This is a genomic window from Methanosarcina sp. (genome assembly GCF_028693135.1).
In the GTDB taxonomy this organism is placed as follows: domain Archaea; phylum Halobacteriota; class Methanosarcinia; order Methanosarcinales; family Methanosarcinaceae; genus Methanosarcina.
In genome coordinates, this window is the sequence record NZ_JAQUVZ010000005.1 from 115,344 (window position 1) to 156,830 (window position 41,487).

Genomic DNA, 41,487 nt, shown 5'->3' on the forward strand with positions numbered 1-41,487 from the left:
ATTCGTACATGTTGTTTCCGATGGATGTGATTTCCATTGGCTTTTTGTCGAAATAGAGCTCAGGAGTACCTTCTTTTCCGGTTGTGATCAGGATTCTGCCTGGCTGGTTCATTTTAAGATCAGGTACTTTTAGCTGGATATCTTCAGACATTTCGGGATCTGCAACTGCCCAGTTCAGGGTCCTTGTAATTATCAGGCTGTCATTTCCCGAGTACAGGGACGCTGCCCAGGGGATTCCGTTTCCATTCCCATTGTCGGTTGTAATCGCAGCAACACGCCCAAGCCCCAGCCTCCAGGTTGTGATTACCGGTTTTCCTAGCCTTGTTATAACAATGCGGTTTGCTTCGGGTTTCGGGGTAACCTCATTGTACCCTAAAATATCGTGGTTTATGTCAGAAATGTTCCGGGTAATAAAATGCTGCGGGTCATAGATAACGATTGATCCGCTCGAATATTCGTCTTCACGGGCTTCGAATTCCTCAGGGTTTTCGGAGAAGCTCATTTCCATCCTCTGGCCAGGTTCTATCCTGTTGTAATTTTCGGACAGGCCTATTTTGTTCATGAGGAGTGCGGCATAGTACTGTCCTTTGGGAGTGACCTGGCGGGTAGTTTTCGGAGCATGTATGTGGACAAAATGGATCCCTATGCCACTGCTTTTATGAAGGTTTTCCGCACACTGGACTGCCCGCTCAAACCTGTTATCATTTTCACCATCATTTCCGATTCCGCCATCAGAAACGATTATAATTTCAGCTTCTGCGCTTTTGTTCTGCCCGTTAAGCAGCGTTCGGGAAGTCATGAGGCCCCTTTCAAGGGATGTGGAGTCCCCCGTGGGCTTTATTTTGCGGATTTCAGAATCAAGCCAGAGCCTGTTTGACTCTTTAGACATATCCACAAACCCGTCTGTGACGTCCTGTCCCTTGCTCCCGAAGGTGATCACATCAACTCTTGCATCTTTAAGGAGATCGCTTTCAAGGAGGACAATTGCATTTGACAAAATATCGTCAAGAACCCTCCCCCCAACCCCATTACTCTGCAGGGTACTGGGTGAAACGTCAAGCATCAGGACAATGTTTCTGCCCCCTCTCCAGTTCGAGGGCTTTGAGGTAACAGGAAGGAGTTCCTCAAACTCAGTATTCTGGTATGTCTTTTCTGCAGGGAAATCAAAAGAAGAGCCCCCTCCAACCACTACCATGCCACCTCCGTTAATGACATAATTCCTGAGGGCTCTGGCTTCTGAATCCGAGATCGTTGATGCCGCCTGGTTGTCAATTATAACGGCGTCCGTGCCATTAAGAGATCCATATGACCCGGATATTTTTACGTTGTAAATCTCTTTCATTGTGTTTGCAAGAGGAGAGTCGGGCTCATTTGTAACAAGTAAGACCTCTGGCTTGGGGGTTACGTATATACTTTTCATGTACTGGTTATTGTTCTTGAAATAATCCAGATTTTTAACGCTGATGCTTGCCGGGTGCAGGGTTGCCTTTACGGTATGAGGCCCAAGCGTTTCAAAAGTGTGGTTGAACTCTATACTTTCTATTCTCCCGGTCTGGGTAATTTCCCTCTCCATAACCTTTTGATGGTCGACGGTAATCCTTACCTGATAGCTCATTTTTTCGGCAGTTGCTTTTCGAATATTAACTTTATAAAATGCGTCATTATCGATTACAGCCTCATTATCTCCTTCTATCTCCACGCTGAGGTCCTCTTTTTCAGTCTTTGGGATAAGGGCTGCTACAGGAAAATTGTTTTTGTAACAATAAGATAGGGCTTCTTCAACCGGGGTCCCGGAATTGCTCTGCCCATCTGATACCACAAGCACATAGTTATCAGGCGAAGCCTGCTGAATAATAGCATCGCCAAGAGAGGTATGTATCCCTGAAACCGTTGTAACCGTAACAGGGACTCTGGTCCCGAGTTTTTCTGAAATTTCCTCGGAAATCCCTTTCTTCAGCAGTTCCATGCTGGCGCTTTCATCGGAGATTATGGTTATCCCGGTCTGATTGGTTTTCGGCGAACTCATTTCTGCAGAATAAGGGACTGCAAGAGCCAGGATCAGGAGGAAGCCCACAAGGGCATGGAAGAACAGATGTTTTTTATTGATCTTTTTCCAGTGTCCTAAAAGCACAAGAAGTGCAAGAGGAAACAGGAGCAGCAATTCACTACTGTGTAAAAAATCAAAACCATAAGGGAAATTAAAGATCATATGATCCTCCTCCTGAACATAACTGCATTTTCAATTATGAGGAGCAGCAGTAAGGCGTAAATAAGGAACTTCCGGAGTTTGTCAGGGGACTTTGTGCGGAGTTCCTGCTTCTGGATTTCTCCGTTCTCACCTGTAAGGTTCAGTCTTTTTTCCGTAAAGGTATTAGATTCCATGGAATCATACAGGTTGGCAGCAATGTTCTTCTGGTCCAGACTGTACAGCCCGCATTCGTCATAATAGACAAAATCACTGCTGATGATTTCTGTCGGAGTTTTTATTTTGACCTTCTGGTCAAATGCCTGGTACCGGCCCGTGTTCACATTTGTTTCACTTATGTCCCCGACCCCCCACATATACTTGAGAAGTTTTACCCAGAATACAGGGTAGGTTGGGGTAGTAGCGAAATTGTTCCACGCGTCGGTTTCAGTAGTGTCACTGAACCCAACATAGGCTACGGTCCCGCTTTTTATGTTCCGCATGCAGACTAAAGGCCCTATTCCCTTTACCTCTGCAAGGACTGCAGCATCTTCTTTTGGAGTAGTGGCCAGGAACCTGCGCAGATATACTTCGCTGAACGAAACATCGTCAAAAATATTTTTTCCGCTTCCCACGGTCTCGATTGTATGGCTGCCTTCTTTTTCTACTGAAATTATATCTACCGGAAGGATAGGATAAAGCCCGCGCATCTGTAAAGAATTATACAGGCACTCGTTTCCTATGACTATCAGGTCTTTTCCACTTCTCGCATAAGCCACAATTTTCTGGACACTGCGGGTCGGGAGGGGTTCATATTTGGAGTTTACGATTATGGTATCGTACCCTGTAACATTGTCAGGAAGATCCTGCCGTACATCAACGTGAATGTCGGGCAGCAAGGATATTGCTGTTACAAGGGGAGACTTCCCAGCAACCTGTTCAGAGTCTGTTAAGACCAGGATTTTTCTAAGTTTGACTTCAGGAATGGAAATGTACGCAATGTTATCGCAGGGTATTGCATCCTCATTGAGGATTTTTACAGTTGATGTACCCTGAGGAATACTTGTAAATTTTATCTGCTGCGCTCCGAACCCTGCAAGCTGTACCGAGCTGCTTACCGTTGCGCTGGATGGGGAGTCAACCTGACTCTCCAATTGAATATCAAGGTCTGCACTTCTGTCGTTAAAGTTTTTGACTGTACATGTATATTCATACGTCCCGTCGTTTCTGTCTTTCAAATACCCGTCCACAATTGCGTAATTGGCAGTTTTATTGCCCACCTGCCTGAACTCAAGCTCCATGCTTCTCGTGTTTGCAATCCTGATGTATGTTTCAAGCGCTCTTCCTGCCCAGTTTTCAAAATCGGATATGACTACAATTTTTCCGTTCTTGTTCTCTTCATCGTTTATAACGGTCAAAATCGCTTTGGGGATATCTCCGGGAGTGTTTCTCGCTTCCAGGTGGTCAACTACTCCTTCTGCATCGTCTGCATCCAGCGCTTTTGCAAGCACTACAGGAATACTTTCTGCGGCGATAATTGTATTTTCTTCGCCAAGGCTTTCTATTGCTATTGTCCTGGCGCCATCAACCCTATCGGGTGCGTTCATGCTTGCAGACGAGTCTATTATAATTACTACCTTTTCGGAGTCTGCTTTAACCTCTTCTAACAGGGGCCCTGCAAGCGCTGTCGATATAAGAATAAGAGCCAGCAGTTGTAAGAAAAAAAGAGGGTCTGTTATTTTTTTACTGATAGTGCGCCTGGAATCCAGCACATTCTGGCTTATCCTCCGAACGAACATAAGGGAAGGCAGAATAATGTTTTTAGGGCGAGGCTTAAGCAGGTATACTATTATAAGGGGAATTATGCCTGCAAGCGCAGCCAGACCCTGAGAGAATTCAAAGTCCATAGGCAGGATCACCCTTCCCCTATAATTTTAAGAACAGTATCAAACGGCTGGTTTTTTATACTGACGCGGAAGTAAGGGATTTTAAACTCGTAGGCAATTTTCTCCAGTTCAGCCACATGCTTTGCGTATTCGGCAGCGTATTCTTTTTTAAAGTTGGGGCCCACCGTGAAACTGATTTCTTCGTTTGTCTCACTGTCAATGAATTTTACTGCTCCGTCCACGGTTTCAGGCAGGTTCATTTCGGTCTCATCATAAATGTGTACAAGTACAAGCTCATGTCTGGACAGCCTGTTAACGGCATTGCGGATCGAATCGATACCGTCCAGAAAGTCTGAAATTATAAGCACCATTGATTTCGATTTTATTCTCGGGTATACGAAGTCAGCACAATCTGCGAGTTTTGTGTTTCCATTGACCGAAATCCTGGTCAGGGAATCTATTGTCCGCAGGAAGTCGTCCCTTCCTTTGTGTGCCTTTGTGTAATCCACATCGTCTGCAAATGTTGCAATCGTATACACATCATTATGTTTCATTACGATGTAAGAAACTCCTGCAGTTATTGTTGAGGCATATTCGAACTTATTTGGCGTACTCTCAGGAAAGAGCATGCTGCTGCTGGTGTCAAGCAGTATGACCATGTTAAGGTTTTTGTCTTCTTCAAACCTGCGGATATAGAGTTTTTCCGTGCGAGCATACAGGTTCCAGTCAATTTTTTTTAATGAATCCCCTTGATTATACTTTCTATGGTCTATAAGGTCCAGCCCTGCCCCTACCCTGGTTGACTGGTGACTGCCCGTGTGAATTGCAGAAACCCTCCTGCTGAGGGGAATCGCATACCTGTCGAGTTGGGTCAGGAATGACGTATCGATTGTGTGTTTTGCGCCAGCCATGTATTATCATTGCCTCCAGCCATTTTTTTCCCACTGACCGGGTCAGATAATTGTGTTTCTGCTCTCCAGGATTTTTAGTATGATTTTATCGCTTGTGATGTTGTTCCTTGCAGCATCAAAAGATAGAATTATCCTGTGGCGGAGGACTGGAAGGGCCATGGAGTCAATGTCCTTTTTATCAACATACCCCCTGCCGTCGAGAAACGCATTTGCCTTTGCACAGAGGATCAGGGCAATTGAAGCACGTGGAGATGCACCTGCTTCTATCATATCAGGCATATTTCGGGTCTGGTTTACAATATCAATTGCATACTTTTTGAGCTTGTTTGAGATCGGAATTCTGCGGGTTATCTGCTGCAGTTCGATAAACGTCGATTTGTCCATACATTTCCGTACAGCTGGCCTGAAAGCTTCAGCATAACGGTTTACAATCTCAAACTCTTCTTCGGGGTCAGGGTAATCCAGACGAATCTTCATTAAAAATCTGTCAAGCTGGGCTTCGGGAAGGGTATAGGTCCCTTCCATTTCAATCGGGTTCTGCGTCGCAAGGATAAAGAAAGGCCTATCCAGCAAATATGTCTTACTTGCCACAGTCACCTGCTTTTCCTGCATGGCTTCAAGCAGGGCAGATTGGGTCTTTGGGGAAGCCCGGTTAATTTCATCCGCAAGCACGATGTTTGCAAAGACAGGGCCCTGATTGAACTTGAAGTGTTTTGAGCCTCTCTCGTCCTCTTCGATAATGTCGGTCCCTGTGATATCTGCAGGCATAAGGTCAGGTGTACACTGTATCCTGCTAAACCCCATACTCATGATCTGGGAAATAGTGGATATCGTAAGGGTCTTGCCGAGCCCGGGATTGCTTTCAACAAGGACATGCCCTTCACACAGCATAGTTATGAGGATCTGCCGGACCATTTCTTTCTGGCCAACGATAGCATTGCTAATTTCTTTAAAGATGACCTCGAAAATCTGTGGGGCTTTTTCATATGTGGGTTTTAAGTTAATTTCTGAATCTTCAAGCTGGATTTCCTGTAGCTCTCTCATATTGAAACTCCGTTATTTTTATGTAAATCATGCATTTTCTGCAAATTCGGGCACTTCTGCTGCTTTGAAGCTTTTTATTTTACCTGACCTTCTTACTTTGATCATTTATTCGGGATGAGTGATTCAGGGTGAAGATTCAGGGTGAATGATTCAGGGTGAACGATTCAGGGTTAACGATTCAAGGTGAACGATTCAAGGTGAACAATTCAAGGTGAACAATTCAGGGTGAACGATTCAGGATGAACGATTCAGGATGAACAATTCAGGATAATGATTCAGGATGAACGATTCAGGATGAAAGTGCTTCAAAATATTGTTTAATCAAAGGCTCATATTCTTCGGGCAGGTTCTCCGAATAGGTTTGACTCTGCCTGAATTCCTCGTTAAGGCGGTCCGAGCTCGCATTGAATTTTTGTTCAGTATCCGCATCTATCTGGCTTGTGAACCCAAGTCCCAGGCTCGGGTTGATTTTCATTTCAACCTGATCTCCATTTTTTATGATAACGGCCTCTATATTATACCTGGAATCCGGAGCAACTTTCTCATTCTCATCGTAAGCCGCTCTGGCATTCATGTTTGGAATATTGTCCCGCATATCATCGATTAGCTGGCTGGGAGAGATATCAAAGCTGAAGCCCTCATGTATGCAGAAGGTGACAGCTCCTGCAGCCAGCAGAAATATTAAAAAATACCTGAAAATCTGGTTTTTCGGAACCATTTTTTTTATATTGATACCGGTAAGTTGACCGTGGACATCCTCAAGCAGTTTCTTTGTAACTATGTTGATGTTCTTCCGGTTATCATATGCCGTACTCAGTCTTGTCTTCAGTTCCGGAAAGCTAGTTTCAAGGAAATTTATAATATTAAATTTACTTTTTCTGTCAACGAACCTGTGAATTAAACCGGCAATGAGAATCAGCACCAGTGCCCCTACAGCCATTAATCCGAGGTTAAACCAGTAAGTGCCAAGGTATGTCTGGGATTTACTCAGTTTACCCACCCCAGGAACATAATAAGCCAGTTCATACAGGTTAAATAAAATCATTAATAAAAATAAAAAGGAAAATTTTCCGGCTGTTTGTAAAAACCCGAGGGTACGATAGAACCACGTCAGGTATTTTTTATATTTATTCAGAAGGGGTACTACAAGCATATAATCTCAGACCACAGTTGTAATTTCAAATAATTATATTGTAGATGTTACTAAAAAAACTTTTCTAATATTTTAATTTTCTAATCTGGCAAATATTTCAGTAATGAAGTGACAAGTGTCCAGCCAATACACTGACAAATAATCCCGATAATGCCTTAAAAACCCCTTTTTTCCCCTGCTACGATTATTTATAACTGAAAAAATATATAATTCTATATTGCATATATTTTTTATACAGTATTTTGTATAACACATTGAATAAATAATTTTTGATGTCTGTTCAGGAAATGATATATGATTTCTGCGCCTTAAAGTCCAAGAAATACTTTCCTTGACCCTGCAAACCGCTTTTAAATTCAGATATTACAGTGCCCCCGTCAGCTTGTCTGGCGGCCCGTTGAAAAAAGAAAGAAGTCGAAGGAAAAAAGAAGTCGAAGGAAAAAAGAAGAAACTTGAAAAAGGTTATTTTTCATATAGAGTAATTCTGTTTTGTTCATCCTTACGATTTTTCGGGATAATTCATCGACAGGATTTTACTGCCTCTTTTATTTTGATTTTTCTTCTTTTTTAACTTCATCGGAATGGCCGCTCTTCGAGCGTGACAAGAACGGCCCGATATAGCTAATAACGTTGCACTGGTAAACTATTTGTAATTCAGTCCTCCTGAGCGAATCTCAGCTAAAACCCATCAAATAGTCCTCTTGTGCAAAGCTCACTACTAAAAACCAATCAAGTAGTTCTCTTAAGCGCATCTCAGCTAAAACCAATCAAGTAGTCCTCTTAAGCGCATCTCAGCTAAAACCAATCAAGTAGTCCTCTTGAGCGTAGCGAAAAGGACCTCGTGCTCCCGAAGCGAAACTCGGGTGGCGCAACTCGGGCGGCAATTCGGGCAATCGAACCCCGCTGTTGCTGGTCGCCGCTTATTTAGGAGGGAAACTGCTTCAACTGTATTCAACCCCAACGGCAGTCAGCATCGCGGAAGTAATGACATTTAACCCTGGGCTCCAGGCATAGGAAAGATTCCTAACTGCTGCATCAGACCCAAAAGGTTAGCTTCAGCCCATAATTCAGTAATCTTACCATCCTTAATGCGAAAGATCTCTATGCCAGTCATGGTTATCGGTTTGTCTGTAGCCGGTAAACCCATGAAATTGCCTTTATGTATTCCGCGAGCTGTAAAGCGGGCAACTACGTTATCTCCCTCGGCAACCATGTCTTCAATTGTAACATTGAGATTCTCGAAGGCTGCCCTGCACGTGGTAATTACTTCATCCATTCCTTCGATCCCCGGAGAGGCAGGAAGAGGTGCATGCATAACGAAATTAGGGGACAGCAACTCATTAGCAACACTCAGATTTCCCTTAGATGGCCCTTCTTCAAAGAATCGGCGAACTATTGATTTGTTCTCTTCTGTAGACATTTTTTCCTCACTTTTTTAAATACAAAAGTAATATCGACTCAGTTCCAATATCCAATGATAATTTTCTTGAAAATACTGATGGTACACTATGTACTCTATTTACTGCTCTACTCTAACATCCCGTCCTTTAACCTGATCACCCTGTCAGTGTATTCCGCGTGCCAGTCTTCATGTGTAACCATTACGATCGTCTGCCCCAGTTCTTTGTTAAACTTCTTGAAAAGGTCCAGAACTTCCTTTGAGTTTTTAGAATCCAGGTTGGCGCAGGGTTCGTCAGCGAAGAGGATGATAGGGTTGTGAGCAAGCGCCCTTGCGATGGAGACTCGTTGCTGCTGGCCGCCGCTCATTTTTGACGGAAGCTGGGAAAGGCGGTCTCCAAGGCCTACGGCCTCCATTATTTCGGCAGCTGCTGATTCGTATTCTGCTTTGCTTTTACCCTGCATCATAAGGGAGATGTAGACGTTTTCAGAGGCTGTGAGTTCGGGCAGGAGGGCGTAGTCCTGAAAAACGTAGCCCAGGTTGTGGAGGCGAAATCTGCCTTTTTCCCTGTCGAACATCAGAGAAGTGTCGGCACCGTTGATGATGACTTTCCCGGAGTTGGGGGTATCAAGGAGACCGAGCTGGTTTAAGAGGGTGGTTTTTCCGGAACCGCTTGGGCCCATAATAGCAACAAATTCCCCGCGCCGGATTTTTACAGAAATGCCGCGGAGCACCCGTACTTCCACTTCCCCCATCAGGAAGGTTCTGACAATGTCAATGCCTTCGATGATAGTGTCTACGTTTTTTTCATTGAGTGCTTTCACCACAATTTCAGTCCCAGCTTCTTTTTTATCGGGCATGTTTTTATTTTCGGTCTCAATGTTTTCAGTTCCGATCTCAATATTTTCAGTTCCGATCTCAATGTTTTCAGTTCCGATCTCAATGTTTTCAGTTCCGATCTCAATGTTTTTATTTTCGGTCTCTTTTTCCATTTCTCTTTCAATTTTATTTTCCATGCCTTAACCTCTCTTAACCTCTTTTTCATTTGCCCCAGATCAATTCCAGGAGGTCTTTTTGCGTCAGTGTGTAGGCAGGGATAACGGAGCCGATGATTGAGGCAAGGAAGAGGAGGACTGCACGGTTTATGGCTTCTACATCGTCCAGTTTCAGGCTCATGCTGCCGAGTGGTATGTCCACCGGGTGTGCTGCTGTGTAGGGGGCGAGCCCAAAACGCATGAAAACGAAGCCGAGGATGACGCCAATTCCCGCGTAGAACATGGCCTGGAGCACAAAGGAAGCTATGATTACGTTCTGCTCTATCCCTATGGCTTTCTGGACTCCAATTTGCCTCTTTTTGTTAACGATGTTTACATAGATAACTACAAAGATGATCACGAAGGCAATCAGGAGACCGATCACGTTCATTATGTCCCGGATCATCCCAAGGGTGCTTTCTATCAGGCCGAGGATCCCTGCGAATTCGCGCCAGGTGCGGATGTTTTCCCTGATACCCAGGGAGAGGAGAGCTGTCCGGGTCTCGTACTCGTCCGTGCCTGCGATGGTCTTAACAGCTATTTCCTGGGCAAAGTCTCTATCCTGTACGCCGAGCATCTCTTCTAAGTCTGCCCTGCTGATGTAGGCCCCGGCGTCGACCATGAAGTAGCGGGTGGTGTAGATCCCCTTGACTCTGAACTCCCGGGTTTTGCCGCTGATTGTGATTTCCACCGTATCTCCCACTTCCACGCCGCCCAAAGACTTTGATTCCATCAGGGCTCCGAAGCCTCCCGAAACTTCCCTGCCCAGGATTACCTCCCCACGGTCGGGCCTGCTCAGGAATTCCCCGCTTATGACGGCGTCTTCGAGGTCTGTTACAAAGTTTTCATCCTCAGGGTCAATTCCGTAAACCGTGGCTCCCATTTCTTTTTCCTTGTAGTGGAAGTTCCCCGAGGTCTTCAGGCGAGCTGAGGTCCCGACCACCTGGGGGAGGCTTTCGATCTTCTTCTGGAGAGCTGATGCGTCCTCTATATAGCGTTCCTCTTCCCTGGGTTCGACCACGACGTTTCCGGTCTGAAAGTCCACCATGAGATCGTTAAACTTGAGCGTGACCCCGGCTAACATGCTCGAAAAGAGCACAAGCTGCACGAAGATCAGGGCCAACACAATGACCGTAAAGATTGTGATCCCCTTATTGCCCCTTGTTATGGTCCGGCTGGCAAGAAAGAAGGAGACTTTCGCTTTTTCAAGCATAATCAGGCATCCTGCTTGGTTTATTTTGCTTCGGATTTATTTGTAAATGTGGTTTTTAGAGCTTTCCTTATGTGGTTTTTAGAGCTTTCCTTTCTTCTTCATGTAGAAGACTGCGGCTGCAAGAATAAGGACTGCTCCCAGTACAATGGGGATAATGCTCCCCTCCTGTCTGTCCACATTGAAGGTCAGGTCTTCGCTAAGCTGGTGTTTTCCAAAGTCATCTTCATATTCTACAAGCAGAGTTACTTCCTGGTCTCCTGCATTATCCGGAATGAAGGTAAAGACTGCCGGGGCGTCATCGTCCTTTTTCAAGCGTCCCAGGAAAGCTTTCGTGCTTCCGGAACCTTCGAGCCCTTCGAGACTGGCTTTCACGAAACGGGCTTCTCCTTCTCCTACATTTTCAAGCCGCAGGATCATGGAGACCTGCTGCCCTTTAACAGGCATCTGGGGGTCGAATTTCAGGCTTGCAATGTTAATCTTCGCCTGGTTCAGTACATTGACTCCTATTTCCTGGGCTTTGTTGATCTGGAAATCCTCGGCTTCGTTTGAAGCTGTTATCCGGAGGGGGATTTTGTAGGGCTGCACCGCTGCGTTGCTGCCTAAAAGGAGTTTAAACGACAGGTTCTCAGAACTTCCGGCTTTCAGTCCCTCAAAGAAACGGACGTTGTCTTCGAGGGGGATAATGGGAGAAGAGCCGTTTAAGTCCAGGATAACCCTGACATTTTTTGCATTTCCATTCCCTGCGTTCTTAACAGTAGTCTGAAGGTAGAATGCCTGCCCCGGGACCAGGGAGTCAACCGAAGAGTTCCCTCCGTTTGCCGGGGTGATTACAGTCCCCATGAGCACAATGTCCGGGTTTCCCTCCACCTTGATAGGAATCCTTTTTGAAAAGCTCACTCCGTTCCCGTCTACTATGGTAAACTCAAGCTGGCGGACTCCCGATGTCGCCCTTTCGTCCACCCTGAAGTGGAAGTTAAGCTCGACTTTTGCGCGCTGCCTGATCTGTTCAATTTGAAAGATGAGCTCGGTGTTCGTCCCGGAGCCGTAAACCCCTGAGGTGCTGTACGTAAAAATAAAGGGGTCAAGTTCCTCAATTCCTATTTTCACGTTTTCAGCGGGGTCGTTTCCGGTATTTTCGATGTTGATTTTTATGAGCAGATCTTCTCCGGGTCTGGCAGGGTTGGGGGTTATTTCTGAGACATACACCTCAAGGTGGGTGTTTCCGGAGACCACCGCCGCAGAAGCTGTGGAAGTCAGGAGGGTGGTTATCATCAATATAGCCGCAACAAAACAGAAGGCAGCTGCAGGAGATGTATCTGTTTTTATACATCTCTGCTTCACAGCCCTGATTTTTTGTTCTTGATGGGTGGACTTCATGGGCAACAATCCTTTTCTGGATATGAATTTTATAGGTAACAATCTATTGGAGTTGCTTATAACCGTTACACTTTATTTGCAACCTGCATCAGGTTGTATTCTTCAGGTTGTATTCTTCAGGTTGTATTCTTCAGGTTTTATTCTTCATTCCTCATGTTTTATTCTTCATTCCTCATCCGGATTTTTATTCAAGCCAGATTTCAGATATCCTGCCCAAGTAGCTTGATTTTAGTCTTCGGCTCTCAGATTCTCAAAATATTTCCTGGTCTCGGCTACAACGACCTTTCTCAGCGCAAGAAGGGCTATAAGGTTCGGAATCGCCATCAGCCCGTTTACTATATCTGCCAGAATCCAGATGACGTCAAGGGTCAGGAAGGCTCCGGAGGCAACAATGAGGATATAAAGAATCTTGTAGGGAAGAATCCCCCTGACCCCAAAGAGGAATTCCGTGCAGCGTTCCCCGTAATAGTTCCATCCGATGATTGTTGTAAAGGCAAAGAAGATCAAACCCAGAGTCACGATGTAGCTCCCGATGTCTGAGAGCACGGTGGAAAAAGCGTAGCTGGTCATGTAGGCTCCAGCAAGGTCCCCTGTCCAGGAATCCGTCATGATCAGCACAGTCCCGGTCATGAGGCAGACTACGATTGTATCGAAAAAGGTCCCCGTCATGGAGATCAAGCCCTGTTTTGCCGGCTCTTTTACCCTTGCGGCTGCAGCTGCAATAGGTGTACTCCCGAGTCCCGCTTCGTTTGAAAAGATCCCCCTGGAAATTCCCATCCGGATTGCAAGCATCACCCCTGCCCCAAGAAAGCCACCCTTTGCTGCGGTTTCGGTAAAAGCTGAACTGATGATCAGAGAAAATGTTGCGGGAATTTTGTCAAGGTTCAGCCCGATAATCACAATGCAGCCCAGCACATATGCAATTGCCATGAAAGGCACCATTAACTGGGCAACAGCCGCAATTCTCCTGATCCCCCCGAGCGTCACAAAAGCCACAAGCAGGCTCAGCACGGCTGCACTCAGGATTTCAGGGATATCAAAAGCGATCCGGGCCGAGTCCACTATGGCATTTACCTGGGGAAAGGTCCCTATCCCGAAAAGCGCCACATTTACCCCGAAGATGGCAAAGAGAGGGGCAAGAATTTTGCTGTACTTTTTATGCCCAAGCCCATTTTTGATATAGTACATGGGCCCCCCGGACATCTGCCCGTTTGCGTCAACTGTCCTGTATTTGACTGCCAGCAGGGCTTCGGAATACATGGTAGCCATCCCGAAAAAAGCGGCAAGGAACATCCAGAAAAGAGCCCCGGGGCCCCCGATCTTGATTGCAGTTGCAACCCCCACGATGTTTCCGGTCCCTATCGTTGCCGAAAGCGCTGTACTGAGCGCGGCAAAACTAGAAACGTCCCCCAGGACTCCGGCTTCATATTTTCTCGAATTCAGGACATATTTGAGAGCAAGGGGCAGCCTGAAGATCTGGATCAGCCCAAGGCTTATGGTCAGGAAAATCCCGGTTCCCACCAGCAAAATCAGAAGGGGTGGCCCCCAGACAAACTGGTCTATCCCCGTCAAAACCTCAAGTATATCAATGCCCAGCAGTTTCATTTAAGCCAGCCCCGGTTGAAAGATAAAGAAACGATTTCCCTACCAATTATTTCTTAAAGGTTGGTCTTAAACGTTGATGTCACTGTTTTCCTTATGTGGAATATTATTCTGGAAAAAACCCCATGCAGGCTACTTAAACCCTACAAAGGCTACTCAAACTCCATAAAGGCTACTCAACCCTACAAAGGCTACTCAACCCTACAAAGGCTACTCAAAACCTCTCACAGGCTCTCAACAGAGCCTCTCAGTAAACTGTCTCCTGTTTTTTCCTGGTATTGTATGCCCTGTATTCATCCGCTTTTTTATCCTGAAGGTAAACGTATTCATATTCCGGATAATTGAGCCTCTTCCTGTACTCTTCCCTGGCTTCAGCCTGGCAGCTGGCGCAGGCATAGATAGGGACTGAAACCCCGAAGATCCTGGTATCGTTTATGCTCCTGTGGGCATTGGAGTCTATGGTTACGTAACCCTGGCAGTCAGGGCACATCCTTACCGTTTCCTCCTGGAATTCCTGGATCATATCGGTATCATAGAAGATCTGTTTTTTCCGGCGGTAAAAGTCTCCGTGTTTTGCAACCTCTGCCTCTACAAGCCTGTCCCGGTTTTTCCAGTTTTCAAGCTGGGTAGCAACAATTTCCTCAAGGACATGTCTGTCCCTTGCAGCCTGGACAAACATTCCGGGCCTGAAGTCAGGTTCTTTTACGCAGGAATAGTCAAGCCCGGCCATGGCAAGGATAATTCCTGTATTCACGTAGGGCAGCGCACTCTGGATAGCATAGCCTCCTTCAAGCACTGCCATGTCAGGGGCAAGTTTCTCGTTCAGTTTTGCATATCCCTGTGCGGAAAAGCGCATGTTTGCAAGCGGATCAGTATAATGGTTGTCCTGCCCTGCGGAATTGAGGACAAGTTCGGGTTTGAAGTCCTTCAGAATGGGCAGCACCAGGGTATCGAGCACGTAGAGGATACCCTCATCCGGAGTCCCGGGCGGCAGAGGAATGTTGATTGTCCTGCCAAGGGCTTTCGGGCCTCCAAGTTCGTTAACGAATCCAGATCCCGGAAATAGCGTCCGCCCGTCCTGATGGAAGGAGATAAAAAGCACATCAGGGTCGTTGTAAAAGATCTCCTGTGTCCCGTCCCCATGGTGGACATCAGTATCCACAATTGCGATCCTGCGGATCCCATACTTTTTTCTCAGGTACTCAACGAGGATTGCTTCATTATTGATATTGCAAAAACCACGGTTTCCGTGAGCGACTGTCATGGCATGGTGGCCGGGAGGACGGACAAGGGCAAAAGCATTTTTAACCTCTCCTCGCATGAGCGCATCAGCAAGGACCAGGCAGCTACCTGCTGAAATCCGGTGAGGGATTGTAGCCTGGGCTTCTATATCGGGGATACAGAAATGGACTCTTGCAATATCCCTGAAATCTGCAAGTCGAGGCTTATACTCCGCGATTTGCGGGAGGTCCATTAGTCCTTCTTCAAAGATCTGGTCTCGCGTATAAAGGAGGCGTTCCTCTCTTTCCGGGTGGGTTGGAGAAATTGCCCAGTCAAAAGCCGGGAAGAAAATAAGGCCTGTCTTTCTGGCCCCTGTCCGGTCTGCCGGGATCATGGGTTCGTTTTCAGGTTCGTTTTCAGGTTCATTTTTCGATTCAGTTTTAGATGCATCTTCAGATTTCTGCTCTGAAGTTTTTGTTTTCATTGTAACTTCCTCTACTCTATCAGGTTCAAGTTCCTCTTCTTTCCGTTCTTTTTTCTCTTCCCCTGTATTTTTTTCGGCTCCGCCTTTGAGCGCATCCCTAATTTTCCCAAACCCGAGTTTCATGCTTTTTCCCTCCTCTTCCATTCGGGAATCAAGCCTGCCGGGATCTGCATACTCACATCAAAAAGCCGCCCTGCCGTTAACCAGCCATCAACCACGTTAAAGACCTCACTGTTAGCAATCTCGGCTTCGTCTGCATACTCGGAAATCCCAAACCTTTTTGCGCGTTCTCTGAGGAGTTTTGCTGCAAGGGCTTCGGCTTCCTTCGAGCGCATTTTATTGAAATTCCCGATATCCGTTGAGTTAAGGTTTACAATCTCTCCTTCTTCAGCTACCGAATAGACCTTCTGCTGAGTATCGATGCGCAGGTTAAGGGTAAGGGTAGGCCTTGCAACAGCTGCCCCGATGGCATTTCCTACTTCCGAATATTCGGGGATAATTGGTTTGGCGTTCAGTTTTTTCGCGACTACTGAAATCAGGCCCCTTGCTCCACCCCCGATTCCAACCACATTTTCAGGCCTTTCTTTTTTCTTCTGCAGGACTTCCCATATCCTGTAAGCAGGTTCCTGTTCCCATTCAAGAAACATTTCCCTGACGGCTTTTTCAATTATCCCCGCAGTTGTGTCCACTATAAGGGAAGCGACCTCTGTTTCGGATCTCCCGAGGCTGGAGGCTACGGATGCAACTGCCTCTTTTGCACGTTCGAGATCCCCAACCTCGACAAGCCCGAGCACTCTCAGGGCATCCGTTGGGGTTGGTTCTTCTCCTCCCATGCAGTAAGCGGGACCTGCCCTTTCCGGGCCTATGGTTACTATCCTGACCCCATCGCCGGTTTCTCTAACCCTTACAATGCTGTCCCCTCCTACCGCCATAGAGCGGACGGCAAAAGCCCGGACATGGGTCAGGAAGTTTCCGAGTTTTGCACCTTTGGAGGCCATAAGCGGTTTTCCGGAAAGGATCAGAGCGAGGTCGGTAGTAGTTCCGCCTATATCCACTACAACAGATGTCTGTCCCTCAGGGGTGAGGGCGAGAGCTCCTATCGTGCTTGCTGCGGGACCCGAAAAAATAGTTTCCACAGGGAACGCTACGGATTTTTCAATTGGCAGAGTCCCTCCGTCGGCTTTAAGGATGTATACGGGAGCCCTGATGTCCCTTTCTTCAAGGGCTTTTTTGATCTCTGCAACGAACTCCTGATAACGTTCTCCTGTTGCAGAGGCCAGCATGGAGGTTGCGATTCGTCTCGGGAAATTCAGTTTTCCCGAAACCTTATGCCCGAGCTCCACTTTGCAGTCCGGATACATTTCCCTGAGGATTTCTTCTATCCTGAGTTCGTGGGAAGGGTTCCTCTGTCCGAATTTGCTTACCACGGCAGCTCTGGAAAAACCCTGCTCCCGAATCCGGCTCACTGTTTCCCGAACCTCAGCTTCATCGAGGAGCTGGATCTCCCTTCCCCTGAAGTCCATAGCTCCTTTAAGGTAGAAACTATCTGGAAAAACATAACTTTCAGGGTTAACGCCCGGACCCGGAATTAGCAGCAAAGCCACACGATCAGTTTTGCCCTCGGCAATAAGATTTGTTATTATGGTTGTACTGAAAACCACCCTTTCGAGCTGCCCCGGAGGAACTCCTCTGCTGACCTCATCAAGGGCATTGAGCAGAGACTTAAGAAGATTCCCTCGCTCGGTTGAAACCTTGGTCGTACTATATACTTCTCCGTTCCGGATAAGCACCGCATCCGTGGTGGTGCCCCCTACATCAATTCCTATAAGCATTCACAATTCGCCTATCCTCACCTGAATGAATTCATCTTTCAATTTATTTTGTAATTTTTCGGTATTTTATAGCTGGACTTAATTTATATCCAGTTTCAAATGATTTCGATATAGAAATAAGTGTGTGCTTTGTTTCGATACAGTACAGATCCGTATAATGTCTTCCCCATAAATAATCCCGAGTCCGTGCAGTCCATATCCATTTAAGCTAATACCCGGATCACACGCTTGATATTCCGGGCTCGAGTCCTGGCGCAGCTAATAATTTCTTTTTAATCTGCGATGGACAGGCGGACTTAAGTGGTGCGAGGTGCTGCAAAGAAAACAATGACCATCTATACGACCGCCTACTACAATATTAAAAAAACTTAAAATGTAATAAAAAAGAGATTGGAAAAGACAAACTTCGTTTTGATGTGTCCTCATTTTAACCAGCCTTTTTCAGCTCTTCCCCGAGAGCCCCTTATCATCGAACCTGATAGTAAATTTTGTCTCCTCTCCTTTCTCAAGTTCAATTGTCCCATCTATCTGTTCGACCAGAGCATTCACAAGTTGCAAACCAAGGGTTTCGGGATTTTTAAAATCGATATTTTCGGGAAAACGTCCCCCATTATCCGAATAAACCAGTGTAAATCCGGGGTACATCCCTGAGTCTGTTATACCGGTACCTCTGTCGGCTGCACTCCCGGGTCCCAGAGTTTCAGATTTTCTGTAAAGTGAAATTCTTATCTCCCCTTCGGCACCTTTTGGAAATGCATATTTCAGGGAATTTGAGAAAAGTTCGTTGATTATAATTCCGAGGGGAATTGCTGTATCGATTCCGAGGAAGATATTGCCTATATCAAGAACAAGCCGGAAGTTCTCGTTTCCGACCCTGTAAGAGTAAAGAAGGTCAGAGGTCAGTTTCCTGAGATAGGCTGCAAAATCTATGCTTGTCGTGTCTTCTGATTTATGAAGCTCCTCATGGATTATGGACATGGAGATAACCCTGTTTTCGCTTTCTCTGAAGGCTTCAATAACATCTTTATCTTTGAACTTATCAGCCTGAAGGCTGAGCAGGGACGAAACTACCTGAAGGTTATTTTTGATCCGATGATGAATTTCCCTCATACCGATAGCTTCGGCTTTTGCAAGGGTTTCCTCGGCTTTTTTCTTCAGAGTAATATCATAGGTATAACCCTGGATAAATTCAGTATCTCCAGAGGCGGTACAGATGTTGTGGATTAACTCATGAACCCACTTTACAGTTCCATCTTTTTGCCTGAGCCTGTACTCATGTTCCATAATGGAGTTCGGGGTAAATCTCATTTTTTTCCGGAGTATATAGAATAGTGGCCTGTCTTCCGCATAAATGATATCAGTCAAATTTATTCTGCCGGAGAGAAAGTCTTCTTTGGTATACCCGGTTATTTCCTCAAGAGCTCCTTCCAGAAAGAGAGGGGTAAAACCCCTGTCCAGCTTAAATGCGATCCCTTTAAAATTCTGTAAGAATGAGCGATAGAGCTCTTCGCTTTCCTTCAGTTTTTCCGAGGAAAGTTTGATTTCAGTAATGTCTTTCATAACTCCAAGGGCTTTGCATACGCAGCCTTCTTCATCCCTCAGATAGACGCCTTTGTTTTCTACGAAAAAATAGCTCCCATCTTTCCGTCGGAACCTGAATTCTTCATTGAACTTTTCTCCTGTGTTCCAGCACTTCTTAAATTCCTGCTGCACTCTTCTGCGCTCTTCGGGGTGAATGTGATCAAGCCAATCATAGTAAGTAAAATCCTGCATCTCGTTGTAGCTGTAGCCCGTAAGTTCCGTGACTGCCCCTGCCCATTCAACATGTCCGTTTTGCAGGTCAAATTCGTATATCAGTTGCCCTGTCTGTTCGGCAGCCAGCCGATATCTTTCTTCACTCTTTAACAGGTTCTCTTCGGTACGTTTGAGCCCGGTTATATCAAGCATTGTTCCTACAAGCCCTTCCACAGTCCCATTAAGGTTCCTGTATACGGCCTTATTGAAAAGGAACTGTCGGATTATCCCGTCAGAGCACATGACTCTGGACTCATAAACCTGGCTTCCTCCTCTCTGGAGCAGCTGCCGGTCCACTCTTTTGAAAACATCCCCAAGTTTGGGTGGAATCGCTTCGGAAAGTTCATCTACAGAGCATCCTGTTACTTTTTCCTTTGAGCGCCCAAGAATCAGCCTCGCAAAGAGTTCATTGCAGCCGCGGTAGACCCCTTCTTTGTCTTTATAATACACGGGAGCCGGAATAGTATCAAGCAAAGTTTCAAGAAAATGTATCTTTTCACGGAGGGTACTCTCTACTTCATTTCGTTCAATGGCTAACGAGATCAGAGACGCAACGCCATTCAAAAAAGAAGTGTCTTCTTTTGTAAATTTCTCTTTCTTTGTGCTGTGAATTGTCAGCACTCCATAGGGCTTTTCAATACATCCGATCAGGACACTTATTCCACTCGTTATTTCCTGATATCCTTTGAGCCCCATTTCATCAATGGAACCCTTTCCGTTTAATTTTTCTATATATAAAGGTTTTTTTGAAAGCACTGCATACCCGGCAGTCGAAGCCGTATCTCTTTTAATAACCTTGCCTATATCTTCGATCTTCCATCCGATTCCTGTTTCAAACAAAAAGTTTCCATCAGGCAAAAGTTTCAAAATTATGCAATATTCTGCTTCAAATGTAGCAGCAATCAAAGTTAAAGATTCGTCCAGCAGGGTCCGGAGGTCCGGGGTTTTGAGAGCCAGTTCGGCAACCTGGGAAAGGGCTTCATAATGCTTATCTACTAAAGGTATTTTTAAGGATGATAGTTTTTTTTCGGCTTGTTCAGAGAAAGTGGCATCTGATGCCTGGAGTGATGCCTGGAGAATAGTATATTTGCCGTCAGCAGAAGGTATGAAGGTAACTGAATATGTTTTTTCGCCTGCTTCAAGTTCCAGGTATTCTGGCTTATTCTTGAGGGCTGCTTTCTGCACAGCTTGCCGGATATTTACGGGGACTTTTTCTCCAACCCCGCTTCCCCATGCTTCAAGTAATGATTTTCCTGCTTCATTAGCATAGAGAATTAATCCTTCTTTTTCAATCCTCAGGACAGGGCTGGGGCTGTTTAAAAGGAATTCTTCCATCCAGTTTTCTTCTGCCTCACTTTTTCTGTCATTAATGTCTATGCTATCGCCCCCACCTTTAACTGCCTGCTCTTCTTTTTTTTAGCTTTTTTCCCGGGTTTTGAGTATTCTTGCCAAAATATTTGGGTTTCCTGAATTCGTTTTTATGAAAATCCTATCCTGCAGTCACATGTATAATAAAGTTATTGACTTAGTGAACTACCCATCCCTGCCTGATGGCGAGGAAAGGGTTTCCTTCGAGTACTTCCGTCATTTGGCTTCGGTATGAACCTCAATTCCATCGGGAAGCCTGTATTGTCGAAGATTATCAACAAATTGTTGATAGCCTGTCCACAAGGCATTTTGCAATAGGTAACGTATCATGATATTGATAGCAGAATTTCTATCTCTATCTATGTTGTTACCACAATCACATAACATAACACGTTCCCAGGTAGGCATATCATGTTTTTTTCCACAATAACAACACTTCTTAGACGTGTTTTTTTCATCAATTCTTATTATACGTTTACCTATAATTTCTGCTTTATAGGTCAAGAATTGAACAAATCTACCTAAATTTCCTAAACCCTGAGTGGAACGATTTAGACCTTTCTTTTGTTTGGTCTTTTTTTGTTTTTTACCATCTTTAACTTTAGGTTGAGCCATTTGTTTTACATCTAAATCCCCAACAATTATCGTATTGGCTCTGGTATTCTCTACCATTGTTTTAGATAGTTTGTGCTGGAAATCCTTAACTTGATTTGCTTTCTTTTTACTCATTTTTGTAACTGCTCTGGCTATTCTCAAAAATCTCCTGCTTTTTGCAGAACCTTTTTTAACACCAATGCAATGATCCCTTCTGGATTTAGCTGCATCAATTTTTTGATTCCAGTAATTATCCGGTCTAGGGGTTTTTACCTCAAAGAATTTACCTTCGGTGTTGATAGCAGTAACTATTTTTGTAATGCCCAAATCAATAGCCTGATAAATCCCATTATCAAAATAAGTATCTTCAATCTCTACATCATAAGCAATACAGAGAAAAAATTTACCTCTTGCTTTATAGGAATTATCATTAACTATTTCAACCTGTTTTACATTGAGATCTTCAGCTAAGTTACCTATTTCAAAGGATAAAGGCACATTATTTACTTTATGTGAAAATGTGATGATACCATCTTCAATTTTGAAACCACTCTGGTTATATGGAATTGTCATTAGATAATTTCTACCTTTGAAATTAGGAGGTCTTGCTTTCTTGTCACCATTTTTAATATGGGTAAAAAATGAATGGTAGCTACTATCAAGTTTTTTCAAGATTCCTTGAAGTGTTTTAGAATAAACAATATTGTACTCAGGATTACGTTTTTTGAAGTCAGGAAGCTTATTTTGTTGTTCTGTATATTTTACAGAACGTTTTTCCTTATTATAAGCATCCTTTCGGTCTGCAAGAGCAAAGTTATACACTACCCGACATTTATCTGATAATTCCCAAAGAACATTAACCTGTTCTTCAGTAGGATAGATTCGTATTTTCTTCGCTAATTGCATAATTATCAATATATATACGTAACTATATCCTTAAATACATCTTCATAGCTAGAAAAGGTTACTAAATATAAAGAAGCTTTACATTTGCTTAACTGCGAGGCTGCGCTTTCATCCCCCACCTGCCGGCTGATGCCTTCGAGGAAGGGGACTTCCCGCTGTGCCTCCGCACTCCCAAAGTTAATTTTTGGAAATTGGGCTAAAAAATTAAACTAGTGGAGATGTGGCGTGATATTATTCACAAATTTGTAGCTGGACATGAATATATATAAAAAGCCTGTCATTAAGGGTATGTAATACTGGCAGGCATCCGCAACGGATCTCCGGAATACGTTTGGGAATGCACTGACTACTACATAAAAACATAAATATAATTTCGCGATTTGTGATAGAGGGTATCTTTCATGGAAGACTTTAACCAGCTCAAAAGGAAACTTGACGATATGAGTGTTATGGAACTTTACGGGTATATAAAAGAAAAATATCCTGAAAACGAGGAACTTACACTCGGCTCCAAAAAGATAGTAATCAGGAAAGTCCTGAACTTCGAAAGAAACCTGCTAAATGAACTGGAAATGGCTGGCCAGTAAAGTTTATAGTTTCATAGTCATACATGGATAGACATGGTTAAATATAATTAATGGTCGTTACTTATAGTTGCCCTTAGCTGTGATTTGGCATATATAATTACATTTGGCCATATATATTCATATTTTTTTAACCATTTCCCTGGAAACTCCACATCTGGGACATTTCCAGGATTTTGGTAGCTCTTCAAACTGCGTGTTCGGAGCTATGGACTGTGAAGAATCCCCGAGATCCGGGTTGTAAAGGTATCCGCAGTTGCTGCATCTGTACATTATAATCACTTACCTGTTTAGCTACCTGTACTCGTTACTTCCTTAACATTAATTTTTAACTTTGTTTTTCCTTCTTCATGCCTTTTTTTCGGGTATCAGATCCAGCCTCTGAGCTGCATGGCTTCGACAACCCTCCCAACAGCAAGCGTATAGGCAGCCTGTCGCATACCAGTATTGTTCTTTGCCGCAAAATCGTGCACTGAATGATATGCTTCTTTCATCTTTTTTTCCAGACGTTTCTCAATTTCCTCTTCTTCCCATTGTATGCCGGACTCATTCTGCACCATTTCAAAGTACGAAACAATGACCCCGCCCCCATTGCAAAGGATATCGGGAATTATATGGACTCCGTTTGAACGAAGGATCTCTTCTGCTTCTCGGGTCGTGGGTCCGTTAGCCATTTCGGCAAGAATTTTTGGTCTAACCCTTTCTGCATTCTCTTCAGTTATTACGTTTTCAAGGGCAGCCGGGATAAGGATATCTACCTCAAGTTCCAGCAGTTCTTTATTGGTGATATTTTCTGCTCCCGGATAGTCCAGTACGGAACCTGTGGAGTGCTTGTGTCCGGAAACATCTTCAGGGTCAAACCCACTTTCTGAGTAGATAGCCCCTTTACTGTCGCTTACAGCCACGACTCTGCAGCCGAAGAGTTTCTTTGCAAGGTAAGCAGCATGGTATCCAACGTTCCCGAATCCCTGAACAGCGACCTTCGAGTCTTTAAGGTCCATTCCGTGTTCTTTTGCAGCTTCCCGTATCGCATACAGGCCGCCTTTAGCCGTTGCATCGAACCTGCCTGCAGAACCTCCGAGACTTGTGGGTTTGCCTGTAATGGCGCCAAATACGTTTTTTCCTGCCAGTTTCGAGTATTCGTCCATCATCCAGGCCATAATTTGCGGATTTGTATACATGTCAGGAGCGGGTATATCCCTATCAGGGCCTATGATCTGGTAAATCCCGCGAATGTATGCTCTGCTCAGGCGCTCAATCTCCCTGTGTGAGAGCTCTTTTGGAGAGCAGACAATTCCTCCTTTTGCCCCACCCAGAGGCAGCTTATGGAGAGCGCATTTCCAGGTCATCAGGGCTGCAAGAGCTCTGATTGTCTCCATCGTCTCCTCCGGATGAAAACGTATACCTCCTTTGGTAGGTCCCAGAGCTTCGTTGTACTGGACCCTGAAGCCTTTAAAAACCTTTATGGAACCGTCATCCATGTGGATCGGCAGGGAAACGTAGAGCTCTCTCATGGGCATTTCCAGGAATGCTTCCATGTCAGGGGTGAGCTTGAGGCCTGTGGAACAGGTGCATAAGTGCTGTTTTACGTCATCAAGAAGTTTATAATCAGAACTCACAGGTATCCCCTTTAATATAATGGGTTTCCGGAATTTATAGTCCTCACAGTAGTCAGGAAAATAATAACTAAAAAACACTCACTTATCCTGAGACTTACTTATCCTGAGACTTACTTATCCTGAGACTTACTTATCCTGAGACTTACTTATCCTGAGACTTACTTCTCTTGACCTCTAAAACCACTTCTCACTTCATGCCTCAAACGCTGATCTCTTTAAAAAAGCGTCTTTAAAAATGTCCCGAAGGCTTTCATGAGCCTCAGGGAGTTTCCTGAAAACATCAGCTTTCTCATAAGGACTGAGGGGTGATCCATATCCCCGTACTCCGTGATCGTATTCAGAAGCGAAGGAGTGTTTAATGAACCTATGAGGTCATTCAACTGATTGTCTTCCAGTTTTCCCATGTAATCATGGATTCTCATGCCTATTTCGAGTTCTTTTGCCAGGCCCTTTCGCCAGAGTCGGTCGTATTCGGAAAGCCTGCGTGCAGAGGTATCTCCTTCAAAGGCAGCCTCAGCTGCAATTTTTCCGGCAATTTTTGCTGCAAAAGCTCCGGTATAGACTCCTCCCCCAGATGTGGGTTTAGCCTGCCCTGCAGCATCCCCTGCGAGCAGGATACCGTCAGAAAATGTTTTTTCCGGAGGGCCGATTGGAATTCCCCCAACCACAAAATCAAGCATGCCCCCTGAATACCTTGATTTTATGTGGGGGTTTGAGCAAAGGAATTTTTCGAGATAGAAAAGCGGAGATTTATCTCCAATTCCGCTTTTGCAGGCAAGTCCCGGTTCAAGCGCAAGCCCGATTCTTGAGACCTTTTCGTCAAGGGGAACGGTCCAGGCAAAGAAACCGGGAGCTGAAGAGCCGGGAAACAGTTCAACAAAGTCGCTATCTTCCGAGGCATAGGGAGCTTCGATCTGAATTCCGGGGAGTATGCGCGCAGGTTTTCCAAGGCCTGCATAACTGGCTATTCGGCTTTTTACTCCGTCTGCCCCGATAACTACGGACGTGGATATGGTTTCGGGACTACCGTTCCGGAGTATTTTGAGCTTTACAGGGGAGCTATTTTCTTTTTCATTTCCTTTTGTCCCGGGCCCGGTTTCAGAGCTCTCTTTTTCAAATCCGATAGCCCTTGTTTTCAGGGAGAGCTCAACGCCTTCTTCTACAGCCATTATCGCAAGAGTGCGGTCAAAGTTTTTTCGGGAGACAACATATGCCTTTGTTTGCTTTCCATCAATCGGCAGGCACTGCCCATCAGGAGCATGCACAAAAGCCCCGCGGACAGAATTAAACACAAATTCGTCCGAAGGCCTGATTCCGCACTCTTCAACGGCTCTTGTGCTCAAAAGCCCTGTACAGCCGACAGGAGAACCTATTGAGGAGTGCTCTTCGAGCAGGAGAACCTTTGCCCCATGCAGGGCTGCATAGCGGGCGGCAGTGGAGCCCACTGGGCCAGCTCCCACCACAACAACATCATAGTTCATACGGTATCACATTTGACAGGCAGGAATCCCTGTTGCGGAAACCTGAATGTCTTCCAGGGAAGTTTTAATGCCTTCTCAGGAAGTTTAATATATTCTTGCTTCATATGATCAGTTAAAATATCATTACAAATATAAGATTCAAGTTATATTATGATGGTTTTTGAAAGTATTGGAAAGTATTATCGTGTTTTCTTTAATAGGATCTTTCCCTTCTCTCAAAGCATTGGCAATTTCTTTCAAAATATTGATACTTTCTCTCAAAGCATTGGCAATTTCTTTCAAAATATTGATATATCGATAAACGCATCCTTTCTGAAAACTGAACGATAAGATACTTAACCATTTCTTCGAACCCCCGGTCAGGACTTCCATGCAGCAGAAAAAAGAAAAATACCAGACTTCCAGCTCACAAAAACAAAAACGAAAAAGTTCGGACAGGAAGGGGCCGCAAACCCGTGAAAAAAGGGTAGAAAACAGGTCTCTGGATTTTAAAGAAAAATCCTCTGCCAGAAAGAGCTCTGGCTCTGAAAGGCATCCGGATCCGGCTGTTTCAAAGAAAAAATTCTCTCCTCGTTTTGAATATGAAGATGACTACATTTTCTGGTGCAGAAAGTGCAACCTGCCCCTCATAGGGGAAGAGTGCGGGATCTGTGGCGGTAAAGGCGAGATACTCCATCTTTCTCAGCCAGCAGATGTCAGGTTCTGTTCCCCCTATGAGAGAGAACTTCTGTCCGGGCAGCTAATTTCCGCCTTCGATTGCGACCCTCTGGGAGACCGACTTATTCTCCTTAACAAAATTCCCGGAGAAGACAAAACTGACGAGGTTATAGTAGACGGTTTTATTTTCGGAGTGCTCCGTTTCGAACTTTCAAAAATGGACTATAGCTTTGAGCCTTCCCTTCAGGGAGCAAAAATCCTCCTCAAATCTGCTGAAGGCAGAAAAGTCGAGCTTAAGAAAACAAACAGGCACCTTAATGGAAAAAACGTGACACCAGGGCTCATAGAGTCTTTTGCCGAAAACATTAAAGCAAGGGATTTTGTCCTTGTGACCGCAGGTAACCTTAGCGGATATGGAGTTTCTTACATTGACGGTGCGGATTTTGCAGCCCTGGAGAACCTGTCAAAGCCCGAAGCTCTATCCGGGACCGGAGTTCAACCTGAAGTAAGAGCCCCATCTGAAGTCAGTGCCCCATCTGAGTCCGAAAACGACTCCCCATCTGAGACCGGAACAAAAATTCTCAGAGTCAGAAAGGTTGACAGCAGCGAGGCGTCTCTGCACCCCGAGATTCCGGATTTAAGGGCATGCATAGAAGCTAACAAAAAACACCTGCAGGTCCTGGGGAAAAATGCCATCAACACCATCCGCGGGATTATTTCCAGAAACGAGCATCGGGATCTGCCTGTGTATGTTTCATTCAGCGGGGGAAAAGACAGTCTTGTGGTGCTGGACCTGGCAAAGTCTGCTCTCAAGCAGAGGGAGTTTAAGGCTTTTTTCCTGAACACAGGAATCGAATTCCCTGAAACTGTGGAGTTTGCACGGGATTTATGCCGCGAAATGAAAGTCCCGCTTGAAGAAATGAGTGCAGGCTCCTCTTTCTGGGAGCAGGTAGAAAAGTTCGGGCCTCCTGCAAAGGATTTCCGCTGGTGCTGCAAGGTCTGCAAACTGGCGTCGGCAGGAGACCTGGACGCAGAAAAAGGAGCCTGTTCCCTTTCAGGAAAAGATGCTGCAAATGCAGTTGCTTATCTGACAATAGACGGCAAGCGGAAGCATGAATCCTTTTCCAGGGCAAGGATTGCGGCAAGTGAGACAAACCCCTTCGTCCCGAACCAGCTCAACATCTTCCCTATCAGGGATTGGCGGGCGCTTGAAGTCTGGCTCTATATCCACTGGAGAGGGCTTTCCTACAACCCGCTCTATGACCAGGGCTTTGAAAGGGTTGGATGCTGGCTCTGCCCGTCTGCCCTTGCTGCCGAGTATGCCAGGGTAAAAGAGCTGCATCCTGAGATGCACGCCAGGTGGAACGCCTTCCTGCTTGAGTGGGCAAAAAAGCACGGGCTTTCGGAAAAGTTCGTAGAGCATGGGTTCTGGCGCTGGAAAGAGCTGCCTCCGAAAATGCTAAGGCTGGCAGAAGAGCTTGGAATCTCTGTCCTTGCGGAAGATAAAGCTGAAGACTTTGAAATTGAGGTGGTGGGAGGAATTTCCCCCTGCAAAGCAGGAGGCTTTTCTGTCGAGGCAGGAGTCCGGGGCATCAGGGAAAAAGAAGCTGCGGATTTCATCAATGTGCTTGGAAAAACTGTTTATGCAGAAGAACTGGGCATGCTGCTGGTTAAAACCGAAACCGGAACTGTGAAGTTTTTCTCGAATGGAAACCTGCTCGTAAGCTCGGAAACAAAGGAAAAAGCTGTCTGCCTTTTTAAAGAGGCTGCAAAACAGTTCATAAGGCTTTCCCGCTGTACGGGATGTGGTATATGTGAGAAAGCCTGTCCTGTAGGGGCAGTTTCAATTAAAGAAGGAAAGCCTCATGTAAGTGAAACCTGTATAAGGTGTGGAAAATGCATGGAGTCCTGCGTGGTAACCAGGTATTTTGATAAACTTGTTCCCGGGCTGGATGAAAAACTAAAAGTTTGAACGGGAAAAAATGGATACTAAAAACTCTGGCTGTCTGTAATTAATCGAAATATATTATTTCGGGCAGCCTGAATGGCAGCTTTAACCTGTCCTGTTTAACCTGCGCCTGGCACGGCTTGAACCCATCGGTTTTGAGCAAATTAAAACGCAATCTTCAACCCTGCTGAAAAAAACATGTATTGGAAATCAACCGATTTGTATCGGGCAAATTGTAGTTTGGATAATCAAAAATCTGAATCTGGATAATCAAAAACTTGAATGATCAAAATTCGAATCCTGAGGTCTGAATTTGCTGTTCTGTTCATAATTCTATGATATTTTTAAATAGTTTCTAATTATATTTCCATATTATACCCGTAATCTTACCACAACCTCTCAGACCAAAAACCTGCGAAACTTCCCGGAAATGCCTGATTATCCTGTTATTTGCCTGAACGGGCTCCGCACATACTGACTAAACTTTATACTAATGAATCCAATAGTCTTTAGATTTAACTTCGAGCTTAACAATGTTTACATCCGGACTCATTTAAGACCTTTGTTTCCGGTTCTCGAATTTGATTATCTTTACCCCTCATTTAATTGATTGAATTACTATCATATATTATCATAATGGAACTGAAGAATGCGATTGAATTACCCACCTGACGGAGTCAGCCAGATTATTGCCAGCCGCTGGAAAATAGGAATAGCTCTTGCATTAGCTGTGCTTTTGTTCTTCGCTTTTCTGATCCTGTTGCCCCTGGCAGACGGAATAGTGCTTGGGATAGTCTTTGCTTATATTGCCAGACCTGTCCAGGTGAAATTTGGAAAGTACCGAAAAGTCGGGGCTCTTATGGCCAGCCTTTTCATTTTCATCCCTATAGTATTCATTGTAGGAGCCGGAGTTGTTGAGATCCTTAACCAGGTCTCCTGGATTATTGAACACCAGGCTTCAGTCATGAGCGGAATTTTAGATTTTATAAATGCTCTGGAAATTCCTGCAACATATGTTGAAAGGATAAATACTGCTATCTGGAACCTTTTTACCTCCCTGCTACCCGCAGTTGGCAGCATAGGGCTAATCTCATATGCTCAGAGCATCGGTCTCTTTGTTATTAATTTCATAGTTTCGATTTTCTTTTGTTATTTTCTGCTTGCCGATGGAGACAGGCTGTACTGTGCTTTTCTTGGCGTGATTCCAGGGGAGTACCAGAATACTGTAAACCGTTATGCGGCTCATCTGGACCTTATCCTGAGGGGAGTTTTTATAGGCAATGCTTACGCTGCCCTCATAGTAAGCGTAACTTCCGTAGCCGTTTTTTACGCTTTCGGATTTCCCCATGTGCTGGCACTTGCAACCCTTATCTTCATAGCATCGATTATCCCTCTTTTTGCCGGGTATATGGTGCTTGTGCCCCTATCTTTAATACGTTATTTAGAACAGGGTTTTGAAAGTGCATTTCTGTTTTTTGTGGTTTCTTCCCTTGTAATTTATGGCCCTCCCGAACTGATCCTCAGGCCTTTTCTGACCGGCCTGAAGTCAAAGATCCATCCGATGCTGCTAATGCTTGCCTTCCTGGGAGGAGCTTTTGTGGGAGGAGTTGCAGGTTTTTTTGCAGCCCCCATTCTTCTGGGAGCCCTCGTTGCAGCCTACAGAGTTTATCAGGAGCAGATTCATCCTGAAATGGCAGCACAGGCTGACCTCTACCTCAAAAAATTGACAAAATACTGCAGGGACTGATTGATAAAAATAGATTTCACTGAGGCGAAAGGGATTGCTTTATATCATTGCAGGATGTTAGGACTGTCATATATTCTTCTTAACTTCCTTTAATCAATATCTACTGACGGGTACAGACCTCAAATAGTTCTGAAATCAGATCATAGTATTAAGTCGTCATACAAGCCGTAATACTATCATTTAATACTGTTTGAGCCTCTGTTTGATCCAGAACCAAAGCCAATTCGGGAAACATATTCGGCTTAGAAAACACAGGTGATAGAATGCAGTTATTGCTCATTCACTCTGACTATATTGAATACCAAACCAAAAAACAAACTCCAGTTGCTGAAAAAATCGAAGAGTCCTTAAAGTCAGGCAGACTTGAGGAAGCCCTCACCGCTTTTACGGCTGTGGAAAGCGTGGATGAACTAAATCCAGAAGAAGCCATAGAAAAAGCTGTGTCTGAAATCGAAAAGGTTGCAGCTCAGGTCAAAACCGACCGCATAATGCTTTATCCATATGCCCACCTGAGCTCTGACCTTTCCTCTCCAAAAGTTGCAGTAGAGGTCTTAAAAGGCATTGAGAAAGCCCTCTCCGGAAAATTTGAGGTCAAACGGGCTCCTTTTGGATGGTACAAAGCCTTTACTGTAAGCTGTAAAGGGCACCCCCTCTCCGAACTTTCCAGGAGCATCCGTCCCGAGGGGACCGCAAAAGCAGTATGCAAAACTGTGGCAGTAGAGGAAAAAGAAGAGGTAGTTTCCGAAGCTTTGAAAGCCGAAGGTACTGCCAGATCCTACTGGCGCATCCTGACTCTGGACGGGGAACTCCATGAAGTCGAGAGCTTTGACCTCACCCCTTATCCAAAACTTCAGAAGTTTGTGAATTATGAAATGTCCAAAAGCAGGGCAGTTGAGCGTGCTCCTCCCCATGTTGAACTCATGCGGAGGCTTGAGCTTGCAGACTACGAGCCAGGGTCCGACTCCGGAAACATGCGCTATTACCCAAAGGGAAGGCTTGTTAAGTCCCTCCTTGAAAACTACGTGCTTGATGTCGCAACCGATTTTGGGGCAATGGAAGTTGAAACTCCCATCATGTACGATATGAACCACCCGACTCTCAAGAAGTACCTTGACAGGTTCCCTGCAAGGCAGTATTCTATTGAGTCTGATAAGCGGCAGATGTTCCTGCGTTTTGCGGCATGCTTCGGGCAATTCCTGATGAACCACGACATGACGATCTCCTACAAAAACCTGCCTTTAAGGATGATCGAAATGACCCGCTACAGTTTCAGAAAGGAACAGCGCGGGGAACTTGTGGGTTTAAGAAGGCTCAGGGCTTTTACCATGCCTGATATGCACACTCTCTGTGAGGACATGGATCAGGCTGTAAACCAGTTCAAACAGCAGTATGACCTCTGCATCGACGTGCTTGAAAATATGGGGATACACGTTGACGATTATGAAGTTGCCATCCGTTTCACCAGAGACTTCTATGAGTCCAATAAAGACCTGGTAATCAGCATGGCAAAGACCGTTAACAAGCCCGTGCTTGTGGAGATGTGGGACACCCGTTTCTTCTACTTCGTGCTCAAATTCGAGTTTAACTTTGTAGATGCCCTTGACAAGGCAAGTGCCCTTTCCACTGTCCAGATCGATGTGGAAAATGCCGAAAGGTATGATATCTCTTATGCGAGCGCAGATGGCAAACTGGAGAGACCGACCGTTCTCCACTGCTCTCCAAGCGGAGCAATCGAACGCTGTATCTATGCTCTCCTTGAAAAGGCTGCAATGGAAACCGAAGAAGGAAAAGTACCTATGCTGCCTTTATGGCTTTCTCCCACTCAGGTAAGGGTTGTGCCGGTTTCCGAAAAACACCTCTCTTTTGCCGAAGAGTTTTCAAAGAAAATGGACTGCAGGGTTGATGTTGATGACCGCGACCTGTCCATAGGAAAGAAGGTAAGGGAAGCGGGCAGGGAATGGGTGCCGTATGTTGTGGTTATTGGAGATAAAGAAATAGAGGAAGGTACGATTAACGTAACCGTCCGGTCCGAGTCCGAACAGAATAAACCTAAAAAAGTTCAGATGACCCCGGAAGAACTGAATACCCGCATAAAAGAAGAAACTGCTGGCAAGCCCTACAGAAAGCTGCCTCTTGCAAAGTATCTTTCTGCAAGACCAAAGTTCTTCTAAACTCTTTCAAATTTCCTTTTCCGGAAGATTTCAAAGGATAGAGGACCTCTGCAACGAGCCTTTTCCTTTGACTTTTCCGGCACATAAATTGTTGCAGTTCCTGATTTCAGCAAGCTTACATTTCCATAGTCTCTTTGCTATCATGTTCGTTAGATGTTCGTTAGAAGTTCGTTAGAAGTTCGTTAGATATTCGTTAGAAGTTCGTTAGATATTCAGATTATTTAAATTCCACAACTTTATATTATAGTAATTCTTATACTGCCGTAATTCTTATATCACCGTAGTTCATATTACTGAAAAAGGATTTCTTTTAACTAAAAGCAGTTCAAACATACTCTTTTCGATTTTGTAACGAAAGGGGATGACCCAGGTTTTCTGGACTGAAGTTTTTTATCCGTTATTTTGTAGTAAGGGGAATTAATTCTTAGAATATTTCCAGTTGCATGCACTGTTTCCTGTGCATGGAGCATGCAGTTTTCCGGAAAACTTTTTGAAAGGTAGCTTTCTGGTATTAGTAAATATGAAAAAATTAAAAGGGTTAAATCTCATAAAGTGAAAAGCGTGAGGACAGCGTACTGATGACAATTTCAAATGAAGCCTCAGCCGGCATGGAAACCGTCGAGCTCGAGCCCTTGAGGGAAGATAAAAAGAAAATCTTTGAGGATATTCTGGAATATTTTGAAACCCATCAGAGAGGCTATATCAAAGTCCCCACTGGTTGGGGCAAGACCTTTCTTTCAAAACATATTATGAAAAAATATTACGAGGAAGGAAAACTTGTACTTTTCCTGATTTCGAAAAACAATCCTCTTCTTAGCCAGACTTACTACAACAGGAAGAGAACCGCCCCCCTCTTTCCCAATAGTGCGCTCCTCTCTTCCGAACAGAAGGTAGCTAGAAAAGAGATTGCAGAAGCCCTTAAAAAATCCGGGCAGGAAAAAGGCGAAGGCTTTGTACTCTTTGCCTCTCTGCAGACAGTACTCGGAAAACAGGCATCCGAAATCAGAGAACTGCTTCTTGAATATACCGACCTTGCAATCGTGGATGAGATCCACAACTTCATTAATAACAGGGGAAACAACTTTCTTAATGAATTAGGAGAACGGACTAAAATCCTGGGGATGACTGCAACTCCTTTCCAGGGTGTGGTCGGAAATGTCAAATTCGTGGACGAAATTGCCGGGGATATGAAAGAGGTCTATGCAAAGACTCTTCCTGAGTGTATCCTTGACGAAGAACTTGCACCCCTTAAGTATACGATTGCTGAAAGTTCGGAGGATATATTTGAGATCTTCGATTTTGAGAAAGGGCTAGATGAACTTGACAGGCAGGACCTTTACCTTGACTGTAGCACTGTTGACAAATTGAAAAAAGTTATCCGTAGAACCCAGCTCGCAAAAGATGTGTACGATTCGATGGTAAAGCAGAGGAACACAAAGACCCTTGTCTTCTGCGCCCCTGTCCGGAAACGTGTTTATGGAGCCGGGGAAGACGGAGAGGAAATCAATGCGTTTCATGCAAAGCTCACTGCCTCAGTTTTCAACGGGGAAATCTCTACCCTGGAATTGGAAAAGGACTCTGACCCTGTCTTACCTCTTGATTTTGAGAATTATACTCCAGAAGGGGAGTTCACATATGCCGCTTTTATGACCTCTGAACTGCCTAAGGAAGAACAGAGTTCTCTTCTTGCAGCTTTCAGAGAGACAGGAAAGCCGCCCTATGTCCTGTGCACGGTCGGCATGCTGATCGAAGGCTTTGATTTTCCGGGGCTTGAAAACCTTATCCTTCTGCGGCCAACCCTGAGTATGCGGCTCTTTGAACAGCAGATAGGAAGGGTTACAAGGCTTTCTCCGGCTTCCGGGAAGGATAGGGGAAGCATCTTTGAGATCGCGGACAACATCGATTCCCTCTATCAGCATTTCGGAGAAGGGGTTTTCAACGGGGAAAAGGTTGACCAGGTACAGATGCTCCAGCCTGAAATTCGCCTCGAAGAGCTTTTCTCCGAAGGAGATGCAGCCCGGGCAATTGAGGAAGGAAAAATAGAAATTTGCAAGGTAGACTTCAGTAACTTCAGAAAAGGAAAAGGAAAAGGAAAAGGAAAGGGAAAGGATGTACAGGCAGAAGAGGTCCCTGTCAGGCTTCCCCCAACTGCTCTCAGGGCAAAATATTTCTCGCGTCTTCTTGCCATAACCGAGGAAAAGGATATAGGAGCTTTTGAACGGGAAAAGCGGGAACTTATGCGGGGAGCCTTGAGGTTCAGGGTCAGGGAACTCAGAGACGCAGAAGAGCTCGCAAATCTTTCCACCCAGATAAACAAGCTCAAGAGGGAAGCCTACGAAGACCGCAGGTTAGGGGATGTTTCAAGACAGCACAAGCCCAAAGTCTTCGGGGAAATTGAATGGCTCCTGAAACTTCAGGCTTTAAATTCCCTGAAGTATTACGGTGCGCGTATTTCGATGCCCGAGAAAAATAAAATTTTAAGGACCCTGGGATTCGACCCTGATATCAGGAAGCTAGACAGCTACAGGCTAAAGTGCCTGAAAATTGGTTCTGCCCAGAAAACGATTCCGGAACTTGTCAAAGTTCTCGGGTTCGTAAGCCGCCTATCATCTTCCGAAACCTACCAATTCCTTGATAAAAAGAAAAAAGAACAGTGGAAAAGAGAGTTTTTGCCTGCAATCTACTGGGGTTTCTGCTTTATTGACGATTCTTCGGAACTCAGGGAGCTTTTCGAGTCCACAGAATGGGACAGGCGGGTCAAAAACATTATCAGGCAGAAGTAAACTGCTGGCCCCTGATTTCATGCTTGTATTAAGAGAAACTGAATACGGAAATGTTTTCCTGATCCAACAAATACTTCCCTTGACCCCGGAACTCGAATTAAAATTTATAGATAATTATAAACGCCTCCGCCAGCTTGTCTGGCGGCCCTGCAAAAAAAACATAAAAAATAATTTAGAATGAAAAAAGACTCAAAAAAAGTGTTTTTTATATAAAATTTGATTTGTTTGTTTTTTGTTTGTTTTTATAACTTCTTCGATAGTTTTTATTTTCGGTTTTTTTCTTCTTTTTTGTCTTTTTGGGAACTGCCGCTCTCCTGCGTCGAGCGTGACAAAAATGACTTAAAACAGCTAATGACCCTGTACGGGTCAGATGGGTCAGATATATCTCTACAGTTTAGTTTTCTTGATTGAAGACAACTACTTGCTATAATGGATTTGAGAGGGATATTCACAGGCAAAGAAAAGTAATTAATGCTGGTTGGGTATATATCTGCCCTTAACATGATTTGCCTTAACAGGATTTGATATAATGGCTCACATTATCATTGATAAGGACCTCTGCACGAGGTGCGGCATTTGTGTAAAGATATGCCCTTCAGGTATCATCGATCCAGTTGATGAGGCTCATCTTCCGCAGGTGAAGGACGAAAACATTTTACGCTGCCTCTATTGCGGGCACTGCGAGGTTTTTTGCCCGTCTGAGGCTCTCATTTTGGACCTCCGTCCTGATGAGAAGGTCCCCCTGCCTGTTGGTGCCGGTACCATCTCCCAGGTGGACATAAAGTATTATCTCAAGAAACGCAGGTCTGTGCGGCATTTTACCCGAGATCCCGTTCCAAGGGAGAAAATTCTTGAAGTCCTCGATATTGCCCGCTACGCCGCTTCCGGAACCAACGGACAGCCGGTGCAGTGGCTGGTCGTCCATGATCCGGAGAAAGTCAGGAAGATTGCCGGGCTCACCATCGAATGGATGAAGAGCCTTGTGAACACCCCTCACCCGATGAGCGGTTACGTACCTGCACTTATTTCGGCATGGGAGCAGGGATACGATGTCATCTGCCGGGACGCTCCACACCTGCTTTTCGCCCATATCCCTGAGAATAGCCCGATTGCACCTGTCGATGCTATCATCGCCCTTACCCATTTTGATATAGCTGCTCCAGCATTCGGAATCGGCACCTGCTGGGCTGGCTTTGTTGCGGCGGCTACCATGTTCTACGAACCTCTCCAGAAGGAACTCGACCTGCCCGCAGGACGAAAGTTTGCCTATGCAATGATGTTTGGCAACCCGACATACAAAGTATACGGAATCCCTCGCAGGAAGCCCCTTGAAGTAACATGGAAGTAAGGTTTTTGAAAGGGTTGAGGGACGTTTCAGTCCCTTTTCCTCAAATATTCAGGAGCCTGCAGAATTTTATGCATATTACAATATGATTTGCCGGACGGGTAGTACTCGGCTCCAAGCTGAATTTTGCCCACTGTTTTTTCATCTGCCGTATATTCGAGAAATGCAAGCGCCAGATCGAGACCTGCAGAAATACCTGCTGAGGTCCAGATATTTCCATCTCTTACAATTCTATCTTCCACAACCTCCACATCACCTAATTCCCGCAGCTTCTGCAAGGAAGCCCAGTGGGTAGTAGCTCGCCTGTTTGAGAACAGACCGACCCTGTGAAGGATGAATGTTCCGGTACAGATCGACAGTACAGCTTTGCAGTGTTCAGCCTTCCCGGCAACGAATTCTATCAGAGACTTGTTATCTACTTATCTCCGCGTGCCTTCGCCACCCGGCACAAGTAGAAAATCAAGTGGAGGGCAATCTACAAAGGTAGCGTGAGGATTTATGGACATTCCCTTCTGACAGATTACGGGACCGGGTTTCTCGGCAATCATGAGGCAGTTTTCAGGTCCCTGGGCAAATTTGCTCCAGAGCGATATTATTTCCCAGGGACCGACAAGGTCAAGCTCTTCGAGACCCGGAAAGATTAAAAATCCGAAATTCATGTTACAAAGTTTGTAGATGTTTTGTAAAATATTTTTTGCTGGCGTTGTTGCTTACCGGGGGTGTGCCAGAGTAAGTTTGATTTGACAAAAAACAGTAAATAAGGAATCAAATTCTGATAATTCTATAACGAAAATACCATAGATGCTTTTGGTTAAACTCTTCATTTTCCTATATAGAGATTAGTTTTTGAATGCGATTGCGTAGTTAGATTTATGTTGTTCACATTTCAAGAAGTTATTAGTCATCTGGTTGTGCTGACTTATTTTTGAGGTTAGTTAAAATAAGACCTTCATCCTGCTTAGAAATCAAGATTTCCCAACATGCCACAGAATAAGTTTCAGTTTTGCTCTCAACCTCAAGGTTAAATTTCTTGAAACCTTGCTTTAATTTTGAAATTGCCTCTTGTTTATTTACAATAAATCCATTACATAAGTTAAGACCACAATCTAAAACTATATCAGTGTTAAGAAGACGATAATTTCGTGGAAGTGGGCCGTAAGTAAAATTAGAGAGTCCTTGATCTAAAACTCTCAAAAAGTGTTCTTCATCCACTATCTCTCCTTGAAATGAAAAAATCTTTCCTGTTTGAGGTAATTGACTTCCATCAAGCAAAAATACTATTTCGTTCATTGTATTGAAATCATCATCTGTAACAAAAGTAAAATCACCAAAAATTACATTAAACTCCCTCTGAATTCTAAACAGTTTTGAATATAGATCATACCTTCTCTTCATATCCTGAACTACTTTTTCCGAAAATAACTTACTAAATAACAAAGTATAAGGTACTTCTAAAAAGTCGAAGTTAACTTGAAGCAAATCTTCTTCAATCCAGGAGTTTATAAAGTTAAAAATATGATATCCTTCCATTACATTTTTCGCGTGCACATTAAAATGGATACCTTGTCCAGTTTTTCCAGTATCCATTTTAATTGTTAAATCAAAAACATCGTGAAATACTCTAATTTCACCAACAGAACCAGAGGAATAACGCTCTCCTTTTAGATTGTTAAAAAACAAACCTGATTTGAGAAGTAGTAAATTTGCAGAAACGTGACCATTTGGAATACTTGTTACTGTTAAATCACTAGCGTCACCATTTTTTGGATCAAATAACAGACTTTCACCAACTTTTGCAGAGAGATTAATTATACAATCATCCTGAGATATCGAACATTTTCCAAATATATTCCCAGATAGAATGTCTTCAAATTTTTTAATTCTGCTACTTTTTTCGATTGGGGCTTTCAAAAATATATTCCATACTATTCGAGGGCCTCCTTTTAAGACACCTATATCTTTTAAAATCAGTTTTCCCTCTTCTGCAATGGAAAAGTCAGGATCAATTTTTCGTTCCCAATAGATCTTTTTAACTAGATGATGAGGTACATACCCATCTTCTGTATCCATTATAAGATTTATTTCAACTTCATTTCTGATGTTACTAATTGCATCTTCGGCAGACATCTTGATGTAATGTATTGAATATTTCTCTAAAAGGTAGCGTTTTTTGTGCTCTGGTAAATTGGGTGTTATTAAGTAGTAATCCTTGTGTAAGTCACCCAATCTTCCCAGAATTTCTGTAAACATGGACTTAACATTAGAATCTTCAAAAGAATAGCCTATAAACAATATAGAATATTTTGAAATCAAAGACCTTATTTCATTCCATACAAGGTTTTCCTTTCTTTCTTTATAATAGTCCGAATAGTCTGTTTTTGTAATTATTATGGAATTTGAAATATCTATGTCTCCGTGTATTTTATAGAGGTTGACTTTATTTCTAATAGAAGCAGGGACTTCCTGATCACTGATAATTGTGAAAATATCATTTCTGTAAGCGCGTTCAAAGGACTTATCGTAATTTGTAGTGATTATAGTTTGAATCTGAGGAATTTTGGAAACCATTTCATGCAATGTTAAATCTATAGGTTCTTTTTTAAAGACTTCATCTAATACAGATATGAGTTCTTTTCTAGAACGCATCTGAACAAATTCCTCTGTCACGTCATCGAGGTTGAACTTTTTCTCAAAATATTGCTTTTCATCAGGGTTCAACTTATCCTTAATTATGTTAGCCAATTCACTTCCTGTAGGATATCCTGCAGACTTTGAAAAACCAGAACCAACCCATAAAATTAATTCACCACAGCGTATTTTGCTAATAACCTCATCAAACCCACTCATGGAAAATCAGTCCGCAATTGACAATATAAATAATTAGAGTTTTTTCCGATTAACATATTTAAATGATATGCTCTTAGCAAAAAGCTCCGAACAAAACAGGTTAAATTCATTTTTTAATACATTTTCTACTCAATTCACTCCTAACATTCTTGTATATTCTTCTTTTTTGAGTCAATGAAGTATCTAGATATTGAGCAGTGTCATGAATTTGCTGTAAATTCTAAGTCCGTTTTTGTATACTGTACATAATATTAGTCTAATCAAACCTAGTTTTTTCTTTTACGGATTTACTGTTCGATATATAGACAAGTTTAAAATAATGTAGTTTGCTTGTAACTTTTTTCCTTGTCCAGATGCTCTTCCTTCTGGGAGTAATTTATAATATCCATGAGTTTATCAAGAAAACCTATCTGTCCTTTTAGTATTTTTTTCTTAGCCAGCTCAATATCAAACCAGCCTGCTTTGTTGACTTCGGGATACTCATGCATTTTCCCGGAGTTTTTTGGCCACTCAAACGTAAATGTATTACTCACAACACCTGTTGTCTCCAGGTCTTTTTCAAGAGCCCATATATGCACTATTTTTCTATTAGGTTGATTTAACTCTCCCAGATCAATAAACTCGCCGTCGACCTCAAAACCTGTTTCTTCTCTAAATTCTCTTTTTGCCGTTTCCAGAGGGGATTCATGCTCTTCGGGAAGCCCTTTAGGTATTGACCACACTCCATAGTCTTTTTTTGCCCAGATTGGCCCCCCCGGATGAACCAGCATTACTTCAAGCCTCTCATCCCTGAACCTGAATAAAAGAATGCCATTGCTATAAGTACTCACTTTTCTCCCCCCTCTCCAAACTGCTTTGATCTTCCGGCTTCATAATAAAATCGTAGGTACTTCCTTTTAAATGAAGCAGAATAGCCATTTAATAAGATCATAAATAACTTATTGATGTCTGTGTTTTACACTCAGAACTGCTCCAATCACTGCCGCAAGCATCCAGAAAGAGCTCATGAAAGGAATTCTTTTTGATTGAATAGTAGAACCGGATCCTTCTTGCTTACCTGCTATTTCTGTATTATCTGATATTCCGCCATCAACTGTGTTATTATCGGTTTGATTAATTGAATTCAACAGTTCATCCAGAGTAGTATGTTCATCGGGCATTGTAGCTTTCCCATCGTCTGTTAATGTATATTTGCCCCGATAAAAATCTGTAACTATGAAGTGCTCGGGTCCAATATCCCTGGTACTGGAGCTTTCATCTTTACTCAGATATAGCAAAACCTTTTCACCAGTATTGAATCTTGGATCAGCATCTGTAGTCATGCTAAAATCCCCAATCGTCCCACCGGTGACTCTTACAATAAGCTCTCTGGACGATAACGGGTTTTTCAGGTATTCATCAACACTTATAACAATATCAGTGTAAATGATGTCGTCAGGATAAGCAAGTTTGGTAAGTAACTTATACGGTTGTTTTCCGTCTGCTGTATTCCATCTGGGTGGAAGTATTTCTTTAACTGTACCTATTACAATAGTATCGGATTTGTCTCTTAACTCTTCATGGGTGTATGGTATGAAGTCTATACATATGTCAATACCAATGGCTTCATTGCTATTGTTTTCGAGTTCAGTATTATCGTTTGAAGGATTGGACAGCGCTAAAGTATTTAATGTCAGCAAAGAAAAAGTCAAAACTAAAAAAATTCCATATTTTATAATGGTTCCCATTGTACCGCCTCCGGGATGAAATGAAAGCAGGTTTGAATTAATATTTGAACTTTTTAACTAACTTTTAATAAACCTTTGCAAGTTTTTATAGCCAAATCCTCAAATTGATTTTTTAATACTCTTTCGAACCTGTAATTATTTTCTTATCTTTGATTATTTGAGACTATGGACAGAAAACTTATAAGGAGTTGACAAAAAGGAGTTTAGTGAGTTGAAATGAGATGCAGGAACAGTTGAAAAAGCAACTAATTTATCCGCGTCTGAAGACGAAAAAACTTTAAAAATCAGAAGAATATGTAATCAGAATAAAAATGAGCTTGAAAATAATTAAATTTAGTTCACTGCTGCCGTAATCCAGGTATATTGGGACCTGAAAAAATGGGCTTACTATGCAAAAAAAACAAGTTGCAATTTTCACCAATTGCATGTTTTATAAAAAAGGAACTACTGTCGCGTCAATCCTCAAGTGTCGGATAAAGGCGCGACAATTTTATTCTTGCATCCTCGGTTGTGAATTGCCAATTAACCTTCGAGTTTTTGTTATTTCTGAATTTTTGCCAAGCCAATACCTCTTT

29 protein-coding genes and 1 pseudogene (1 of these 30 cut by a window edge) are annotated in these 41,487 nt (G+C 43.8%); 6 read left to right on the forward strand and 24 right to left on the reverse strand.

Translation table 11 applies throughout. The annotated features are described in order from the left end of the window. From PHF18_RS04070 to PHF18_RS04135, 14 genes are all read right to left on the reverse strand, one after another. Positions 1 to 2,209 carry the 5' portion of a vWA domain-containing protein gene (locus PHF18_RS04070; RefSeq protein ID WP_300098693.1) on the reverse strand. The gene continues 371 nt to the left of window position 1, outside the view, so 2,209 of the gene's 2,580 nt are visible here — the first part of the coding sequence; its start codon is at positions 2,207 to 2,209; its stop codon lies beyond the left edge, outside the window. Further along, positions 2,206 to 4,092, reverse strand: a complete 1,887-nt coding sequence (locus PHF18_RS04075) for a BatA domain-containing protein (RefSeq protein WP_300098696.1) — start codon at positions 4,090 to 4,092, stop codon at positions 2,206 to 2,208. The genes PHF18_RS04070 and PHF18_RS04075 overlap by 4 nt, the downstream gene beginning before the upstream one ends. Before the next feature lie 8 nt (positions 4,093 to 4,100). Then, a complete protein-coding gene (locus tag PHF18_RS04080) occupies positions 4,101 to 4,982 on the reverse strand; it encodes a DUF58 domain-containing protein (protein ID WP_300098699.1) in 882 nt (293 codons plus the stop codon). A 42-nt stretch (positions 4,983 to 5,024) separates the two neighbouring features. Further along, a complete protein-coding gene (locus tag PHF18_RS04085) occupies positions 5,025 to 6,026 on the reverse strand; it encodes a MoxR family ATPase (protein WP_300098702.1) in 1,002 nt (333 codons plus the stop codon). A 289-nt stretch (positions 6,027 to 6,315) separates the two neighbouring features. Further along, a complete protein-coding gene (locus tag PHF18_RS04090; RefSeq protein ID WP_300098705.1) occupies positions 6,316 to 7,071 on the reverse strand; it encodes a hypothetical protein in 756 nt (251 codons plus the stop codon). A 1,099-nt stretch (positions 7,072 to 8,170) separates the two neighbouring features. Then, positions 8,171 to 8,599: an ester cyclase gene (locus PHF18_RS04095; RefSeq protein WP_300098708.1), complete on the reverse strand. Its 429-nt coding sequence runs from the start codon at positions 8,597 to 8,599 to the stop codon at positions 8,171 to 8,173. 107 nt (positions 8,600 to 8,706) lie between these two features. Next, positions 8,707 to 9,594, reverse strand: a complete 888-nt coding sequence (locus PHF18_RS04100; RefSeq protein WP_367279136.1) for an ABC transporter ATP-binding protein — start codon at positions 9,592 to 9,594, stop codon at positions 8,707 to 8,709. A gap of 25 nt (positions 9,595 to 9,619) precedes the next feature. Then, positions 9,620 to 10,825: an FtsX-like permease family protein gene (locus PHF18_RS04105; protein WP_300098711.1), complete on the reverse strand. Its 1,206-nt coding sequence runs from the start codon at positions 10,823 to 10,825 to the stop codon at positions 9,620 to 9,622. Between the two features lie 78 nt (positions 10,826 to 10,903). Then, complete coding sequence (locus tag PHF18_RS04110; protein ID WP_300098714.1) at positions 10,904 to 12,244, reverse strand: COG1361 S-layer family protein; 1,341 nt, start codon at positions 12,242 to 12,244, stop codon at positions 10,904 to 10,906. A 186-nt stretch (positions 12,245 to 12,430) separates the two neighbouring features. Then, on the reverse strand, positions 12,431 to 13,807 hold the full coding sequence (locus tag PHF18_RS04115; protein ID WP_300098717.1) for a sodium:alanine symporter family protein: 1,377 nt from the start codon (positions 13,805 to 13,807) through the stop codon (positions 12,431 to 12,433). Positions 13,808 to 14,051: 244 nt separating this feature from the next. After that, positions 14,052 to 15,632 carry a histone deacetylase gene (locus PHF18_RS04120; protein WP_300098720.1) on the reverse strand — a complete coding sequence of 527 codons (1,581 nt, stop codon included), beginning with the start codon at positions 15,630 to 15,632 and terminating at the stop codon, positions 14,052 to 14,054. Beyond that, the gene (locus tag PHF18_RS04125; RefSeq protein WP_300098723.1) at positions 15,629 to 17,341 is read right to left on the reverse strand and encodes a hydantoinase/oxoprolinase family protein; all 1,713 of its coding nucleotides are present in this window, start codon (positions 17,339 to 17,341) and stop codon (positions 15,629 to 15,631) included. The genes PHF18_RS04120 and PHF18_RS04125 overlap by 4 nt, the downstream gene beginning before the upstream one ends. Before the next feature lie 441 nt (positions 17,342 to 17,782). Next, positions 17,783 to 20,470, reverse strand: coding sequence for a PAS domain S-box protein (locus PHF18_RS04130; RefSeq protein WP_300098726.1), 2,688 nt, complete (start codon positions 20,468 to 20,470; stop codon positions 17,783 to 17,785). A 249-nt stretch (positions 20,471 to 20,719) separates the two neighbouring features. Further along, positions 20,720 to 22,003, reverse strand: a complete 1,284-nt coding sequence (locus PHF18_RS04135) for a transposase (protein ID WP_300098774.1) — start codon at positions 22,001 to 22,003, stop codon at positions 20,720 to 20,722. 401 nt (positions 22,004 to 22,404) lie between these two features. On the opposite strand from PHF18_RS04135, the gene PHF18_RS04140 reads away from it, so the two are divergent. Continuing rightward, positions 22,405 to 22,590 carry a hypothetical protein gene (locus PHF18_RS04140; protein ID WP_300098729.1) on the forward strand — a complete coding sequence of 62 codons (186 nt, stop codon included), beginning with the start codon at positions 22,405 to 22,407 and terminating at the stop codon, positions 22,588 to 22,590. Positions 22,591 to 22,707: 117 nt separating this feature from the next. Here PHF18_RS04140 and PHF18_RS04145 read toward each other — a convergent pair whose 3' ends face one another. The 4 genes from PHF18_RS04145 to PHF18_RS04160 all read right to left on the reverse strand — a co-directional run bounded on the left by PHF18_RS04145 (position 22,708) and on the right by PHF18_RS04160 (position 25,969). Continuing rightward, positions 22,708 to 22,860, reverse strand: a complete 153-nt coding sequence (locus tag PHF18_RS04145; RefSeq protein WP_300098732.1) for a rubredoxin — start codon at positions 22,858 to 22,860, stop codon at positions 22,708 to 22,710. A 95-nt stretch (positions 22,861 to 22,955) separates the two neighbouring features. Beyond that, positions 22,956 to 24,206: a Glu/Leu/Phe/Val dehydrogenase gene (locus PHF18_RS04150; protein WP_300098735.1), complete on the reverse strand. Its 1,251-nt coding sequence runs from the start codon at positions 24,204 to 24,206 to the stop codon at positions 22,956 to 22,958. 215 nt (positions 24,207 to 24,421) lie between these two features. Beyond that, positions 24,422 to 25,687 (reverse strand): NAD(P)/FAD-dependent oxidoreductase, encoded by a 1,266-nt coding sequence (locus PHF18_RS04155; protein WP_300098738.1) that lies wholly within the window; start codon positions 25,685 to 25,687, stop codon positions 24,422 to 24,424. Between the two features lie 138 nt (positions 25,688 to 25,825). Beyond that, the gene (locus PHF18_RS04160) at positions 25,826 to 25,969 is read right to left on the reverse strand and encodes a hypothetical protein (RefSeq protein ID WP_300098741.1); all 144 of its coding nucleotides are present in this window, start codon (positions 25,967 to 25,969) and stop codon (positions 25,826 to 25,828) included. A gap of 88 nt (positions 25,970 to 26,057) precedes the next feature. Between PHF18_RS04160 and PHF18_RS04165 the strand changes: the two genes are divergently transcribed. From PHF18_RS04165 to PHF18_RS04185, 5 genes are all read left to right on the forward strand, one after another. Continuing rightward, positions 26,058 to 28,316, forward strand: coding sequence for a phosphoadenosine phosphosulfate reductase family protein (locus PHF18_RS04165; RefSeq protein ID WP_300098744.1), 2,259 nt, complete (start codon positions 26,058 to 26,060; stop codon positions 28,314 to 28,316). A 625-nt stretch (positions 28,317 to 28,941) separates the two neighbouring features. After that, a complete protein-coding gene (locus PHF18_RS04170; protein WP_300098747.1) occupies positions 28,942 to 30,039 on the forward strand; it encodes an AI-2E family transporter in 1,098 nt (365 codons plus the stop codon). A 263-nt stretch (positions 30,040 to 30,302) separates the two neighbouring features. Continuing rightward, the gene (locus tag PHF18_RS04175) at positions 30,303 to 32,210 is read left to right on the forward strand and encodes a threonine--tRNA ligase (RefSeq protein WP_300098749.1); all 1,908 of its coding nucleotides are present in this window, start codon (positions 30,303 to 30,305) and stop codon (positions 32,208 to 32,210) included. A gap of 578 nt (positions 32,211 to 32,788) precedes the next feature. Beyond that, positions 32,789 to 34,993 carry a DEAD/DEAH box helicase gene (locus tag PHF18_RS04180; RefSeq protein WP_300098752.1) on the forward strand — a complete coding sequence of 735 codons (2,205 nt, stop codon included), beginning with the start codon at positions 32,789 to 32,791 and terminating at the stop codon, positions 34,991 to 34,993. Between the two features lie 529 nt (positions 34,994 to 35,522). After that, the gene (locus tag PHF18_RS04185; RefSeq protein ID WP_300098755.1) at positions 35,523 to 36,341 is read left to right on the forward strand and encodes a nitroreductase family protein; all 819 of its coding nucleotides are present in this window, start codon (positions 35,523 to 35,525) and stop codon (positions 36,339 to 36,341) included. Positions 36,342 to 36,367: 26 nt separating this feature from the next. Here the strand turns inward: PHF18_RS04185 and PHF18_RS04190 are convergent, their stop codons facing one another. From PHF18_RS04190 to PHF18_RS04215, 6 genes and pseudogenes are all read right to left on the reverse strand, one after another. Beyond that, positions 36,368 to 36,742 (reverse strand): DJ-1/PfpI family protein, encoded by a 375-nt coding sequence (locus PHF18_RS04190; RefSeq protein WP_300098777.1) that lies wholly within the window; start codon positions 36,740 to 36,742, stop codon positions 36,368 to 36,370. Between the two features lie 15 nt (positions 36,743 to 36,757). Next, positions 36,758 to 36,997, reverse strand: coding sequence for a hypothetical protein (locus tag PHF18_RS04195; RefSeq protein ID WP_300098758.1), 240 nt, complete (start codon positions 36,995 to 36,997; stop codon positions 36,758 to 36,760). Positions 36,998 to 37,235: 238 nt separating this feature from the next. Next, complete coding sequence (locus PHF18_RS04200) at positions 37,236 to 39,185, reverse strand: SIR2 family protein (protein ID WP_300098761.1); 1,950 nt, start codon at positions 39,183 to 39,185, stop codon at positions 37,236 to 37,238. A 311-nt stretch (positions 39,186 to 39,496) separates the two neighbouring features. Then, entirely contained in the window at positions 39,497 to 40,015 is a 519-nt protein-coding gene (locus PHF18_RS04205) for an NUDIX domain-containing protein (protein WP_300098764.1), read from the reverse strand. Positions 40,016 to 40,123: 108 nt separating this feature from the next. After that, positions 40,124 to 40,912 (reverse strand): hypothetical protein, encoded by a 789-nt coding sequence (locus PHF18_RS04210; RefSeq protein ID WP_300098766.1) that lies wholly within the window; start codon positions 40,910 to 40,912, stop codon positions 40,124 to 40,126. Between the two features lie 455 nt (positions 40,913 to 41,367). Further along, positions 41,368 to 41,487: pseudogene (locus tag PHF18_RS04215) on the reverse strand (IS630 family transposase); the annotation flags it as partial.

Excerpts from the sequence above, each read along its gene's own strand:
- PHF18_RS04075 (WP_300098696.1), bottom strand. The coding sequence starts at position 4,092 with ATGGACTTTGAATTCTCTCAGGGTCTGGCTGCGCTTGCAGGCATAATT.
- PHF18_RS04080 (WP_300098699.1), bottom strand. The coding sequence starts at position 4,982 with ATGGCTGGCGCAAAACACACAATCGATACGTCATTCCTGACCCAACTC.
- PHF18_RS04085 (WP_300098702.1), bottom strand. The coding sequence starts at position 6,026 with ATGAGAGAGCTACAGGAAATCCAGCTTGAAGATTCAGAAATTAACTTA.
- PHF18_RS04090 (WP_300098705.1), bottom strand. The coding sequence starts at position 7,071 with ATGATTTTATTTAACCTGTATGAACTGGCTTATTATGTTCCTGGGGTG.
- PHF18_RS04095 (WP_300098708.1), bottom strand. The coding sequence starts at position 8,599 with ATGTCTACAGAAGAGAACAAATCAATAGTTCGCCGATTCTTTGAAGAA.
- PHF18_RS04100 (WP_367279136.1), bottom strand. The coding sequence starts at position 9,594 with ATGGAAAATAAAATTGAAAGAGAAATGGAAAAAGAGACCGAAAATAAA.
- PHF18_RS04105 (WP_300098711.1), bottom strand. The coding sequence starts at position 10,825 with ATGCTTGAAAAAGCGAAAGTCTCCTTCTTTCTTGCCAGCCGGACCATA.
- PHF18_RS04115 (WP_300098717.1), bottom strand. The coding sequence starts at position 13,807 with ATGAAACTGCTGGGCATTGATATACTTGAGGTTTTGACGGGGATAGAC.
- PHF18_RS04120 (WP_300098720.1), bottom strand. The coding sequence starts at position 15,632 with ATGAAACTCGGGTTTGGGAAAATTAGGGATGCGCTCAAAGGCGGAGCC.
- PHF18_RS04125 (WP_300098723.1), bottom strand. The coding sequence starts at position 17,341 with ATGCTTATAGGAATTGATGTAGGGGGCACCACCACGGATGCGGTGCTT.
- PHF18_RS04130 (WP_300098726.1), bottom strand. The coding sequence starts at position 20,470 with ATGGAAGAATTCCTTTTAAACAGCCCCAGCCCTGTCCTGAGGATTGAA.
- PHF18_RS04135 (WP_300098774.1), bottom strand. The coding sequence starts at position 22,003 with ATGCAATTAGCGAAGAAAATACGAATCTATCCTACTGAAGAACAGGTT.
- PHF18_RS04140 (WP_300098729.1), top strand. The coding sequence starts at position 22,405 with ATGGAAGACTTTAACCAGCTCAAAAGGAAACTTGACGATATGAGTGTT.
- PHF18_RS04145 (WP_300098732.1), bottom strand. The coding sequence starts at position 22,860 with ATGTACAGATGCAGCAACTGCGGATACCTTTACAACCCGGATCTCGGG.
- PHF18_RS04155 (WP_300098738.1), bottom strand. The coding sequence starts at position 25,687 with ATGAACTATGATGTTGTTGTGGTGGGAGCTGGCCCAGTGGGCTCCACT.
- PHF18_RS04165 (WP_300098744.1), top strand. The coding sequence starts at position 26,058 with ATGCAGCAGAAAAAAGAAAAATACCAGACTTCCAGCTCACAAAAACAA.
- PHF18_RS04170 (WP_300098747.1), top strand. The coding sequence starts at position 28,942 with ATGCGATTGAATTACCCACCTGACGGAGTCAGCCAGATTATTGCCAGC.
- PHF18_RS04175 (WP_300098749.1), top strand. The coding sequence starts at position 30,303 with ATGCAGTTATTGCTCATTCACTCTGACTATATTGAATACCAAACCAAA.
- PHF18_RS04180 (WP_300098752.1), top strand. The coding sequence starts at position 32,789 with ATGACAATTTCAAATGAAGCCTCAGCCGGCATGGAAACCGTCGAGCTC.
- PHF18_RS04185 (WP_300098755.1), top strand. The coding sequence starts at position 35,523 with ATGGCTCACATTATCATTGATAAGGACCTCTGCACGAGGTGCGGCATT.
- PHF18_RS04195 (WP_300098758.1), bottom strand. The coding sequence starts at position 36,997 with ATGAATTTCGGATTTTTAATCTTTCCGGGTCTCGAAGAGCTTGACCTT.
- PHF18_RS04200 (WP_300098761.1), bottom strand. The coding sequence starts at position 39,185 with ATGAGTGGGTTTGATGAGGTTATTAGCAAAATACGCTGTGGTGAATTA.
- PHF18_RS04210 (WP_300098766.1), bottom strand. The coding sequence starts at position 40,912 with ATGGGAACCATTATAAAATATGGAATTTTTTTAGTTTTGACTTTTTCT.